Below are 44,255 nucleotides of genomic sequence, written 5' to 3' on the forward strand. Positions count from 1 at the left end.
TATAGAGGCGCTGGGTACCGGATCCGGAGGCGCCACGCACGGTGGGTACGACCAGGTCGGTGCGTGCCCAGTAGTCGAGCTGGCGGTAGGTAATGCCAGCTGCCTTGCAGGCGACAGCGCCGCGGTAGCCAAGGTTTTCCTCGACGACAGAGACAGGGTCGGTGAAGAGTACGCCCTGTTCACCGCGCGGAGGCGGTGCTACAGGGAAGAGGGTGTCGAAGCCATCCAGGGGCTGGTCGAAGCCCTGGGGTGCGTGCGTGGTTGCGGCCTCGCCTGCATTTTCGGCTACCTGCTGCTCTAGCACGGTCCCTCCTTTTCGTTAAACCCTTTTAAGTGCTTCACCGCGCCCTATCAAATGCGGTCGATATCGTTCCGGTGTAGACCCGATTCTCGGGGTGAGATTCTAGGGTTGAGGTCTAGAATCTGCGTCTATGATTCGCGTGGCTCCTCTACTGGGTTCCGGCGCGGTTTTCAATACTACACAGCGGTTCGACAGTGCGACCGATGCGCGATAGGCGCGGTTGTTCAATCTATTTTAACTGATAGAGGGCTCTACTTAAAATTGAACCCACCGGAGCGAACGATCTTTTCAGATTCATTCTTACCTCATTAACGCCTCATAGGGGCACCCCTCCCCCACTGTTCCGTTCGCTTTTTCTGGGCACCCCCGCACAGGGGGAGTTTATACAGGGGGAGTTTAAAAAGTAAATGCGTACGGACTGGTAGTCCGTACGCATTTACAGCTGAGTTGAGTGAATAGCCTTGGCAGGCCGGGAGCCCCCTGGTGAGAAAGCTCTTCGTGTTGGACGAAGGGGTAGAAATTCCGAGCGTGCCAGCGTCGGCTTCGTCCAAGTATAGAGGCCGCTACCCGTTGGTGCAGGTAGGGACTATAGAGGGAATCACCGTGGTCAGTGGTGTTTCCCGAGGGAAATCCCCGTTTGGGGTGCGGTGGAACCGCATGGGTTTGAGAAGGGTAGACAGTCCGGTCGTCTGCGCCTTCAGCCGCCTACTCGTAGGTAGGCATTGCCGATTCGACGAGGGTTGCGTGCAACTGCAGGCACAACTTGCGAATCTTGTCGGCTCGTTCCTGCGCCTGAGCCTGGGAGGCTGCGTCGCGGCGCGAAGCCAGCGGAGCCACCGCAATTTCCACGAGGGAGATTTCGCGGTCTGCCGCAGACTTGAATGCGCGCAGGTGACGGGGCTGAATGCCGTGCTGGGTCAGCTCTGCGCTCACGCGGGCGATCAGCACGTCGTAATCGGTGTACTCCACATCTGAGCCGTCTTCGAGCAGTCCAAAGTCAATCAGCTCGCGAATCAGTTCGGGAGTGGTGTTAGCGTATTCTGCCAGCTCACGGAGGCTGTAGGTGCGGCCTTCCTGCTCGTCCGGTCCGAGGACGGTATCCAGGACGTCTTCACTTACGGTGGCGGGCATGGAGTTCAGCACGCGACCGGCTTCCAGATCCTCCAGATGCTGACGGATTACCTTGAGCGGCATGTAGTGATCGCGCTGCATAGTGAGGATGTAGCGCAGGCGCTCAATGTCAGTCTGGGAGTACTTGCGGTAACCGGTTTCGGTACGGCTGGGGTGCACCAGGCCGCGCTCCTCCAGGAAGCGAATCTTGGATGCGCTAATTCCGGGGAACTCCAGGTCAAGCTGGCTAAGAACCTGACCAATGGTCCGGCTCTTAACGTCACGCGGGTTACGGTCAGAGTCGCCGTTCTCCACGTCCTCTAGTTGAACCTCAGCGTTAGTGAGGTTCTCATCGATGCGTGAGGTCATCTATGTCTTTCGGGTACTTGTTCGGTCGATGACGATACTCGCCGTATTTGAGTGAATGGCTCGTTCCCCGGTCGGGGGTCTCGCTTCGTGCCGAACATCTTTGCTTAGTGTTGAGAGTGTGATAGATAAGTTTAGTTGTTTATCACGAAATGATAAACCGCAAACCTTCGAGACAATCTTATAGCCTCACAAGGCATTTTGCTATTTAGTTCGCCCTTTTCAGAGGCTTTTTGAACCCAAAAATAGCCACACAATCAAACATTAATCAGTAGAGACAGTACCAATTTTAGCAAAATTCCAATACTTCGAACACATATATCTCATATTGGACTGCTTTACGAGGAAAATTTTATCTTCTCGCGATAGTTGAAGTTTTCATCACATTTAACTTGAAAGAGGCTCCCACTAGGGGTTTAGTCACCCTTCAAGCCCCTTTAGTGAATTCCTACACCTTCAAGACGAACCTTAAATGCGCCCAACTATTTGCGTTTGTGTGCATTTTAAAAGAAAAACGGCGAGACCAATCGGTCTCGCCGTTTCATCAGTACGTACCTCTTAACACGAGGGACGCCAGAGCTATAGAGTCTATCGAGCTAGACTATCGACTTAGAGCTTAGCCAGCTCAGCCTTGTACGCCTCTGCATCCAGCAGGTTAGCCAGATCATCAGCGTTCTCGGGGCGAATCTCAATGATCCAACCCTCGCCGTAGGGATCGGAGTTGACCAGTGCGGGGTCATCCTCCAGGCCCTCGTTCACTGCGACAATCTCGCCAGCGATGGGAGCAAAGAGATCGGAGACAGACTTGGTGGACTCAATCTCACCGAAGCTATCCTCAGCAGCTACAGAATCGCCGACAGAGGGAAGGTCGACGTAGACGACGTCACCCAGTGCATCCTGAGCGTGGTCGGTGATACCAACACGTACGGTGCCCTCGGCGGTGAGAGCGGAAACCCACTCGTGCTCAGAAGTGTACGAGAGTTCTGCGGGAACGTTGCTCATAGCAGCGGTGTCCTTTCAGTGTGTTCTTGCGTAGCGCGGACCGTCCCGCGCACGGTGTCGTTCCGTATGTGGGATGACGGAACGTCCTACACCAATTATCACATAAGAAGTAACGCGGGGCACGTCCAAACACCCCCGTACCACTTCTATGACACTATATTTTCCTTATCCCATCTAACCGCTCAACGATCACCCCTTCCCAAGGCCCTAGAAGCACCCCTATTACTCACCTCCAGCAGACAGCCATCAGACACACCAAAAGGCTCAGGGCCCCACACCATGAAGGTGCAGGGCCCTGAGCCTTAGGCTAGAGAGCTAAACTCTCACAGCGCCTTAGCGGGAAGAAATGACGCGCTCGGAGAAGCGGTTCGGGTTACCGAAACGGTGTGCGGTAATCGAAACAGCCTGCTCGCGGAGGAAGGGCAGCATCTCGATACGGCCAGCCTCGGTGACCGGTGCGAAGTACACTGCAACATCCGGGCGACCGCCCAGTGCCGAGTAGATGGACTTCACGTCGTTACCGATGTAGCGGATACGGGTGCCTTCCAGCGGAGTACCAGCCAGTGCGCGAACCGGGGTCTTAGCGTTCGAAGCCAGGTACTCGCGGAACTGAGCGTCCGACTTGACTTCGTACTTGATGCCCTTGTTCTCGAGGACGCCACGAACGTCGACCGGCAGGTCCTTACCGACGGACAGAGCAACCGGTGCGTTAGCTGCCAGACCGGCGAGCACAACGCGCAGGGTCTCTGCTGCGGATGCGGACTCGTCTGCACGAACCAGAACCTGGGTGGGTACGTAGCGCAGGATGTTGCGCTCGACGCCCAGCTTCGAGGGGTCGTGGCCGAAGCCGAACTCGGTGTCCCAAGCGTGTGCGTCAGAGGAGACACCGCGCTTGATGAATGCGAAGTCATCGCGCTTGCCGAGCTCGGAGTTCTCGATGGTAGCCAGGGTCTCGCGAACGGTCACGGACTGGGTGGTTGCGGTCGCGGTTGCCTGTGCCGGCTCCCAATCGGACAGAGCGATCAGGTAGCTGGGGCCACCAGCCTTGGTACCGGAGCCAACGGTGGACTTCTTCCAACCACCGAAGGGCTGACGCTGAACGATTGCACCGGTAATTGCACGGTTGACGTACAGGTTACCTGCCTGGACCTTGGAGAGCCACAGCTCGAGCTCATCAGCATCCAGCGAGTGCAGACCTGCGGTCAGACCGTAATCGGGTGCGTTCTGCAGCTCGATTGCCTCTTCCAGGGTGTCAGCGGTCATGATACCCAGGATGGGGCCGAAGTACTCGGTCATGTGGTACTCGGAACCGGGCTTGACACCTTCGCGAACACCGGGGCTCCACAGGCGGCCAGTGTCGTCCAGTTCCTTGGGCTGGATGAGCCAGCGCTCGCCCGGGCCGAGGGTGGTCAGACCGCGCAGCAGCTTCTCTTCCGGCTTCTGAACAACGGGGCCCATCTCGGACTCGATGTCCTGCGGGTGTGCCACGTGCAGGGAGCTGACGGAGTCAATCAGCTGACGACGGAAACGCTCGGACTGTGCAACGGAGCCAACCAGGATGACGGTCGAACCAGCGGAGCACTTCTGACCTGCGTGACCGAATGCCGAGTAGACGACGTCCTTGACGGCGAGGTCGATGTCAGCGTTCGGGGTGACGATGATGGAGTTCTTACCCGAGGTCTCACCGAACAGGGGCAGGTCATCACGCCAGGAGCGGAAGAGCTCAGCAGTCTCGTAGCCACCGGTCAGGATCAGGCGGTCAACCTCGGGGTGCGAGATGAGCAGCTTGCCTGCAGCGCGGTCAACAACCTTGACGAGCTTCAGAACTTCCTTGGGAACGCCTGCATCCCACATGATCTCTGCGATCAGGGCACCGGTGCGAGCGGTGATGGTTGCGGGCTTGAAGATGACAGCAGAACCTGCAGCCAGACCAGCCAGAACACCACCGGCGGGAATAGCGGTCGGGAAGTTCCACGGGGGAACAACCAGGGTCAGGTCAACAGACTTGGGCTTTGCGCCGTCGATCTTCTCGAGGTCCTCGGCCAGCATTGCGTAGTAGTATGCGAAGTCGATTGCCTCGGAGACCTCGGTGTCGCCCTGTTCCAGGGTCTTGCCAGCCTCAGCTGCCATAACCTCCAGCAGGTCACCGCGGCGCAGTGCGATAGCCTTACCGACCTTGCGCAGAATCTCTGCACGCTCGTGGCCGGAGAGCTTGCCCCATGCCTTACCAGCTTCCTCAGTTTCCTTGATCAGCTTCTCAGCCTCAGCCTCGCTGGTCAGCTCGTTAGCCTTGAGGGTGTCGATGCCCAGCTTGGTGGTCTTGGAACGCTCGAGGATTGCGCGGCCCCACTCGCGGTTACCGGAGAGTGCGGGGTCGGTGTCGGGGGTGTTCTCGAAGCGGCCTGCCGGTACGAAGACGTTGTCCTCGTTCTCGGTCAGACGGTTCTGGGTGCGCTTGGATGCGGGAACCTCGTCGGTGACGGAGTTCAGTGCACGCATGAAGCGGTCCTCTTCGCGCTTGAAGATGGACTCGTCGGTTGCCAGGTCGAAGATACCGGACATGAAGTTCTCGGAGGAAGCGTTCTCCTCGAGACGACGGATCAGGTATGCGATAGCAACGTCGAATTCCTTGGGGTTCACGACGGGCACGTACAGCAGCAGGTGGCCAACGCGGCGGCGAATAATCTCTGCCTGCTGCTCAGCCATACCAATCAGCATCTCGAACTCGACGCGATCCTTCACGCCGCGGTCCTCAGACAGCAGCAGTGCGAAAGCAACGTCGAAGAGGTTGTGGCCTGCAATACCGAGGCGGATGTTCTTCACGTGCTCGGGGCGCAGTGCGTAGTCCAGAACGCGCTTGTAGTTGGTGTCAGCAGCCTGCTTGGTGTCCCAGGTGGTCAGCGGCCAGCCGTGCATAACAGCTTCCACGATCTCCATGGAGAGGTTTGCGCCCTTCACCAGACGGACCTTGATGCCTGCGCCGCCAGCAGCAACGCGCTTTGCGGACCACTCCTGCAGGTGCTGCATTGCAGCCAGGGTGTCGGGCAGGTATGCCTGGAGCACGATACCGGCTTCCAGGTCCTTCAGGTGGGGCTGGTCCAGAATCTTGGTGAACACCTCAATGGTGAGGTCCAGGTCCTTGTACTCCTCCATGTCCAGGTTGATGAACTTCTTGGGGGAGGTGGATGCAGCCAGCTCGTACAGGGGGGTCAGGCGACGAACTGCGGTCTCAACGACCTCGTCGAATGCCCAGTGCTGGTGGGGGCCGGAAACAGCGGACACCTTGATGGAGACGTAGTCAACGTCGTCACGTGCCAGCAGGCGCTTGGTCTCAGCCAGGCGGTGCTCTGCTTCCTTGTCACCCAGAACTGCCTCACCGAGCAGGTTGACGTTCAGGCGGTTACCGGTCTTGGTCAGCTCTGCGATTGCGTCGCCCAGCTTCTCCTCGGAAGCGTCGACAATCAGGTGACCGACCATCTCGCGCAGCACGCGGCGTGCAACGGGAACGGTGGGCCATGCGACCTTGCCAGCCAGCTTGCCACCGAAGCCAACAGCGGACTTCATGTACCAGGGCAGGAAGGAAGGTGCCAGGCCGGAAATACGGGAAAGGTTGCGGCCGGAGACGTTGTCGTCTTCGGGGCGAATAACGCCATCAACAAAGCCGACGGTGAAGGGAAGACCATTGGGGTCCTTCAGAACACCGGCGAGCTGCTCAGCCGCGAAGGTGGGCTTGATCGACTGGGACTCATTTACCCACTGACGAACAAGCTGACGAGCTTCCAGAGCCATCTTCTGGTAGTGCTCAGATGCGAAAGGATGGGTCATCCTTGACTCCTAACTATCTCACTGTGTGCGGTGCACACCACGTTTGGCGATGTCTCTATTTCACCACAAAAGGGTAATAAATACCTCATTAGAAAAACTGAATGTTTTTTCCAAAATCCATTTAGTTTTTCTAAATGATTGTGCGGTGAGGTTTTCACCCCGCGCCCCCTCCGAACCTCCTGTTCGAAGAGACAAGGTGAAGTTTGTAGCGACATCGCTATCCATCTCTCTCAGGCTAGCACTTTCAGAAAGCAAATACCGAACCGATTTCGTAACAATCGAACACTTCAAAACCAGTCCCAAAAGCATCTTCGGCTCTAAGAATCATCACATTCAGCGCGAAAATACTCGCTACACAAGCCAACATGCCGGCACCCCACTTCAGGCGTCTCAAAAAGAGCCAGCCGGAAGCCCACGCGGTACCATAGACAAGAGTCCACGATGAGAGACGCACCACGGAAGAACTCAGAGGCACAATCTGCAGAACAACCGGGCGCGCCAGGGAGGAAACACATGTCAATCTACGACATCCGACGCATGCAAATGCTCCTCGAAATCCAAGAACGCGGCACCGTCATCGCTGCCGCAGAAGCGCTCAGCCTCACCCCCTCCGCCGTCTCCCAGCAGATTGCCACCCTCGAAAAAGAAACCGGCACCCCGCTTCTGCAGCGCATCGGCAGGCGCGTACAGCTCACCAGCGCCGGACTCATCATCGTCGACAGCGCCCGCAGCATCCTGCGCGAACTCGACCGCATGCAAACCTCCGTCGCCAACCTCACCGGCGAACCCGCAGGCATGGTCCGCCTCGCCATCTTCCAGTCCGCGGCCTTCGCACTGCTACCGGAAACCCTCAGCTACCTTGCCGAACACGCACCCTCACTCACCCTGCAAGTACTGCAAATCGACCCCGAAACCGGAACCTCCCTGACCCGAAGCCGCGAATACGACATGGTGCTCTCCGAAGCCTACCCGCACCACCACATCCCCGAATACCCCGAACTGCATTCCGAGCTACTCACCGAAGACCCGCTCAGCCTCATCGTGCCCAGCACCTCCACCATCACCTCGATTGAGGAAGCGCACGCACTGCCCTGGGTTCTCGAAATGGAACAGAACACCTCCCGCAGCTGGGCGCTCAACCAGTGCCGCACCGCAGGATTCGAGCCGGTCATCCGCTACAGCGCCAATGACATGATTACGAACTCCAACCTCGTCAAAGCAGGATTCGCCGTCACCATCGTGCCCGGTTTCATCCTCTCCTCCCTCTCCACCACCGAGGGGCTACGCATCGTGGAGCTGCCCGGCAAGCCCTGCCGCAAAATCTTTACCGCCGTACGCCGAGAGTCCGCCGCCAACCCCGCCATCGCCATGGTGCGCGAAGCACTGCACCACGCGGTGCAGGTGGCATTCGGCGAACACGACAGGAGCGAAACCGCATAAGAAAAATTAACTGCCAGCCATGCCGGCAGACTAGACAATGCAAAGGTCGGGGCCGTTCCCACGAACGACCCCGACCTTTCAACATACCTTTTTGAACAGGCGCCTATATATAAGGTATAAAAACACACAACGGAGCTACTCCCCCGCCGTGCCCATCCTTCACAGGAGCCAGCCCAACTGCTAGTTCAGCGAAGCAACCACAGCCGAGCTCTGCACCTCGTAGAACGAAGAGGACAAACCAGCCGCCGCCATATCCAGCACAGCGCTCACATGAACCTGCTTCAACGCAGAACCGGCAACACCCGAAGCCACCTGATAATTCAGCTGAATATCCAGGCGATGACCGCGAGGAATAGCAGTGCGCAACTCCAGAACGTTCTCGCTACCGGCACCAGCCTGACCGGTCTGCTCGCTACGGCGCACCGCATCAAGATTCAGAGCATCCACAGGAGCCACCAGGGCCGAAGCACCCAGGCTACCCGAAGGCAGCACCGCCTGACCCGAGGAAACACGAAGAGTCACCGCTGGCTTCAACAACAAACCAGTCTTCGGGTCCTGCGCGCGAGCACGCACCATCAGGCGAGTACCCACCGGCAGCGTCGAATTGCCCTCATTAATAATGCTCAGGCGAGTCGGCAGATTCCGGAAAGCAACAGTACGCGCCGGCTGACTCTGCAAAGGCACAGCCTGCACACCGTTAGCAGCCTTCAACTCCAGGCGGATGCACGACTCGTTATAGCGCATCGGAACCTGCACCAGCGCAGAACTCGCCGCGCCACCGTGCTGACCGCGTTGCCCGCCGCGCTGTCCGCCAGGACGCTGGGTCACGGGGGTCACGCGAGCGCGCTTACCGCCCGAACGAGTTGCCGCCTCCGCAGCGCTCACGCCGCCAGCCACCAGGGCAGCCGAAGCGCCCGCAACCTTCAACGCGGTACGGCGAGAAGCGTTCATCAGATTATTCTTAGTCATTTTCTACTCCCCTAAGCCTTCGCGATACGGTACACGCCGCTAATCGTGCCCTGCCACCAGGTGCCGTAACGATCAATCGTGCCCACCATCTGCAGAGTGTCACCACCGCCAAGCAGCAGGCTCACATGCTGAGGCAGGCGCTGCTCGTGCATCGTCTTACCGGTTTCCATGTCCAGCGCGACAGCCCACGCGTAGGCGCCATTCGCCAAACCAGCCGGGCCTCGGCGACGCTCACAGGTGTAAATCAGACCGTCAGCGGTGGAATAGCGAGGAACAGCCGAAGAGTACACGTCCTTACGGTCCCAAATCTTACGCAGACCGCGGTCGGTAATATCCCAACGCTCCATACCGGGAGCAAAAAGCGCATTCGCAGGAACCGACGGGCCGGCACCCTCCGGGTACTTCGGGTAGGGGTAGCCGTAGGTGCTTGCGCCGACCATCGTGTTACCCACACCGATCATGGAGTTCTCAGTGCCAGAGGTACCGGCAGTAAACAGGCCGGCGCTACCGACCTTCGCGCCGTTATCGGTGCGGTACACAATGACCGACTCCTGAATATCAGAGTTATCGGTCAGCATCACGTAATCCGAACCGTTCGGGCCAAAGAACGTCGGGGAGGCACCGGAACCCCACGCGAGCTTACCCGGCTTGCGGGCGCTACCGCGGTCGTACGCATGCCACCATTTGAGGGTGGGCGCGCCGGTTGCAGTAGCGTTCAGCATATAAATAGCGTGAGAAGTCACCACGCTCACGCCCTGCGGGCACGCCGAAATCGAGTTATCAATACGCTCACCCGCAATCGACGCCTTATTCAGGCGCATCGAGCGAATCGTGCCGCGGGCAGAATCAATCACCGCGATGTAGCCGTTCTTCGTCGCAACCCAAATGCGACCGGACCAGTCGGGCACCAGACCAACCACAGCGTCATTGGCACTCTGGGCGAGCATGCGGCTCAGGTCAATACGCTCATCAACTCGGATGCTGCGTCCGTCAGCAGAGTGGGAGAGGCGCAGCAGGCACTGAGAGCCATCCACCAGAACCATGCGGTCCTGCGCGTCAAGGTAGGCGTACACGCCACCGAGCAGTGCACCCTTCGGGATGTCCAGGTGGGAGAGCTCGCGGCCGGTATGCGGATCAAGAATAGAGAGCTTCGGGGTAATGAACTCGCCGTGGGCGAAGACCTGGGTGCAGAGCACCTGAATGAAGCCGTCGCGTCCGGCAAGAATCGTCGGGCAGGCGCCGCCAAGCTTTGTGCCGGTAATCTTCCAGTCGCCAGCGCCGGGGCCGGCAAGAGGAGTAGCGTCAGAGGACTGGGCATCACCGTGCATCGTGGTGATGCCGGGAGCGCCCAGGTGCGGATTCGCCTGGGCGTTATAGGTGGGGGTCATGGTTGGTTCTTTCTAACGGTGAGTGGCGCACACCTTCATTGGATTCAACGGAGTGCACTAATATGCATTTTTACATGCGCAAACGTTTCACATTGTAGGGTCAGAAAGCAGTTTTTGACGACACTAAAGGGCACCTTGAAACATTGTTCAGGCGACGCTTGAGAGCTTCACCAGGAAAACTCTCAGCACTACCCTTTCAGATTCAAGGTGCCCCTTTAACCCATCGCCACAGACTCTCGCACTCGAGGCGATAATTTATAGCTATTTCTCCATGAGCGCCTTTGCCAGAGCATCATCAAGAACCAAGTCAGTAATCGCACCCGTACGCAACGCGCCGCGCAAAGCACGCACACGGTGAGTACCGGACGCAACGCAAATACGGCGCGGAATACGAGCCAGCTCCTTCGGAGTCGGACCGGACGCACGCTTATTCAACTCAAGATCAGCCCACGAGCCGTCCTCACGCAGAAGAATCGTGCACATATCCCCCACAACGCCCAGCTCACGCAACTGACGCTGCTCCTGCACCTCAAAATAGCCGCCCGAGTACACGTGAGAAGGAATAGGCCCGCCAAAAGCACCCACGCCAAAAATAGCAAGGTCAACATTCTGCTGGGCATGCAGATTCTTCTGTACGCTACGCTCACGCCACATGGCGGTCTTCGTCTCCGCATAGTCAAAGAACGCGGGAACCGGAAAATGGATAGTCTGCGCATCATAGGCATTCACCAACTGCCCCAGCAAGGAACCCAGGTACGGAATGCCCGAATGGTGCGCGTTACCGGCACCATTCAGCTGAACCACCGTCACGCCCTTTAGAGGGCGGCGCGGCAGATGACGAGAAATCTCAGTCATCGTTGAACCCCACGCCACACCCAGGCTCGTTCCATTATCAATCAGGGAATCAAGTAGAGCCGCCGCAGTACGGGATACCTGACTCATACGGGCAATAGGGGTGGCGTCCGAACGGACATTCACGAGAGTAACGCGCACCTTATAGCGCTCGCCGATGCGGCGCTCAAGCTCGCTGCGGGCACGGAAGGAATCATCCAGACGGATCTGCACCATGCCGCTCTCACGAGCACTTTTAAGCAGACGCGACACCGTGGCTCGAGAAACCCCCAGACGAGCCGCGATAGCATCCATCGTCATGTTGTGGATGTAGTACAGCTGCGCCGCCTCGTAAGTGTGGTTAGCGCGTTCGTTCATCGACCCCAGACCCCCAGTGAAAATCCGTTCAAACTACTTGGTTATTATTTCACCATTGGGTTTTACTATTTGCAAGATGAAACCCCACGCCGCGCACGCGGCACGACAAGAAAGAGCACTACATGAGCTCCCAGCACATTGCACAGCAGTCCCAGCTGACCGCTGAGTCCCGCGCCAAGGCACTCAAGAGCATGGTCAACGAAGAACTCGACATCCTGGTTGTGGGCGGCGGCATTACCGGTGCAGGTATTGCCCTCGACGCAGCAACCCGCGGTCTGCGCACCGGTATCGTCGAAGCAGGTGACTGGGCTGCAGGCACCAGTGCATGGTCCTCCAAGCTCGTTCACGGCGGCCTGCGCTACCTCTACAACCTCGACTTCAAGCTCGTGACCGAAGCTCTCACCGAGCGCGGCCTGCTGCTGAACAAGATTGCACCCCACCTCGTGCACGCACAGCCCTTCCTGTGGCCTCTGAAGATGCCCGTCATCGAGCGCGCATACTCCGCAATCGGCATCGGCATGTACGACACCCTGGCATTCCTCGGCTCCCGCGGCAACAAGGGCGTCCCCTCCCAGCGTCACTTCACCAAGGCCGGCACCAAGACCGTCTTCCCCGATATCAAGGACTCCGCATTCAGCGGCGCAATCCAGTTCTACGACGCACGCGTTGACGACGCACGCCTCGTCATCGACGTCGTCCGCACCGCTGCAAGCTACGGCGCACTGGCTGCATCCCGCACCCAGGTTGTCGGCTTCACCAAGGACGCATCCGGCCGCGTCATCGGCGCAGAGCTGGCAGACCTGGAGACCGGCGAGCGCCTGAACGTGCGCGCAAAGCACGTCATCAACGCAACCGGCGTGTGGACCGAAGAGTCCGAATCCCTGGCTAACCCCGAGGGTGGCCTGGAGGTTCTGGCATCCAAGGGTATCCACATCGTGGTTCCCCGCGACCGCATCAACGCAACCAGCGGTATCTTCACCAAGACCGAGAAGTCCGTTCTCTTCATCATCCCCTGGCAGCGTTACTGGATCATCGGTACCACCGACACCCCCTACACCGAGGACCGCGAGCGCCCCGTCGCAACCAGCAAGGACATCGACTACGTCCTGATGCAGGCGAACAAGCTGATCGCTAACCCGCTGACCCGCGAAGACATCATCGGCACCTACACCGGCCTGCGCCCGCTGCTGCAGCCCAAGGTCAAGGACGGCGCAGCATCCACCAAGGTTTCCCGCGAGCACACCGTGACCGAGGTTGCACCCGGCATGAGCGCCATCGCAGGCGGCAAGCTCACCACCTACCGTGTCATGGCTGCCGACGCTGTCGACTTCGCGCTGGGCGAGCAGGCTAAGCAGAACCCCTCCGTAACCGCAACCATCGGCCTGGTCGGTGCAGACGGCTACCACGCAATCGCTGCTAACCGTGCACGCTACGCAGAGCGTTACGGCTGGGATGAGGACCGTATCACCCACCTGCTCGAGCGTTACGGCGCGCAGATTGAGGACCTCGGCGCTCTCATCGACGCTGACCCCTCCCTCGGTGCTCCCCTGGCTAAGGCACCCCAGTTCCTGCGTGCAGACGTCGTCTTCGCTGTCCGCTACGAAGGTGCACTGCACCTGGAGGACGTTCTGGTCCGCCGCGTACGCCTCGACCTTGAGCAGCGCGACCGCGGCCTGGCAGCAGCAGACGAGATCCTCGACATCCTGCGTGCCGAGCTCGGCTGGGACGACAAGAAGGTCAAGGAGGAACTCGACCTCTACACCGCACGCGTACAGGCTATCCGCGAGGCAGAGTCCACCTCCACCGACGCTGAGGCATCGGCAAAGATTGAGGCTGTCACCCCCGTGGCACCCCGCGTGAAGCTCTAATCCTTAGAGCTTTCGCACACCTTTCGTAACCGATTACTTGGTACGAACCGACCGTTCGCCCCTCACCGGTATGGGCTAACTCATATTTTTCGGTGAGGGGTGGACGGACGGTTAAATAGCCGTTTACGATAAACCCCAGCACAAAGAAGCAGAGCGCTAAATACAGGGTTAGCTCACTGGTACGATCTGCTTCTCAACCAGAAACATCTATCAAATTTTCGTAGCAACCGCTACACATTTCAGCACAGCGTTGTGCCCCGATCCGCCCGTGCGGTGAGGACGCACGGGAACACGCAAGCAAAGGTTCGCTTGCCTTCCAGACGCTTCGTCTTCAAGGAGCAACAATGTCTCTTCTTGCTTCCGCAGGAACTGTACTTGCAGCCGGCTCTTCCGCTCTCGTGGATGCATCCGGCGCCCCCACCACCCTCGGAATCTTCGCTTCCGAGTTCTTCGGCACCTCCATCCTGATCCTGCTCGGTGCCGGCGTATGTGCCGCAGTGACCCTCAAGAAGTCCTACGCTAAGGACGCAGGCTGGGGTGTTATCACCTTCGGATGGGGTCTGGCAGTGTTCACCGCCGTGTACCTCTCCTTCCACTCCGGTGCACACCTGAACCCCGCAGTGACCGTCGGTCTGGCAACCGCAGGCCGCGACCTGGCAACCGGTGTTCCCGCAACCGCGGGCAACATCGCCCTGTATATCGTCGCTCAGATGCTCGGCGCAATGGCTGGTGCAACCGCAGCCTACCTGACTTACAAGAAGCACTTCGATGAGGACCCGGGCGACCGCCTCGGCATCTTCGCCACTGGCCCCGCCATCAAGTCCTACGGCTGGAACTTGCTCACCGAGATTATCGGCACCTTCGTCCTGGTTGGTTGGGTCATCGCATCCGGTAAGACCCCCGCCCAGACTGGCCCCTTGGCTGTTGCCCTGGTCGTTGTTTCTATCAGTATGAGCCTCGGTGGCGCAACCGGTTGCGCTATCAACCCCGCACGTGACCTCGGCCCCCGTATCGCCTACACCTTCCTGCCCATCCCCGGTAAGACCGGTTCCAACTGGTCTTACGCATGGGTTCCGGTTGTTGGCCCGATTATCGGCGCAGTCCTCGCCGGCCTGATTGTTCCGGCAGTCCTGCCCCTCTAAACCTCTCTAATACCCCCCTTCTTTTGTTCTAAGGAAAAATCAATGACGACTTCTCTGCACTCCGCAACCCTCAACGTCGAGCGCAAGTACATCCTCTCCATCGACCAGGGCACCACCAGTTCCCGCGCGATCCTGTTCAACAAGGCGGGCGAGAACGTGGCTCAGGGCCAGCTCGAGCACGAGCAGATCTTCCCCAAGGCCGGCTGGGTCGAGCACAACGCAACCGAGATTTGGCAGAACGTCCGTAAGGTCGTAGCAATGGCTATGGCAAACGGCGAAGTCAACCACCACGAAATCGCTGCAGTCGGCATCACCAACCAGCGTGAAACCACCGTCGTGTGGGACAAGAACACCGGTGAGCCCGTCTACAACGCAATCGTCTGGCAGGACACCCGCACCCAGGAAATCGTTGAAGAGCTCGCAGGCGAAGAGGGCGTTGGCAAGTACCACGACATCGTCGGCCTGAACCTCTCTACCTACTTCTCCGGCCCCAAGATCAAGTGGATCCTGGACAACGTTGAAGGCGCACGCGAGCGCGCAGAACGCGGCGACCTGCTCTTCGGCAACACCGACACCTGGCTGGTCTGGAACCTGACCGGTGGTGTTGACGGCGGCGTTCACGTCACCGACGTAACCAACGCATCCCGTACCCTGCTGATGAACATCCGCACCCTCGAATGGGATCCGCAGATCGCTGCAGACATGGGCATCCCCATGAGCATGCTGCCCGAAATCAAGTCCTCCTCCGAGGTGTACGGCTTCGGCCGCGCCACCGGCCTGCTCAGCGGCACCCCCATCGCGGGTATCCTGGGTGACCAGCAGGCTGCAACTTTCGGCCAGGCTTGCTTCGAGAAGGGCATGGCGAAGAACACCTACGGTACCGGTAACTTCATGCTCATGAACACCGGCAACGAGCCCGTCTTCTCCGACAACGGCCTGCTGACCACCGTCGCCTACAAGATTGGCGACGCAGCACCCGTCTACGCTCTGGAAGGTTCGGTCGCAATGAGCGGCTCCCTGATCCAGTGGCTGCGCGACAACCTGCGCATGATTGAGCACGCTGCAGAGTCTGAGGAACTGGCTACCTCCGTCAAGGACTCCGGTGGCTGCTACGTTGTTCCCGCGTTCTCCGGCCTGTTCGCACCTCACTGGCGTTCCGACGCTCGCGGCGTCATCGTTGGTCTGACCCGCTACGTGAACCGTGCACACATCGTGCGTGCGGCGCTGGAAGCAACCGCATTCCAGACCCGCGAGGTTCTGGACGCAATGAACGCTGACTCCGGTGTTGAGCTCTCCGAGTTGCGCGTGGACGGCGGCATGACCGCTAACGAGTTCCTCATGCAGTTCCAGGCTGACATCCTCGGCGTTCCCGTAATCCGCCCGAAGGTTGTTGAGACCACCGCTCTGGGCGCAGCATACGCTGCAGGTATCGCTGTTGGTTTCTGGAGCGGCGAGCAGGACGTTGTGGACAACTGGGCTGAGGACAAGCGCTGGCTGCCCTCCATGGAGCCCGCAGAGGTTGACCGCCAGTACCGCCTGTGGAAGAAGGCTGTCTCCCGCACCCTCGAGTGGGTTGACGAGGACGTTCCGACCGCCTAATCACAGCACCCGTTGCCTAACGGCACGGCCCGCGTACTAGCGACGCCCCGGCTGCTTCTCCCCCGCTATGGGGTTGAAGCAGCCGGGGCTTTTCGCTGTTTTATGACGCTCAATTCAGCGTTTATTGCGGCGTAATTTCTACAAAAATTAGTGCTAGGGTACCGTTGGTTTTTGTAAATTCGGTATCTTCCGCCGATCACCTGGCGCGGTGTTGTTCGTGAGGTGTCAGTACCGCACAGGACGCGTACGCGACATATTCATGCGCTGTCCTGACAGGAATTGACGGTTCGCGCTGATACTTTATTTACGCTCCCGTCCGCCGTGGTGCTTCACGTACCGCGGCGGACGGACTTTTATCTCTTGTTACTAGGTTCTCTGCATTAACGATGAGTGGGGTTCGCTTTTCGTGTTGCAGTTCTCGCTGTAAAAATCACTGGTTTTATGCCCCTTGTTGAGATACCCGTTTACATGTTGTGTGGGGTTGATCTAACAGCGTTTGTTTGCCTTTGATGTCCACTTCAAGCGCCGTATCATAGATATATAGGCTTATTGATTCTATTCTGGTCGCCGAAGATGGCGGTTGGTTATGCATCTGGCACCTTCCGGTGGTCGTGAGAACGGAGAGAGGCTCCGTTGGAAGGAGGGAGCGGGTTTCCCGCACCGATTATGGTTGATGTCCGTCGCCGCAAGCTTGCAATTATTGCTATGAACGTTTCGGTTCTTGCAGCTGCTCTCTCCTGGCTGTTGGTGCTCTTCTCTGTCATGTATTCTCCCGCAGCTGTACCGTGGGCTCTGGGCGTTGCTATCGTACTGACTGTGATTGGCGCCTACGCGCTGTACCGCTACTACTCCAAGTACTCGCACGTGCTCCCGAACGAGGACCCGGACGCACACGATGTGCTCGGTCACGACCTGCACTCGACCCACCTGCCGCACCTTCACCACACGGAGGGCAATCCCAACGGAGCAGCTGCTAAGTAGCGTGCCTGCCATCCCCTAGACAGCATAAATGTGCCGCCTCACCGGTACCGGTGAGGCGGCACGTTTGCATTAAAATCGCGGTTCAGAGTCCGACCCTACACTCAAGATTATTTCTGGTTTGAGTCAGTGCTCCGCTGCGCTTCAGCTTCGGCTCTGGCTAGTTCTAGTCTTTTGTTCTCTTCGACGATCAGAGCGTTATATTTCCAGCCGGGGATTCGCTCAACAAGCCACCCAACCCAGAGGAGCGCAGCGGTAATGAGAGCGACAGGAATCAGGTAAATGAGGGCTCTCGGGTCCCGGGTGTGGTCTGAGCCAAGCACGGTGAGTTCCCATAGCAGAAGGACTGGTGCCGCCATGGAAGGCATCACTATAAAAAGGATGAGGGCATAGTAAATGCCCATCTTGCTACCGGGTTTACCTCTATTTATACGAGCCTGGGTAACGGCTCTCTCCAGGCGTTTGTATTCCTCTAAGGTTTCGCCGTCTAGAAGCGAATCGTTAGGGATCTTGGCCATGACGTACCGTACGGCTTCTAAATCTGAGGGCGAGCAAATAAAGATATGTCCCTGGGACGTAACGGTATATTCTTTCGCGATGTCGAGGCACGCCTGCGCGTAACGGTTATTGAGCTCTCGGCTCTCCGGGTTTTCTTTGAGTTGCCGGCGGATGTCTTTCAGATCTTCCATGTTTCTCCTTGCAATTTCAGTCGTCGTTGAACCCAACGTTGGGGCACGAGAAACACAGGTCATCCCCCACCCGGTGCGGGGTGGAGAAGCCGGAGTATTGAATTGCGGTGTATCGGTGTGTACTTCACAGAATGCCAGGTCTTCGGGCTCAATCAAAATTGGCGGGACCTCGTGAGAGGCGTAACCGGCGATGTGTATATCTCGTAGCGGTTAGTTATAGACAAAACCCGCCGCGGGTACGGTACGGAGGCGCGCCTCCCCTATGATGGTTGAAAGGGGTATTTACCCCTATACATCATCTGCAGTACACGCCCACGAGCCTACGAGGAAGAGCATGACCAAAGCGACCGATTCGCCGCAGCCGCCGGAAGCGCTCTCGCGCTGGTACACGCGCTATGCAAGCCCCGTGGGCACGCTCTACATCGCCACCCGTGCGGATGCGCTTGTCGGCATTTGGTACGAGGACCAGGCGCATTTTCCGCTCCCCCATGAGCTCGGTGAACTAATCGAGAATCCCGTCACCTACCTACGGGAGCACGGCGCTGCAGAAGGTGAAGAGCCAGCCGATGAGTATGCTGCGGCGCAGCTGCTGTCCCGCGCTGAGGTGGAGCTCTCCGAGTACTTTGAGCGCAAGCGCACTTCTTTTACGTTGCCCCTAGATCCTGAGGGCACCGATTTTCAGCTGATTGTATGGGAGCATCTGAAGACTGTTCCTGCTGGGTACACCACGACCTACGGTGATATTTCGCGAGCGGTCGGCCCCGGTGCCCCCGCGCAGGCGGTGGGTCAGGCGGTTGGCCGTAACAAAATTTCCATTATGATTCCTTGTCACCGCGTTATTGGTGCCGATGGAAGCCTCACCGGTTATGCCGGCGGTGTTGAGCGTAAACAATTCCTCCTTGATTTGGAGGAGCCGGAAGAGGTGCGGGAGGCGCGGCTCTTCTAGCGCCTGCCGGCTAGTCTTCGAAGCTCATGACGGGATAGGGTATGCATCGGATGCGTATCCCGCCCTTTTTCGTACCTGTTTTCGGTTTCGATGCTCTGCAACACGACACAAAATCGAATATAGTTGCGACTCAATCATAGAAGAGCTACTGTTTAAGTAGAACATGATTCCGAAACACTCGGATCGGCTCAGCAATCTCAGAGAGGAGAAACCGTGACCTCGCAACCTAACATTCCCGCCAAGCCCCTCGAAAACACCCCGAACTACCCCACGTGGGTGACCGATGAGCTTCTGCGCGACTACTACGACACCGAATGGGGCATGCCCGTCACCGATGAGCGGGGACTCTTCGAAGCCCTGAGCCTCGAGTCTTTTCAGGTGGGACTCTCTTGGCGAACGATTCTTGCCCGCCGCGAGGCATTTCGTCACGCTTTTGAAGGCTTCGATCCCGAACGCGTGGCTGCGTTCACCGACCAGGATGTTGCGAGACTCCTCCAGAACGAAGACATTATCCGTAACGAGCGGAAGATTCGCGCGGTCATCTCCAACGCACGGCTGACCCTTCGGATGCGTGAGCTTGCCGCCACGCCGCGTGACGCCTCCGCGGAGGATATTCATCTTCCCCTTATCGCGCCCTCTTCTACCCCGGCCAAAGAGGATAGCAGCGAGGCGGCAGACACTCGCCGCCGTCGAGTTCGTACGCTCAGCGATGAAGACCTGAACCGGATGCGCGAGCGCACCCTATCCGACGGCACGCATGTACCGGGTGGGCTGCCGGCGTGGCTGTGGTCCTTTGCGCCGAGCGAGACTATCGCACCGCTCACCCAGAACGATATTCCCACCGATACCCCTGAGTCCGCGCTTCTTGCCAAATCTTTTAAAACTCTAGGAGGCGTGTTCTTGGGTCCGGTGACCGCTTATGCGCTCATGTGCGCGGTCGGTATGGTGGATGCGCACCTGGTGGACTCGCATCGGCGAGGCTGTTCGGGGCTCTTTGCCTAACTCGCTTGGCGTGCTCGCCTCCAAGGGCGTAGAAAAGCCGCGTGTTACTTCGTTAAAGTAAGCACGCGGCTTCTATACGTTGAGAGGTTCCGCTCTGAATTAGATCGTCACAGGATTAGATCGTTACAAAGAGGAAAATCAGCGCCAGCAGCGGCGGGGTCAGCTGAATCAGCGCCGGCTTGCGCTTATCCGGAGAGGTGAGGAACAGGTAGGCACCGGCAACCGCCATGGAGCCCAGACCTGCGAACATGAGCGCCACGCCCACCTGCGGGGAGCCGAACCAGAATGCGAGCAGACCAGTTGCGGCGATCCAGGCGAGCATCAGGTTGTACAGGCCCTGGTTTGCCGCCATCTCCTTGGTGGATTCAGCGAATTCTTCGGTCATTCCGAAGGTTTCGCGGCCCTTGGGCTTGGTCCAGAGGAAGGATTCAATAATCCAGATGTAGACATGAATAGCTATAGCAATAAAGGCAAAGACAGTAGTAATCGTTGCGAGCGCCTGCATTGTTTTTCCTTAAGCAGTAGGTGTTCTATGAGGCGCCTGCCCGTTCTTTCTTCTGGAGCACAATCTGTGGTGATGCGCAGAATGATGCAGGAGCAAGCACAAGAAGTAATTCTACGCCTCTTCCCGGTCTGTTGGAACTTCCTGAATATACGTGAAACCCCTCGAATCGTCTTCTGCAGAGAAAATTGCAGGGTTCTCATCGAGGGGTTTCTACGCAGGGTTACGCCGAATCCGGTATCGGTCTTTAGCCCATCATGAGCGACAGAGCGAAGGACCAGACGCAGACCAGGCCCAGCAGAATAGCGCTGTACTTAATGGACATGGAGGTAATCTTCGATTCCTCACCGGCGCTATTTACTGCCGCCGCAGCGATTGCGATGGACTGCGGGGAGACGATCTTACCCATCACGCCACCGGCGGTGTTTGCGGCGACGAGCAGGGTCGGGTCAACAGCAATCTGGGCTGCGGTGGTGGACTGCAGGCCCGCGAAGAGCACGTTAGCGTTCGTCACGGAGCCGGTCACGAACACGCCAATCCAACCGATAATCGGGGACAGCAACGGGAAGACCGGGCCAGCTGCCGCGAGCGCGAGCGCAATGGAGGTGGTCATACCGGCGTGGTTCATCACGTTTGCGACGGACATGACCAGGCAGATCATGAGGATCGGCATCTTCAGCTGGTTCCAGGTGCCGCCGAGTTCTTCAAAGGCTTCACCCCAGCTAATCTTCGAGGTCAGCACGGTAATCAGTGCTGCCACCAGAATTGCGGTACCGGAAGCACCAAGGATGTTCCAGGAGAACATCGCGGTCACGGTCTTGCCGGCACCGGTGGTGATGGCTTCGTGAATGCCGGGGATGGGGAACGCCAGGGTTGCGGCGCCGAGCAGGCCGTTGGTTGCGAAGATCGGCTTCAGTGCGGTGGACCAGAGCAGGATGGTTGCGGAGAGGAAGATGAAGGGGCTCCACGCCTTAACAATCTCAGCGCCGGTGTGCTTGACGCTCTGCTGAGCCTGAACTTCTTCGAGGGTCGGAGCGGTGGGTTCGCGGTAAATGTGCTTGGGCTGCCACTTCTGCATCACGAGCGCCAGTGCCACCAGGGACAGCAGCGGCGGGATGATGTCGACCAGTTCGGGAGAGCCGAGCAGCATCAGGATAGCTGCCTGACCACCGGAGAAGATGACGCCGGTCATGAGCGCGACCAGGCCGACCTCGCGGATGCCGCGCATACCGTCCTGGATTGCGACCATCAGCAGCGGCACGAAGGCGACGAAGATCTGCAGTACCGGAACCATGCCTGCGGACAGGTGCGCGGTGTCCAGGCCGCCGACCTTAGCTGCGGTGGTCACGGGAATGCCGATAGCGCCGTATGCGCCGGATGCGGCGTTGGCTACCAGCGCCAGCATGGATGCTTTGAGAGGGTTGAAGCCCAGGGATACCAGCAGTGCAGCAGAGATAGCGATCGGGATACCGAAGCCTGCCGCGCCTTCGATGAAGCCACCGAAGCAGAAGGCAATCAGCAGCACCTGGATGCGCTGATCGTTCGAGATGGAGGAGACGGAGGAACGCACGATGTCGAAGTTACCGGCGCGCACGGCGATGCGGTAGAGCCACACCGCCATGAGCACGATCCAGCCGATGGGCCACGCACCCGAGAGGAAGCCGGAGAGGATGGAACCGGCACCTGCGGTGATGGGCAGGCCGAAGACGGCACAACCGATGATGAGGGTGGTGCCGAGGGTCAGCAGTGCTGATTTGAGACCGCTGAGTTTCAGGACAGTCAGGCCCAGCAGGAAGAGGATGATGGGCACTGCGGCAACCAGCGCGGAGAGCACCGGTGCGTTTAGCGGGTCGTAGGTTTGCTGCCACATGGGGCGGGGTGTTCCTTTCGGTCTGTGTGTATTAGCGGTCGCTTCTTCCTGTACGGCGCCTGTGCTGTATGGAAGCGTTAGGCCGCATAAAAACCGATGGGCCCGGTCCTTGCGTCGTGGATGGGTCCATCGGTGAAGCGTGATGGTCTTGAGCTGCCGGGCGTTTGGTTACTTGACGTGGCGATATGCCGAGGCAATATATCGTGGCCATATACCGTGGCGCGGCGGCGGTGAGCGGAACCTTTCCCTCTCACTAGGTGCTCTTGACTTTATCTGTCTAAGCTAACAGGTCTTCTCCGAGACTTCAGGATAGGGTGACCTTAAGTGTGCATAAATGATACTTATGTGCACAATTGCGCTCCTTAGCCCCAAACATCCTCCCCAGCGCACAAACACAGAAATGCAAAAGCCCCCTCCTACCGAAGTAGAAGGGGGCTTTCGCTCAACCGTGTCGCGGTACCTCACCTTTCAGGGAAGGCAGGTTACACGCATCGGAGCTTCACGCTGTTTAGGAAACAACCAGGGACAGAACGTAACTCCAAACACAGGTGATAGCCAGCAGGATTGCGCTGTACTTGATTGCCATGGAGGTAATCTTGGATTCCTCGCCGGAGCTGTTCACAGCAGCAGCTGCAATTGCGATGGACTGCGGGGAAACAATCTTCGCCATCACACCACCGGCGGTGTTAGATGCAATCAGCAGGGTCTGGCTGACACCAATCTGATGTGCGGTGGTAGCCTGCAGGCCAGCGAAGAGGATGTTGCTGTTCACCACAGAGCCGGTCACGAACACGCCGATCCAACCGATGATCGGGGACAGCAGCGGGAAGATTGCGCCCACAGCGGCAACAGCCAGTGCGATGGAGGTAATCATACCCGCGTAGTTCATGACGTTAGCAACGGACATGACCAGGCAGATCATGATGATCGGGGTCTGCAGCTGCTTCCAGGTTGCACCGAGTTCCTCGATAGCCTCGCCCCAGCTGATGGAGGAGGTCAGGATGGTGATGATTGCAGCCACCAGAATTGCGGTACCGGAAGCACCAATGATGTTCCAGGTGTAGGTCACGTCAATTGCCTTGGGGGTTGCAACGATCGGTGCGGTCTGCTGGATGGTCTGGTGCAGCCACGGAACGGGGAAGGTGATGTTACTGAAGGCTAGCAGACCCCCCTTAGCAAAGAGCGGCTTCATCGCGGTGGACCAGAGCAGAATCACGACGGACAGGTAGACGAAGGGGCTCCATGCCTTGAGGATTTCGCCACCGGTGTGCTTGACGCTCTGCTGAGCCTCAACCTCTTCCAGGGAGGGAGCGGTGGGCTCACGGAAGATGTTCTTGGGCTGCCACTTCTGCATGATGAGTGCCAGAGCAATCAGAGCCAGCAGCGGCGGGATGATGTCGACGAGCTCGGGGTTACCGAGGCCTGCGAGCAGGACAGACTGGCCGCCAGAGTAAATCAGACCAACAATCAGTGCTACCAGACCGACTTCGCGGATACCGCGCAGACCGTCCTGAATAGCAACAAGCAGTACGGGGATGAGAGCCGCCATGATCTGGATAACCAGGACCATTTCGATGGACAGTGCATGCAGGTCCACGCCGCCGCGGGTTGCTGCGGTGGTCACGGGGATACCGATAGCGCCGTATGCACCGGAGCTCACGTTAGCAATCAGTGCGAACATTGCGGCCTTGAGCGGGTTGAAACCCAGGGACACGAGCAGTGCAGCACAGATAGCAATCGGGATACCGAAGCCTGCAGCGCCTTCAAGGAAGCCGCCGAAGCAGAATGCGATCAACAGCATCTGGATGCGCTGGTCGGTAGAGATGGAGGAGATGGAGGAGCGAACAATTTCGAAGCCACCGGAACGCACAGAAATGCGGTAGAGCCACACTGCCATGAGCACGATCCAGCCGATGGGCCACGCACCCGAGAGGAAGCCGTAGAGGATGGATCCTGCACCGGCAGTGATGGGCATGCCGAAGATAGCGCAACCGATGACCAGTGCAATGACGAGGGAGATAACGGCAGATTTAATACCGCTGAGCTTCAGGACGGTGAGGCCCAGAAGGAAGAAAATAATCGGGACTGCTGCCACGAGTGCGGAGAGTGCGCTCGAGTTCAGCGGGTCGTAGACTTGCTGCCACATGATGTACTGTGTTCCTTTCCGCGCCCAGGGGCGGGATTGTGTCGTGCCGCAAAACCTTCCCAGCGACGCGTGTGGCGGCGTGTGTGCCGTGTGTTGCAGGTGCGTACACCTAGCTGTTTGATGCGTTAAGGACGCTATCCCTTGGGGATATATGCCTTCACTTGGGTTCGTGTTGGTTTTGCGGTTATGAAATTTAGTGTGTTGAAACGGCGTTTTTGTCACAGAAACCTAAATATTCCTTGATTTGTCAAGGGAATTTCAGGGGCAGGATAATGAATCTCTAATCCCAAAAACGCAATTCCTTGTGTACCCAATGTACCACCGAACACCCACAAAATCGGGCATATTCCAACATTTAGATTCAAGCTCATAATTGCAACCTAACCTAAACCCCACCCCGGATTGAGGGCTTACCCAGCCTCCCTCCCCCGCTATTACAAGGGAACAAGGGCCCGCCAAAGCCCTGCCAGAGCACGCAGCGCCTCGGGAACATTCAAACCGACACACCCCAGCCCCGCACCATCAATCCCCGCAAACCACTAAACGGCATACAAAAAGCTCCGGAAGGAAAAACCTTCCGGAGCTTTATCTGTCGGGTTGACAGGATTTGAACCTGCGACCCCTTGACCCCCAGTCAAGTGCGCTACCAAGCTGCGCCACAACCCGATTCGTTATTCACGATATTGTTTTCAAGGTTTCCCCTGAACACTCGAATAACTATACCGGGCTTTTAACCCCCGCGCAAGCCAGAATCCCTATTTTTAGAAAAAATCTTAAAAATCTTTTCCTCGCAGATTTCCATACAGATTTTCCGCACAGACTCCGGTACGCGGGGGCCAAATCTAGCAAGGGGCCAGCCCAGCAACACGGCATCGGGCACACCCCCGCTACTAGCGGCGGCCGCCCTTACCCTTCTTAGCCTTCGCGCTCTGACGCTCACCCAAGGAACGGCGCTCACGCACACGCATCGAAATCTCAATCGGAGTACCCGTGAAATCAAAAGTCTCACGCAGACGACGCATAATGAAGCGACGGTAACCCGGATCCAAGAAACCGGTAGTAAACAGCACGAACTTCGGCGGACGCGAAGACACCTGAGTACCGAAGAGAATACGCGGCTGCTTACCACCACGCAGCGGGTGCGGATGCGCGGCAACAATCTCGCCCAGGAACGCGTTCAGGCGACCGGTCGGAATACGCGAATCCCACGACTCCAGCGAGTGCTCCAGGGCGGGCACCAGCTTGTCCTTGTGCCAGCCGGTCTTCGCCGAAATGTTCACGCGAGGAGCCCACTGCACGTGCGCCAGGTCGCGCTCAATCTCGCGCTCAAGCATGTAGCGGCGGTCCTCATCGAGGGTATCCCACTTATTGAATGCCAGGACCATCGCACGACCCGAATCAATCACGGTCTGCACGATACGCACATCCTGCTCAGAGATCGGCTCGGAAACATCCAACAGCACCACGGCAACCTCAGAGCGCTCCAGAGCAGTCTGAGTACGCAGCGAAGAGTAGAACTCCGCACCCTTAGCCATGTGCTGGCGACGGCGAATACCCGCGGTATCCACAAAACGCCAAGGGTAGCCGCCCAGCTCAATAATCTCGTCAATCGGGTCACGAGTCGTACCAGCCAGGTCATTCACCACGGCACGCTCAGAACCAGCCAGCTTATTCAGCAGCGACGACTTACCCACGTTCGGGCGACCCACCAGAGCCACACGACGCGGGCCACCCAGCGCCTCCGGCTGAGCAAACTGCGAGTGCTCCGGCATGACCTCAAGGATCTCGTCCAGAGCATCCGCCAGGCCACGACCGTGCAGACCCGACACCGGGAACGGCTGACCCATACCCAGCGACCAGAGGTTATAAATCTCCGGCTCCAGGTGAGCGTCGTCAATCTTGTTAGCAATCAGAATGATCGGCTTCTTCACGCGGCGTAGCATACGCACGATCTGCTCGTCCGAAGCGGTCACACCCACGCGGGCATCCACCACCAGGACCACAACATCGGCCTGCTCCACAGCAATCTCAGCCTGCTCAGCAACCTGAGCATCAATACCGCGAGCGTCAGACTCCCAACCACCGGTATCAACCAGGGTGAAGCTCTTACCCAGCCACTCAGCCTTATAGGACACGCGGTCACGAGTCACACCCGGCTTATCCTCAACCACCGCTTCACGGCGGCCCAGAATACGGTTAATGATGGTCGACTTACCCACGTTCGGGCGGCCAACAATCGCCACTACCGGATCAGCGAGCTGCTCTTCCTCATCCTCAATGTCGAAGCCCCAAGCACCCAGCAGGGCGCGGTCCTCTTCATCCAGGTCGTAGTCCTCAAGACCCTCAAGAAGAGCCTGAGCACGCTGATCAGCGGTCTCATCATCAATCTCAGCGAGGCGCTCGATAACGTCGTCCTCGCCACCGCCCAGGTACTTATCTTCGTAATCGTCGCGGATAGCGTCCTCAGCCATGCGCATTCCTTTCTCTACCCGCCCCACGCCCAACCCGAGGGTCAGCACGCGAGCGCGGCTCAACGTCTTATCGGGAGCGGATGCACCACTCCCCCAGCGTTTCGGCGGGGCCTAGCCCGCGCGCTTCGCCTTCAACTGGTCATTCACAGCGTTAATCACTGCAGAGACCGTCGCATTAAAATCAAGATCCGAGCTGTCCACCAGGGTCACGCCCTCGGCAGCTTTCATAAAGTTATTGACCTTCGAATCCTTCGCATCACGCTCAGCGATCTGCTTGCTCAAGTCACCCGAAGCGCCGGACTTCTCCGCGTTCTCCAGGCCGCGGCGCGCCATGCGCACCTCTTCAGAAGCAGTCAGCAGGATGCGCGCATCAGCATCGGGAGCAACCACGGTGGTGATGTCGCGGCCCTCAGCGACCATGCCGTTAATAGCGTGGTTAATCATCCAGCGCTGCAGGCCAATCAGGTGCTCACGAACCGCCGGAACCGAAGCCACAGCAGAAACGGCCGAAGAAATGCGCTCGCTACGAATCTCCTCACGGATATCGGTCGAGCCCATCAGAATCTCTTCTTCCTTAATGTTCGTACCGAACACCAGGGGCATCTCCTCGACAGCCTTCGCAATCGCCTCAGCGTCGTTCAGGTCAATGCCAAGTTCCAGCACACGGTAGGTTGCGGCACGGTACATTGCACCGGTATCCAGGTACGCCAGGCCAAAGTGGCGTGCAACTTCCTTAGACACAGACGACTTACCGGAACCGGAGGGACCGTCAATAGCAATCGTCAGTTTAGGGTTCTCGTGCATCAGCACTCCTTAAAATTCGTCTCAAACTTTATGCCGGAAAATACAGCTTTAACTCTACTTCACAACACGCCAACCGCGAGCCGACAAATCGCGGACCAGCGCCTCATGAATAGACGGATTGACCGAGATTTCAGCCATACCCACCGGGGCACCCGTCGAGTGCTCCAGACGCAAATCCTCAAGGTTCGCACCCAACTCACCAATCTCGGCAAGCAAACGAGCCAGCGTGCCGGGGGTGTCGTCCACCAGCACCGTCATCTTTGCGAACGCGGCGGGGGCAGTACCGTGCTTACCCGGAATACGGCTCACGCCCGCGTTGCCTTCGCTCATCAGCTGCGCCAAATCCAGGCGAGCGCCGGATGCCGTCGGGTTCTCCAGCGTTGCGATGAGGCGGTTCAGGTCATCACGCACCCCGTAGAGGGTCTTCACAATCGGGTCAGCGTTCGCCGCAAAAATCTGCACCCACAGCGTCGGGTCCGAAGCCGCAATACGCACCGTATCGCGCAAACCCTGACCCGCCAAAGACAGCGCATACAGCGGAGTGTCCTGCAGACGCGAAGCCAACAGCGAGCTCATCGCCTGCGGCACATGAGAAATCAGGGCAACCGTCTGATCATGCTCCTCAACGCCCAGAGAAGTCACAATCGCGCCCAGCTCCACCGCCACAGAACGCACCAGACGCACACACTCGGGGCGAACCGAATTGTGCTCGCAGATGATCCACGGACGCGCCTGGAACAGCTCACCGCGAGCAGCCACCGGGCCAGACTTCTCACGTCCAGCCATCGGATGCGAACCCACGTAACGGGACGCATCCGCACCCGAGGCAAGCACATCAGCCAGCGGCTGCACCTTCACCGAGGCAACATCCGTCACCACGGCGCCGGGGTAGCCCGCCTCCGGTCGAGGCGCATAGGTGTTCAACGCGCGAGCGCACACGGCACCGGCACTATCCGGAGGCGCAGCCACCACCACCAGCTGCGGGGCGAAGGCGGTGCGCTCCTCCTCCGACAGAGTGGAGAAACTTGTACCGGCACCGATATCCTGCGCCACAGCCTCGGCGGTGGGTGAAATATCTTGGACGTACACGTCCTCGCATCCTGCCGCACGCAACCCCAAACCAATAGAGGCACCCAGCAGACCCGAGCCGATAATGAGCACCGGCCCGGTCAGCGTTGAGTCCATGGGCAGCTCAGATGCGGAAAGCTCAGCGGGCGAGCTCATGACAACTCCTTAGCGTTATTACATGTCCACCGAAGCGAGCAGGTGACCGATCTCGACCTTGGAGAGGTTACGGACGGTACCCTGCTTCTGCGAACCGATACGGATCGGGCCCATTTCAACGCGGACCAAGCGCTCGACCGGGTAGCCGACGGCGTCGAAGAGGCGGCGCACGATACGGTTCTTACCGGAGTGGATGGTCACTTCAACGAGCACGTGGCCGGGGGTGGAGTCCACCAGCTTGAACTCGTCCACGCGGGTCACACCGTCTTCCAGGCGAATGCCCTTCTTCATGGCTGCGCCGACGCCGGGCTCCATCGGGCCGGGAACCTGCACCAGGTAGGTCTTGGGCACCTCGTAGGAGGGGTGGGTGAGGCGGTTCGCCAGTTCACCGTCGTTGGTCAGCAGCAGCAGACCCTCAGTTTCGACGTCCAGGCGGCCCACGTGGAACACGCGCTCGCTCATGGAGGAACGCAGGAAGTCAGAGATGCAGGGGCGACCTTCGGGGTCTTCCATGGTGGAGACCACGCCGGCGGGCTTGTTGAATGCCATGTAGACGAGCTTGTCGTTGGTCTGAACGGTCATGCCGTCCACCTGCACGGTTACCTTGGAGGGGTCCACGCGCACACCCAGCTCGGTCACGACTTCACCGTTGACGGTAACGCGGCCTTCGGTAATCATTTCTTCGCAGACGCGGCGGGATGCCACACCGGCCTGAGCCAGCAGCTTCTGCAGGCGCACGCCGTCGTGGTCGTAGAACTCGTAGTGGTCTACCGGGGCGTTGCGGGGGCGGCGGGGGCGGTGCGGGCCAGCGTAGTTGCTGACGCGGTATTCGCCGCGCTCGTTTGCGAAGGCTTCGCCGGAGCGGTAGGGGCGGCCCGGTGCGCGGCGTTCGCGCTTGGGCAGTTCGGTGCCGCGGCCTCGACCTGCGCGGCCTGCGCCGAACTTCTTCTCGCCAAACTTCTTGTCACCGAACTTCTTCTCGCCGAAGCCCTTTGCGCCGCCCTTGCCTGCGCCGCTCTTCGGTGCGCCGGGACGACCGCCGCGTGCGGATGCGCCCTTAGCGCCGGGCTTACCGCCCTGACCGGGACGAGCAGCGCCGGGACGGCCACCGCGGGAGTTCTGGGGGCGACCGGATGCAGAGCGGCCGCCGCGGGAGGAGTTTCCATATGCCATGGTGTTCTTCTCTTTTCTGTCGTATAGTGCGAACGTTTCAGGCTTTTCCAGAACGTTCGTTCGTCTTATTGATTCGTTGTCTTAGTCGTTGCCCTCGGCAAGCACTGCAGCTTCCGTGTCATCGGGCAGGAAGGGCGCGAGCGCCGGCAACTCCTCCAGGGAGTTCAACCCGAGCTTCGCCAGCAGCAGCTCCGTGGTTTCGTAGAGGGTCGCGCCACTTCCGGCTTCTCGACCCGCCTCACGAATCAGCTGCCGTTGCAGCAGCTGGCGGATTGCCGCGTCCGCATTCACGCCACGGATGGAGGCTACCCTCGCCCTGGTCACCGGCTGCTGGTAGGCAATCACAGCGAGCGTCTCGTAGGCGGGCTTGCTCAGCGTCGCGCTCTTGGAGCGGGTCACGAAGCGTGCCACCCAGGGGGCGAAGTCGTCGCGGGCGTAGAGCTTCCAGCCTCCTGCGATGTTCCGCAGCTGGAATCCGCGCGGTTCGGGCGCTACCCGGTTTTCGTCTTCTCCGTAGCCGCTTTCTTCGCCGTTGTACTCGCGGTACAGCTGGTCGAGCGCGTGCTCAACAGCGCGTTCGCTGACGATGAGAGCGGCGGAGAGTTCACGCACGCTCACGGGCGCTTCGGCAACGGCGAGGATCGCTTCAATGGCGCTTTTGATGCCACCGGGGATTGCCTCGACCTTGGAAAATTCGGCTTCGGCATCGACCGCCACGCTGGGTGCGGTGGAGGGGCCTCCCGCCGGAATCTTTGCCGATTTCGCTGCCGATTTCGTTGCCGGTTCCTTCGACTCGCGGGATGCAGTTTCCTGCGATTCCTCGGAGCCGTCGGAAATGTCGGAACCATCGGAGTCCTCTACCGTTTCGGCGGCTTCAGCCTCCTCAGCTTCTTCGGTCACCTCATCCAGAGGAGCGGCCGCTACCTCGTGCTCAGCCGGCTCAGCGTCCGCCTCAGCAGGCTTCGAGATTTCAGACTCTACCGCCTCTACCGGCACCGAGTCAGCCTGTTCCGAATCCTCGTCTGCGTTCGGATCCCAGTAGCCCATGTTCACGATCGCAAGGTCGTCGGGGGTGAATTCACGGTCAAAGCGTGAGCCATGATTACTCATAATCCTCCTCTACCGATCCCGTGTTAGCTTCAGATTCGTTCGCAGATTCGTTCACTTGGGGTGATTCTGGTGGTTCAGGTGCTTCGCTGGTTTCGTGCGCATCCTGTGTGCCTGCGGTGTCTGCAGTTTCTTCACGGATCACGAACTGTGCCGCGCTCGCGCTCGCACGTACCCGAATAGCTCCGAGCGGTGCGTCCTGTTCCACGTGCAGGGCACCTTCTTTGTAGAGCTCAAGCAGGGCGAGAAAACGAACCACCGCGATTTCTAGTTCGCCGGATCCTTGAACCAGTTCGGCGAAGCTCAGTTCCCGCGCCGCGGTATCGAGCAGGCTGTGCAAAATGTAGTGTTCTTCAGCCGCGATGGTGGTTAGCGGAACGTGCAGGTGCTCGTTGAGTTCTTCAACGATTTCTTCGGGTTCCGGTTCGGGCTCTTTGGGGGTTCGGCTCAGCGCTGCTGCGGCGATGCGGGCGAACTCTTCGGCGCCTCCGGTGAAAACCAGCTCGGGAAGTGCCTGGGCGAATCGTTCTTCGAGGGCTACCGCACGAGGAAAACGTTGTGCTTCTTGCGCCCAGCGTTCAGCAAAAATATCGGCAACTTCACGGTAAGCGCGGTATTGTAGCAGACGGGCGAAAAGCAGGTCGCGTGCCTCCAGCAGTGCAACGTCCTCTTCGAGGGGTTCACGATGCTGCGGGAGCAGGCGTGCGGTTTTGAGTTCCAGCAGGGTTGCGGCGGTGACCAGAAATTCGCTGGCTTCGTCGAGTGCACGTTCGGTGCCTTCAGCGTAGAGGGCGTGCAGGTATGCGAGGAACTCGTCGGTGACCTCTGCGAGCGCCACCTCGGTAATGTCGAGTTTACGGCGCGAAATCAGGGTCAGTAGAAGATCAAAGGGACCCTCAAAATTACTGAGGGTGAGGGTGAAACCGCGTTCCGGGTTCTGCAGGCCGCGGCCCTCAGTCCGGGCGTTCGCGGCGGTGTCTGCGTTCGGTGTCGGTACCCTCACGGCAGCGACGTTCGTGGTCATAAACGACCTATTCTCCTTAGGTTTATTCTCCCCGGCTTTGTTGGTGCCGTCTCAGATGCGGCTTCTGCTTCGCCTATTTTTTCGGCGTAAGCAGTGTGCGGGGGTCTTTAGAATCCACACAATTATACGCCCTCTGCCGGTGTGACTCAAGGGTGAGAGTCACCTCAGCAGAGGGCGTATAGATGTGGGGCTTTAGCGTGCGCCGCCCTTGTAGATCAGTTCGCGTGCCACCTGGCGGTATGCTTCCGCGCCGGGGTGGCTGGAGGCGTAGCTGAGAATCGGCTCAGCGGACACCGACGCGTCCGGGAACTTCACGGTGCGCTTGATGACGGTGTCGAAAACCTTGTCGCCGAATGCGTCCACGATGCGCGCCAGAACTTCCTTGGAGTGGATGGTGCGCGCATCGAACATGGTGGCAAGTACGCCGGAGATTTCGAGGTCGGGGTTCAGGCGGTCCTGAACCTTCTCGATGGAGTCGACCAGCAGTGCGACGGCGCGCAGCGCGAAGAACTCACAAATCAGCGGAATGATGACCCCTTCGGAAGCGGTCAGTGCATTGACGGTCAGCAGGCCCAGGGAGGGCTGGCAGTCGATGAGGATGACGTCGTATTCGTCGCGGACCTTGCGCAGTGCCGAGGCGAGAACCTGCTCGCGAGCCACTTCGTTGACCAGCTGGACTTCAGCTGCGGAGAGGTCAATGTTGGCGGGCAGCAGGTCGATGTTCTCCACGCCGGTAGGCAGGATGACGTCCTTGATGTCGACCTTGCGGTCCATCATGACGTTGTAGACGGTCAGGTCCAGTTCGTGCGGGTTCGCACCGAAACCGGCGGAGAGAGCACCCTGCGGGTCGAAGTCGACCAGCAGCACCTTACGGCCGCATTCTGCCAGCGCCGCGCCCAGGTTAATGGTGGAGGTGGTCTTACCCACGCCGCCCTTCTGATTCACCATAGAGATAATGCGGGCGGGACCGTGGCTGCTCAGCGGAGCCGGGTCGGGGTATACGCGCAGGGGTCGACCGGTGGGGCCGAGTTCTTGAGCCTGAGCTTCAGTCAATGGTTCACCTTCATCAATGAATTCGAAGTTTTAAAGTTTAAGCGTTGTCTATAAGGTTACCTCAAGAGCGGCTGTTCCGCGGATTGACGGGGTTTTATCCCCGTTCGTGGGCACGCGGATGCGCCATGCGGTACACCTCCATGAGCCCCTCGGGCGTGACCTTGGTGTACACCTGAGTGGTGGCGATGGAGGCGTGCCCGAGCAGTTCTTGCACCACGCGAATATCGGCACCGCCCTGCAGCAGGTGCGTTGCGAAGCTATGGCGCATGGAGTGCGGCGAGAAGTCAGAGCTGAGCCCGGCGGCTTCGGCGGCTTCTTTGAGGATGAGCCAGGCGCCTTGGCGTCCGAGTCTGCTGCCTCGTCCGTTGACGAAGAGCGCGGCGGTGCCTTTACCGTGCGCTACGAAGGAGGGGCGGGCACGCACCAGGTAGTCTTGGATTGCTTTTTGGGCGTAGCTTCCGATGGGTACGAGCCGTTCTTTGTTTCCCTTACCGAAGAGTCGAACGTAGCCGGGCAAAGTAATCTGGTTGCCGTCTTCATCGGTGAGGGTTCCTTCGAAGTGCACGTCGTCAATATCGGCGTTGAGCATTTCGCTCACGCGCGCGCCGGTGGCGTAGAGGAATTCGAGGATGGCTCGATTGCGTAGCCCGGTGGCGGTTTCGCGGTCGGGTACGGCGAGTAGCCGCTGGATGTCTTCTACGCTGACTGCTTTGGGTAGGCGTTTAACGTTCTTTGGCGGGGTGACCGGTGCCGCCGGGTCGGTGGGCACGATGAGCGCGGAGACCCAGAAGGCGTGTGCTCCGCGGACTGCCGCCATGGTGCGGGCGATGGAGTTCGGGCCCAGCGGCAGGGGCAGGTTCGGTGCCCCTTCAGCGGTTGGCGTTTCTTTTTCTGGTGCCCCAGCTTTCTCCGGCTGCCCGGCATGACCTTTTCCAGCGCGCCCGTTTCCAGTACCTCGCCCCGATTCGGAGGCGATCATCAGTGCCAGCGATTCTGCGGCTTCTTCCTGCGCTTCCTGAGATTCCTGCGCGTTCTGGTTGTTCTTCTCCCCCGCTTCAAATCCGGCAAGGGGCACGGTGGGGGCGGCGAGTTCCCGCATGAAGGAGCGCACCTGCGCGGTGGTGATGCGTTCGGGGTCGATGACGCCGAGGGTCGCCATGTAGGTGCTGTATCGTCGCAAATCGCGCGCGTAGGAGGCAATGGTGTGTTCGCTGCTTCCTCGTTCCACGCGCAGGTGGATGAGGTACTGGTCAACGGCTTTCTGGAGCGGGGTCTGTGCCTCCTGGTGGGAAGCACCCAGGCTAGAAGAATCCAGAGCAGAAGAACCCAGCACGGAGGAACCGGCAGAAGAGGTTACGCCGAGCAGACCCGCGCCGCGGGGCGCCTTGCTCACCGTGCTTTTAGCCTGCTTCACGCTATCTCCTCTGTCGGTTCTGTTGATGTTTGGGCCTCTTGATATTTGGGCTTGCCGTAGGCGAGGCTACTCCCCCGTCCCCCTGTTCCGTTCTTAGTGGTTGCGGAAGTTCTCCGGCTTTTCGCGGCGCTGTCCCATGTAGGGGTGGAACTCCCAGCCACCCTCGGCGGGGCGCAGGCCTTCAAAGTTGTTCTGCGCAGCCGCGTAGGTGGCGAGTACCGCCTGGATAGCGAGCGCGTTATGAACCTTTCCGCCCAGCACCAGCTGCACTGCCTCTGCGAGGGGCACCCAGCGGTAGGTCATTTCGGCTTCTTCTTCGGTGCGTTCGCTACGTTCTTCAGCGGGCAGTTCCGAGAGATTACGCGCCAGGTAGACGCGGCCTGCTTCGCTGGTTGCGCCGGGGCTGCTGAAGTAGTCGGTCAGAGCGTTCCAGGTGTCTGCCTGCAGGTCTGCCTCTTCGGCGAGTTCGCGCTGCGCGGCGACCAGGGGGTCTTCACCGTCGATGTCGAGCAGTCCGGCGGGTACTTCCCAGAGGTTCATGCGCACCGGGTGGCGGTACTGGTTAAGCATCAGCAGTTCGTTGTTGTCGTTGAGGACCGCCACAGCGACGGCGCCGGGCATTTCCACGACGTCGCGGGTCAGCACGGTGTTTTTGTTGAGTTCGTACTCTTCAACGGTCGTTTCGATCACGTAGCCGCTGTACTTCACGGTGCGGGTGCGGATGGTGCGTTCGGAGGGTGCATCAATAATCTGCTGGTTGTTGCTCATTCTTTCATTGTAGGCGGCTTCTTAGTCCCGCTACGTTTGGCGCGTCAGGTAGGGGCACGGAATAAGGCACGTTCAGGTTTAAACGAAAGCATCCCGCTCTCCCCTGCGCGGGGTGAGCGGGATGCTGAACGTTTGTGCCTAGATGTTAGGCGCCGCGGCGCTCCAGAGCAGCCTTAATCAGGCCGGAGAAGAGCGGGTGCGGGCGGGTCGGACGCGAGCGGTACTCGGGGTGTGCCTGAGTTGCCACGTAGTAGGGGTGTGCCTCTGCGGGCAGTTCCACGTACTCGACCAGCGAGGAGTCCGGGGAGGTACCGGAGATGCGCAGGCCTGCTTCTTCAAGCTGCTCGCGGTACTCGTTGTTCACCTCGTAGCGGTGGCGGTGACGCTCTGCAACCTCGGTTGCACCGTACGCCTTAGCAACCTGAGAGCCGGGAACAAGGTTTGCCTCGTACAGGCCCAGGCGCATGGTGCCGCCCAGGTCGCCTGCACCTTCGACGAACTGCTTCTGCTCTTCGATGGTTGCGATGACCGGTACGGAGGTTTCCGGGTCGAACTCGGTGGAGGATGCTTCGGACAGGCCCAGTACGTTGCGTGCGTACTCAATGACCATGGACTGCAGGCCGAGGCAGATGCCCAGGGTCGGGATCTTGTGCTCGCGTGCGTACTTGAGGGCGCCGATCTTGCCGTCCAGGCCGCGGATGCCGAAGCCGCCGGGCACGAGGATTGCGTCCATGTTGCGCAGCTGGTGGTCTGCATCTTCGTCGGTTGCGCACAGGTCGGCTGCAACCCACTTGATGTTGACCTTCACGTTGTTTGCGAAGCCGCCGGCGCGCAGAGCCTCGGAGACGGACAGGTATGCGTCGGGCAGGTCGATGTACTTACCGACCAGGCCAACGTTGACCTCTGCTGCGGGGCGGTGCACTGCGTCGAGCAGGCGGTCCCACTGGGTGAAGTCCGGTGCGGGAGCCTCAATGCCGAAGTAGTCGAGGATGTAGTCGTCGAGCTTCTGGCTGTGCAGGGTCTTGGGGATGTCGTAGATGCTGGGTGCGTCGGCGCAGGAGATGACTGCGTCGCTGTCCACGTCGCATGCGTTACCAATCTTGGTACGGTGCGATACGGGGACCTCACGCTCACAGCGCAGGATCAGACCGTCAGGCTGGATGCCCAGGCCGCGCAGTGCTGCGACGGAGTGCTGGGTCGGCTTGGTCTTGAGCTCGCCGGAGGGGCCGATGAAGGGCACCAGGGAGACGTGCAGGAAGAAGACGTTCTTGCGGCCAACATCGCGGCGTACCTGGCGTGCTGCTTCCATGAAGGGCAGGGACTCGATATCGCCGACGGTACCACCGATTTCGGTGATGATGATGTCGGGTGCGTTGTCAATTTCCGCTGCGTGACGCATGCGGGCCTTGATTTCGTCGGTAATGTGAGGGATGACCTGGACGGTGTCGCCGAGGTATTCGCCGCGGCGTTCCTTTGCGATGACGGAGGAGTAGACCTGACCGGTGGTCACGTTAGCGGACTGGTCGAGGTTTTCGTCCAGGAAGCGCTCGTAGTGTCCGATGTCGAGGTCGGTTTCAGCACCGTCGTCAGTGACAAAGACTTCACCGTGCTGGAAAGGGTTCATCGTACCGGGGTCGACGTTCAGGTAGGGGTCGAACTTCTGCATGGTCACAGAGAGGCCACGTGCGCGAAGAAGCTGACCGAGGGAAGAGGCCGACAGGCCCTTACCGAGAGAAGATGCAACGCCGCCGGTCACGAAAATCTGGCGGGTTACCTTGTCGTTAGAGGACGCGTTCAGAGCGTTATTTTTTTCATTCACCACGGAATTCAAGCCTACCATTTTCTTGTCTGCTATCCAAGCAGAGGGTTTTGCCGCGAGAGGATTCTCTCAGGCGGCTTTCCCTCCCCTATTTGTCCTTATCACCACTGTAAACGGAGCTGGGGATTTATTATTCCCGCCGCGCCGTGTAGAAGCAGGTCTAGGAGCATTCACAGAGTATCTCACATCCTCTGGGATCCATGCACCGCTATTGGTCACCGGCGCGGGCTGTACTGGCAACTTTCTGAGGCACGCTCGCACACTTCAGCCCCTTTGATGGTCTTTGGTGCGAAAGATGCCACCTTTCGGCGCTTTTGCCAGCACTTTCCTCATACTTTTCTCTGCCGGTTTGCCGCCGGCTTGCCGTCAGTTTCAGCGCCCCTGCGGCACTTCTCGACCGGCTGCCAGTAGCTCTCGGGCATGCTCTCGCGCCGATTCTGATTGATCGTGCCCGGAGAGCATTCGCGCCAGTTCCACCACGCGTTCCTCTTCGGAAAGTACCTTGACCTTTGAGAGGGACGCGTCATCGTTTTTCAGCACGAGGATGTGCTGGTCCGCGAAGGCTGCAACCTGCGGCAGGTGGGTGACCACCAGAACCTGCACGTGTCGGGCGAGCATGGCGAGGCGGCGACCGATTTCGATAGCTGCCTTACCGCCCACTCCGGAGTCCACCTCGTCGAAGATGAAGGTGGGTACGGGGTCCACTTCGGCAAGCACTACCTCCAGGGCGAGCATCACGCGGGAGAGCTCACCGCCGGAGGCGCCCTTACCGAGCGGGCGCGGCACGGCGGTTCGATGCGGCGCCAGCATGAAGGTCACGGTGTCTCGGCCGTGTACCGAGAACTTTTCGGCTTCGGCAACTTCCACGACCAGGGAGGCGTTCGGCATGGCAAGAGCAGTGAGCTCTTCGCTGACGGCGTCCGCCAGTTTCTGTGCGGCGGCACGGCGCAGGGCGGTCAGCTCTTCTGCCTGGGCGCCAAGCACCTTGCGTAGCTGTACCAGCTCGGTTTCCAGGGTTTCCTGTCGCTGCGGGTCATCCACCAGGGTCTCGAGGCGTGCGCGTGATTCTTCGGCCCATTCGAGGACCTCTGCTATGTCGGCACCGTACTTGCGGGTGAGGGTCGCCAGCTGGGCGCGGCGAGTCTGCACCTGCGCCAGACGTTCGGGGCCTTCAACATCCAGGGAGGCCATGTAGGAGGACAGATCCGAGGAGATATCGGTGGCAAGAATCAACAGTTCGTTGACGCGCGCGGCGAGGGAGGCAAGTTCTTCGTCAGCGTCTGCCTGTGCCTGTAGCGCGGAGCGGCTTGCATCGAGCAGGCTCATGACGCTCTGTTCGTCGCCGGCTGAGTATTCGCTACCGCTGAGCGCTGCGGAGGCGGTTGCCGACGCAATGCGTAGCGCTTCAACGTTCATGAGCTTCACCATTTCGGCTTTGAGCTCTTCTTCTTCCCCGGCCTGCGGGTTGACGGCACTGATTTCTTCGAGGGCACCCTGCAGGGTCTGCGCTTCGAGGGCTCGTGCGCGCGAGTTTTCGCGTACTTCCTTCAGCTCTGCGGCGGCGGCGCGGTATCGTTCGTAGTTTTCGCGGTACTTCTCCAGCAGGTTGGCGAGCTCTTCACCGGCGTACAGGTCGAGGGACTGGCGCTGCTCTGCCGCTGATTTGAGGCGCAGCTGATCGGACTGGCCGTGGACTGCAACAAGAGTCTGACCAATCTGAGACAGGGTCCCGATGGGTGCGGAGCAACCGCCGACGTGGGCACGGGAGCGTCCCGAGGCGTTGACTGTGCGTGCCAGAAGCAGCTCGGAGGTCTGTTCGTCGATGTCTTCGGAGGTACCGCCGGCTTCTTCGGCAAGCTCGAGGGCGCGGTGCCCGTGGGGCAGGCGAATCACTGCTTCGGCGAGGGCGCTCTTGGCGCCGTTGCGCACGCTGGATGCGTCGGATCGGGCGCCCAGGAGCATGCCGAGGGCGGTGACGACCATGGTTTTACCTGCGCCGGTTTCACCGGTCAGCACGGAGAATCCGGGTTCGAGGGGGAGCCTCGCATCGGTGATGATGCCGAGGTCTCGAATATGGATTTCCTCAATCACGAACGTTCATTCCTTTTCATTAGTGCTTCTCGGTGTCCTGCGGGCCGCGCCAACCACGGATCGGAAGCTCAAATTTACGCACCAGTCGCTCAGAGAAGGGAGCCGGGTGGATACGGGCGAGCAGCACCGACTTTTCGGAGCGTCGCACCTCAATACGGGAGCCGGGGTCCAGCTCTACGGTTCGACGGCCATCACACCAGAGCACGCCGGAGGCGCCGTTTCCGGGCATCATTTCTACCGCCAGGGTGGAGGTTGGCGCTGCTACCAGCGGGCGCGCGAAGAGCGCGTGAGCCGAGAGCGGCACCATGAGAATTGCTTCAACTTCGGGCCAGACGACCGGGCCACCGCCGGAGAAAGCGTAGGCGGTCGAGCCGGTGGGGGTTCCCATGACCACGCCGTCGCATCCGAAGCTGCTGAGCGGGCGGCAGTCCACCTCGATAATGACCTCAATCATTTTTTCGCGGTTACCCTTTTCGACACTGGCTTCGTTCAGCGCCCAGTCGCTGTGCACGCGTTTGCCGTCGTTCCAGACTTCCACGTCGATTGCCATGCGTTCTTCAACGGTGTATTCGTTGTTGACGATGCAGCGAACGGTTTCGGTCAGGTCGCTCTCTTCGGATTCTGCGAGGAATCCGACGTGTCCCAGGTTCACACCGATGAGCGGGACGCTGGTTCGGCGTACCATTTCTGCGGCGCGAAGAATCGAACCGTCACCGCCGAGCACCACGCCGAGTTCAATATCGATGAGCGCTACAGATTCGTGGACGACCTGCACGGGGACGGGCTCGTCCCAGTTTTCGCTCAAGGTCTCCAGATCGGAGCGAGTCATGACGGGTGCGAGTCCCGCTTCGTAGAGCTGGGTGCATGCCTGTCGGGCGGCATCTCGTGCTTCTTTGCGCCCCACGTGGGCGAAGACGAGAATCTTACGGTGACGCTGCCCTACCGAGTCTTCGGAATCATGGCGCGCGCTAATTGTGGGCAACTGCGAGAGGTCAAAATCTCGCGTTACACGACTTTCCTGTTTTGCCATAACGACTCTCTCCCATCGGGTGTTGAGATGGTGTATCTACACCTATCATACCGAATATGTTCTCGAAGATTTTCTAAATAGCTATATTTTTAGAAAATTATTTCGAATAACGTACAGCTGGGGTATCTCTAAAATACCTGTAAAAATACCTGCGAATAGCGCGGCAGCCTGAGAAAGCCCCGCCTTCAACGCGTCCTGCGTTATCGAGCGGTTTTCTCAGACTGCCTTAGCACTATTTATTTTCGACACTATATTTATTTTCGGCACCAGAGGAAGTACTCTACGTTGCCATCCTGTCCGGGGAGCGGGCTGGGTTCCATACCCATCACGCGCAATCCGTGGCTGACCGCAGATGCCTGAACTTTTTCCACTGCTTCACGGCGGGCAGATTCTTCGTGCACCACTCCTCCGCGTCCGATGCGGTGCTTGCCGACCTCGAACTGCGGCTTGACCATGAGCACCAGGTCGCCGCCGGTTTCAGTGGCGTTCGCTAGGGCCTCCATGACCAGGGTCAGTGAGATGAACGAGAGGTCAGAAACCGTCAGTTCGACCTGCCCACCAATATCTTCGGGCTTCATGTAGCGAACGTTGAGCCCTTCGTACACGCCGACTCGCGGTTCTTCGCGTAGCGTGTCCACGAGCTGCCCGTGTCCTACGTCAACGGCGGCTACGTGGGCGGCTCCTCGACGAAGCAGCACGTCGGTAAAGCCTCCGGTGGATGCTCCCGCGTCCAGGCAACGTTTGCCTTCTACCTCGATTTCGGGGAACGCGTCGAGGGCACCGGCGAGCTTGTGCCCTGCGCGGCTGACGTATTCGGTCAGCTCGCTCTGGCGCACGTAGAGGGTATCCTCCGGGCCCACGAGCATGGACGCTTTGCGCGCAACTTTGCCGTTGACTTGCACGTCTCTTGCCGCGATGAGTTTTGCGGCGAGGGTTCGGGAGCTCACGAATCCGGCTTCGACCAGGTATTTATCGAGGCGCACAGTGTCCTTATCTTCTTTCTCTCGTCTGGTGACGGGTTATCTAGTACCCCCTCAGAGCATTGCTGGTCTGAGGGGGCACCTCCGCGAACTAGGAGAGGTTTTCGAGGTCCTTCTCCAGTTGCTCGCTCATCGTTTCGAGGCGCTTGACGCGCTCTACGGGGTCCATGGCGAGGGTCGCCGCGAGTTGGCGCTCGAATTCGGCGTCAAGCTCAGCGGTTTCCTCTGCCGTGCTGTTAGTCTCCGGTTCTTTAGGCACCGGGAATCCCCTGGATGTTGGGGCGTGCGCCCTGTTCGGGGTTTGCCGCCCACCATGCCGCGCAGGCTACGCGCCATGCTTCGGCTTCGCTCTCGCTACCCGCGAATGCTTCGGCATCTTCAATCTCGGGGCCGGTCAGGCTCAGGTTTTCGCCGCGGACTCGTGCCTGCCAGGTGGGGCCGGTTGCGGTGACTTCGTAGCCTTCGTAGAGCACCTCAATTTCGGGGTAGGGTGCGAAGAAGTCCTCGAGGGTGCGCAGAATATAGGTCGGACGCTGGTTCGGCACGGCCTCGATGACGTCCTGGTAGGTCTGTACGCCGGTGAGGACGAGGGCGCCGTCCATCTTTGCGTTGTTGGCGCCGAGAATGTCGGTGTCCAGGCGGTCACCCACGATGACGGGGCGGCTGGAGTTCACGGCCTTTGCTGCAGTGTGGAAGATGGGCGCTTCGGGCTTGCCCGCAACAAGCGGGGTACGGCGTGAGGCGGTTGCTACGGCAGCAACGAGAGTTCCGTTGCCGGGCGCCTGACCGCGCTCCTTGGGGATGGTCTGGTCGGTGTTGGTTGCGACCCACAGCACATCGGGATTTGCGAGGGTGTAGGCGGCTTCTGCGAGGTCTTCCCAACCCATCTTCGGGTTGAAGCCCTGGATGAGGGCTACGGGGCCTTCTGCTTCGGTACGTACGGGTTCCAGACCTGCGTCACGCACGCAGTCGGCGAGTGCTTCGGTGCCGGTGATGAGTACTTTGGAGCCTGCGGGTACGTGCTGTGCGAGCAGCGCGGCGCCTGCCTGTGCGGAGCTGACGACTCGTTCTGCTCGGGTGTGCACGCCCAGTTCACGCAGGTGCTCTGCTACGGATTCTACGGAGCGCGATGCGTTGTTGGTGACAAAGATGACCGGTACGTTGAGTTCTTCTTCGGCACGGTTGAGCGCTTCGGGTGCGCCTTCGATGGCGAAGGGACCCGCGTAGACCACGCCGTCCAGATCGGAGAGGAGGGCATCGTATCGGGATAGAAGTGCATTCGTGGTCATAGAGTGTTCCTCTCGGGGTCTCTGGCGGTTGTCGCTATTAATCGTACCTGTTAGACACTCTAGCGTTGGTGCCTTCGGGTGATTATATGGAAAACCGCTGGACGCTCTCCCCTGCTTGGGTGTGGCGTCCAGCGGTTTCACGCTGACACTTAGGTCACGTATTTAGAATTCTTAGATTCTCTGCAGTCTTATTCTGCGGAGGTTTCTTCTGCTTCTTCAGTCTTGGGCGCTTCGGTCTTCTCGTCCTCAGCTACTTCCTCTTCTGCGGTTTCTTCAGCTTCTTCTGCGGTCTCAGTGAGTTCTACAGACTTCTCTTCCTGCTCGAAGAGGCCAGCTTCACCGAACATGTCGAAGATTTCGGGTTCTGCGAAATTGCCCTGGCCCAGTGCTGCTTCTGCCATGAATGCGAGGCGTGCCCAGCGTTCTGCTTCCTGGTTACGGCCTGCGTTAGCCAGCGCGTCGGAGTATGCGCTGAACAGGCGGGGGCTGTACTCGAAGGCGCGCTTGGGGTTCAGCTGAGGAATCTGCAGTGCTACGACAGCCTCAGACTTCTTGCCCTGATCGCTAAGGATGCCGGATTCAACGATGGCGAGCTCCACGCGCACGTTGGCGGGCAGTTCTTCCTTCTTGAACTCTGCAATCATTTCCATTGCCTTGGGCAGACGGCCGAGCGCACGTTCGCAGTCCACCAGCAGTGCCAGGTGGTCTACGGAGCCGCTGATACGGCGGTGGGTGCGCAGTTCGCGCAGTGCCAGTTCGAAGTCTTCTGCCACGTATGCGGCGACGCCAACGGCTTCACGTACTGCGGCAATACGGCCTGCACTGCGGGATGCGGCAACGGCGTGTTCCAGCGCGAATTCGGGGTCGATGTCGAGGTAGCGACCAGCCATGGCGAGGTGCTTTGCGACGGTTTCTGCGTTGCGCGGTTCCAGGGCGCGCAGCTGACGGAAGGTAGCACCGTCCAGCTCGCGACCGGTGATGTCGTCGTCGATTTCCGGCGCCTTGGGCTTTGCGGGGCGGTAGCCTGCACGGCCACCGATACTGCGTACTTCTTCGCGAGGTGCTTCTGCCTCGGGACCGTTGGAGCGAGGTGCCTTGGATCGGGAGTCGGAGCGACGGCCGTCGAACTTCTTGCCTCCGCGGTCGTTACGCTTGAAACCGCCCTTGCCACCGAAGTTCTTGCCGCCCTTCTTGGAGCGGAAGTCCTTTCCTCCGCTGTTCTTGCGGGGCTGGCGGGGGCCGGAGCCGTTAGACTCGTGACGGGGGGTCTCAGACATGAATCTCCTTGGAAGGTATCCGCTCTTGGGCGGGTAGGGTATGCAGTCGATTCGGTCGAACCGCTGCCTGAGGCATCAACTCTATGAGGGGTGTTTTAGATACACCCGCTAATGCCTAAACATAAGCCATACCATTCTAGTATAGAGAGCACCTTCCGTGCACCCGTACTGATGGGATGTTAAAGACAAATGGGGAGGCCCTAGGGCCTCCCCAAACAAAAATAGCCCCGGCGAAGCCGGGGCTATTGAATAATAAAGCGGCAATAACCTACTCTCCCACACCCACAAAAGTGCAGTACCATCGGCGCGAAGAGTCTTAGCTTCTGGGTTCGGAATGGAACCAGGCGTTTCCCTCTTGCTATAATCACCGCAAACCTAC

The 44,255-nt window shown here is 59.3% G+C and carries 34 protein-coding genes, 1 tRNA gene and 1 rRNA gene (1 of these 36 cut by a window edge); 7 read left to right on the forward strand and 29 right to left on the reverse strand.

Going from position 1 to position 44,255, the window contains the following annotated elements; all coding sequences use genetic code 11:
- The 4 genes from O3649_RS04885 to O3649_RS04900 all read right to left on the reverse strand — a co-directional run.
- A protein-coding gene (locus O3649_RS04885; RefSeq protein WP_371573023.1) for a MerR family transcriptional regulator crosses the window boundary here: on the reverse strand, positions 1-304 show its 5' end (the start). It extends 341 nt beyond the left edge of the window; the window shows 304 of its 645 coding nt (coding positions 1-304); it begins with the start codon at positions 302-304; its stop codon lies off the left edge, out of view.
- Positions 305-1,006: 702 nt separating this feature from the next.
- Complete coding sequence (locus tag O3649_RS04890; protein WP_005507723.1) at positions 1,007-1,780, reverse strand: MerR family transcriptional regulator; 774 nt, start codon at positions 1,778-1,780, stop codon at positions 1,007-1,009.
- A 606-nt stretch (positions 1,781-2,386) separates the two neighbouring features.
- Positions 2,387-2,779 (reverse strand): glycine cleavage system protein GcvH, encoded by a 393-nt coding sequence (gene gcvH, locus O3649_RS04895; protein WP_005507722.1) that lies wholly within the window; start codon positions 2,777-2,779, stop codon positions 2,387-2,389.
- A gap of 333 nt (positions 2,780-3,112) precedes the next feature.
- Positions 3,113-6,604 carry a bifunctional proline dehydrogenase/L-glutamate gamma-semialdehyde dehydrogenase gene (locus tag O3649_RS04900; protein WP_371573025.1) on the reverse strand — a complete coding sequence of 1,164 codons (3,492 nt, stop codon included), beginning with the start codon at positions 6,602-6,604 and terminating at the stop codon, positions 3,113-3,115.
- 513 nt (positions 6,605-7,117) lie between these two features.
- Here O3649_RS04900 and O3649_RS04905 point away from each other — a divergent pair.
- Positions 7,118-8,044, forward strand: coding sequence for a LysR family transcriptional regulator (locus O3649_RS04905; RefSeq protein WP_049354895.1), 927 nt, complete (start codon positions 7,118-7,120; stop codon positions 8,042-8,044).
- 180 nt (positions 8,045-8,224) lie between these two features.
- Here O3649_RS04905 and O3649_RS04910 read toward each other — a convergent pair whose 3' ends face one another.
- The 3 genes from O3649_RS04910 to O3649_RS04920 form a co-directional block, all read right to left on the reverse strand.
- Positions 8,225-9,013, reverse strand: a complete 789-nt coding sequence (locus tag O3649_RS04910) for a transcriptional initiation protein Tat (RefSeq protein WP_070819776.1) — start codon at positions 9,011-9,013, stop codon at positions 8,225-8,227.
- Between the two features lie 11 nt (positions 9,014-9,024).
- Positions 9,025-10,401: a hypothetical protein gene (locus O3649_RS04915; RefSeq protein ID WP_005506593.1), complete on the reverse strand. Its 1,377-nt coding sequence runs from the start codon at positions 10,399-10,401 to the stop codon at positions 9,025-9,027.
- 261 nt (positions 10,402-10,662) lie between these two features.
- Positions 10,663-11,610 (reverse strand): sugar-binding transcriptional regulator, encoded by a 948-nt coding sequence (locus O3649_RS04920; protein WP_070616621.1) that lies wholly within the window; start codon positions 11,608-11,610, stop codon positions 10,663-10,665.
- Positions 11,611-11,732: 122 nt separating this feature from the next.
- On the opposite strand from O3649_RS04920, the gene O3649_RS04925 reads away from it, so the two are divergent.
- From O3649_RS04925 to O3649_RS04940, 4 genes are all read left to right on the forward strand, one after another.
- The gene (locus O3649_RS04925; RefSeq protein WP_049354899.1) at positions 11,733-13,478 is read left to right on the forward strand and encodes a glycerol-3-phosphate dehydrogenase/oxidase; all 1,746 of its coding nucleotides are present in this window, start codon (positions 11,733-11,735) and stop codon (positions 13,476-13,478) included.
- A 344-nt stretch (positions 13,479-13,822) separates the two neighbouring features.
- Positions 13,823-14,620 (forward strand): MIP/aquaporin family protein, encoded by a 798-nt coding sequence (locus tag O3649_RS04930; protein WP_371573029.1) that lies wholly within the window; start codon positions 13,823-13,825, stop codon positions 14,618-14,620.
- A gap of 42 nt (positions 14,621-14,662) precedes the next feature.
- Positions 14,663-16,219 (forward strand): glycerol kinase GlpK, encoded by a 1,557-nt coding sequence (gene glpK / locus O3649_RS04935; protein WP_371573031.1) that lies wholly within the window; start codon positions 14,663-14,665, stop codon positions 16,217-16,219.
- A gap of 666 nt (positions 16,220-16,885) precedes the next feature.
- Entirely contained in the window at positions 16,886-17,200 is a 315-nt protein-coding gene (locus O3649_RS04940) for an N-acyl-D-glutamate deacylase (protein WP_141744446.1), read from the forward strand.
- A 107-nt stretch (positions 17,201-17,307) separates the two neighbouring features.
- Here the strand turns inward: O3649_RS04940 and O3649_RS04945 are convergent, their stop codons facing one another.
- Positions 17,308-17,886: a hypothetical protein gene (locus O3649_RS04945; RefSeq protein WP_044150609.1), complete on the reverse strand. Its 579-nt coding sequence runs from the start codon at positions 17,884-17,886 to the stop codon at positions 17,308-17,310.
- 334 nt (positions 17,887-18,220) lie between these two features.
- On the opposite strand from O3649_RS04945, the gene O3649_RS04950 reads away from it, so the two are divergent.
- Positions 18,221-18,832 (forward strand): methylated-DNA--[protein]-cysteine S-methyltransferase, encoded by a 612-nt coding sequence (locus O3649_RS04950; protein ID WP_049345282.1) that lies wholly within the window; start codon positions 18,221-18,223, stop codon positions 18,830-18,832.
- A gap of 213 nt (positions 18,833-19,045) precedes the next feature.
- Positions 19,046-19,834: a DNA-3-methyladenine glycosylase I gene (locus tag O3649_RS04955; RefSeq protein ID WP_371573034.1), complete on the forward strand. Its 789-nt coding sequence runs from the start codon at positions 19,046-19,048 to the stop codon at positions 19,832-19,834.
- A gap of 115 nt (positions 19,835-19,949) precedes the next feature.
- On the opposite strand, the gene O3649_RS04960 is transcribed toward O3649_RS04955, so the two are convergent.
- From O3649_RS04960 to rrf, 21 genes are all read right to left on the reverse strand, one after another.
- On the reverse strand, positions 19,950-20,339 hold the full coding sequence (locus O3649_RS04960) for a DUF1304 domain-containing protein (protein ID WP_070635127.1): 390 nt from the start codon (positions 20,337-20,339) through the stop codon (positions 19,950-19,952).
- A gap of 244 nt (positions 20,340-20,583) precedes the next feature.
- The gene (locus O3649_RS04965) at positions 20,584-22,206 is read right to left on the reverse strand and encodes an L-lactate permease (protein ID WP_371573036.1); all 1,623 of its coding nucleotides are present in this window, start codon (positions 22,204-22,206) and stop codon (positions 20,584-20,586) included.
- A gap of 508 nt (positions 22,207-22,714) precedes the next feature.
- Positions 22,715-24,352, reverse strand: coding sequence for an L-lactate permease (locus tag O3649_RS04970; RefSeq protein WP_371573038.1), 1,638 nt, complete (start codon positions 24,350-24,352; stop codon positions 22,715-22,717).
- A 592-nt stretch (positions 24,353-24,944) separates the two neighbouring features.
- Positions 24,945-25,018 (reverse strand) — tRNA-Pro (locus tag O3649_RS04975).
- A 224-nt stretch (positions 25,019-25,242) separates the two neighbouring features.
- Complete coding sequence (der, locus tag O3649_RS04980) at positions 25,243-26,823, reverse strand: ribosome biogenesis GTPase Der (RefSeq protein WP_049353025.1); 1,581 nt, start codon at positions 26,821-26,823, stop codon at positions 25,243-25,245.
- A gap of 111 nt (positions 26,824-26,934) precedes the next feature.
- Complete coding sequence (cmk, locus tag O3649_RS04985; protein WP_049337513.1) at positions 26,935-27,627, reverse strand: (d)CMP kinase; 693 nt, start codon at positions 27,625-27,627, stop codon at positions 26,935-26,937.
- Positions 27,628-27,681: 54 nt separating this feature from the next.
- Entirely contained in the window at positions 27,682-28,851 is a 1,170-nt protein-coding gene (locus tag O3649_RS04990) for a prephenate dehydrogenase (RefSeq protein WP_294646004.1), read from the reverse strand.
- An 18-nt stretch (positions 28,852-28,869) separates the two neighbouring features.
- Positions 28,870-30,024 (reverse strand): pseudouridine synthase, encoded by a 1,155-nt coding sequence (locus O3649_RS04995; RefSeq protein ID WP_304192187.1) that lies wholly within the window; start codon positions 30,022-30,024, stop codon positions 28,870-28,872.
- Positions 30,025-30,105: 81 nt separating this feature from the next.
- Positions 30,106-31,134 carry an SMC-Scp complex subunit ScpB gene (gene scpB, locus O3649_RS05000; RefSeq protein WP_083309157.1) on the reverse strand — a complete coding sequence of 343 codons (1,029 nt, stop codon included), beginning with the start codon at positions 31,132-31,134 and terminating at the stop codon, positions 30,106-30,108.
- Positions 31,127-32,155, reverse strand: a complete 1,029-nt coding sequence (locus O3649_RS05005) for a ScpA family protein (RefSeq protein ID WP_070629546.1) — start codon at positions 32,153-32,155, stop codon at positions 31,127-31,129. The genes scpB and O3649_RS05005 overlap by 8 nt, the downstream gene beginning before the upstream one ends.
- 192 nt (positions 32,156-32,347) lie before the next feature.
- The gene (locus tag O3649_RS05010) at positions 32,348-33,208 is read right to left on the reverse strand and encodes a ParA family protein (RefSeq protein ID WP_005506637.1); all 861 of its coding nucleotides are present in this window, start codon (positions 33,206-33,208) and stop codon (positions 32,348-32,350) included.
- Between the two features lie 94 nt (positions 33,209-33,302).
- Positions 33,303-34,622 (reverse strand): site-specific tyrosine recombinase XerD, encoded by a 1,320-nt coding sequence (locus tag O3649_RS05015; RefSeq protein ID WP_371573042.1) that lies wholly within the window; start codon positions 34,620-34,622, stop codon positions 33,303-33,305.
- 93 nt (positions 34,623-34,715) lie between these two features.
- Positions 34,716-35,390, reverse strand: a complete 675-nt coding sequence (locus tag O3649_RS05020; RefSeq protein WP_049340811.1) for an NUDIX hydrolase — start codon at positions 35,388-35,390, stop codon at positions 34,716-34,718.
- 145 nt (positions 35,391-35,535) lie between these two features.
- Positions 35,536-37,230 (reverse strand): CTP synthase, encoded by a 1,695-nt coding sequence (locus O3649_RS05025; RefSeq protein ID WP_070635121.1) that lies wholly within the window; start codon positions 37,228-37,230, stop codon positions 35,536-35,538.
- Positions 37,231-37,581: 351 nt separating this feature from the next.
- The gene (gene recN / locus O3649_RS05030) at positions 37,582-39,300 is read right to left on the reverse strand and encodes a DNA repair protein RecN (RefSeq protein ID WP_371573045.1); all 1,719 of its coding nucleotides are present in this window, start codon (positions 39,298-39,300) and stop codon (positions 37,582-37,584) included.
- Positions 39,301-39,319: 19 nt separating this feature from the next.
- On the reverse strand, positions 39,320-40,330 hold the full coding sequence (locus O3649_RS05035) for an NAD kinase (RefSeq protein ID WP_083309158.1): 1,011 nt from the start codon (positions 40,328-40,330) through the stop codon (positions 39,320-39,322).
- A gap of 254 nt (positions 40,331-40,584) precedes the next feature.
- On the reverse strand, positions 40,585-41,313 hold the full coding sequence (locus O3649_RS05040; protein WP_303938072.1) for a TlyA family RNA methyltransferase: 729 nt from the start codon (positions 41,311-41,313) through the stop codon (positions 40,585-40,587).
- Between the two features lie 88 nt (positions 41,314-41,401).
- Positions 41,402-41,569: a hypothetical protein gene (locus O3649_RS05045; RefSeq protein WP_005506658.1), complete on the reverse strand. Its 168-nt coding sequence runs from the start codon at positions 41,567-41,569 to the stop codon at positions 41,402-41,404.
- The gene (locus O3649_RS05050; RefSeq protein WP_371573048.1) at positions 41,562-42,599 is read right to left on the reverse strand and encodes an HAD-IIA family hydrolase; all 1,038 of its coding nucleotides are present in this window, start codon (positions 42,597-42,599) and stop codon (positions 41,562-41,564) included. The genes O3649_RS05045 and O3649_RS05050 overlap by 8 nt, the downstream gene beginning before the upstream one ends.
- Positions 42,600-42,787: 188 nt before the next feature.
- Positions 42,788-43,876, reverse strand: a complete 1,089-nt coding sequence (locus tag O3649_RS05055; RefSeq protein WP_371573051.1) for a hypothetical protein — start codon at positions 43,874-43,876, stop codon at positions 42,788-42,790.
- 255 nt (positions 43,877-44,131) lie between these two features.
- Positions 44,132-44,248: ribosomal RNA gene (gene rrf, locus O3649_RS05060) — 5S ribosomal RNA — on the reverse strand.
- Between the last annotated feature and the right edge of the window lie 7 nt (positions 44,249-44,255).

The sequence above is a fragment of the Rothia sp. 27098_8_29 genome (genome assembly GCF_041432785.1).
In the GTDB taxonomy this organism is placed as follows: domain Bacteria; phylum Actinomycetota; class Actinomycetes; order Actinomycetales; family Micrococcaceae; genus Rothia; species Rothia mucilaginosa.

Excerpts from the sequence above, each read along its gene's own strand:
- O3649_RS04970 (WP_371573038.1), bottom strand. The coding sequence starts at position 24,352 with ATGTGGCAGCAAGTCTACGACCCGCTGAACTCGAGCGCACTCTCCGCA.
- O3649_RS04910 (WP_070819776.1), bottom strand. The coding sequence starts at position 9,013 with ATGACTAAGAATAATCTGATGAACGCTTCTCGCCGTACCGCGTTGAAG.
- der (WP_049353025.1), bottom strand. The coding sequence starts at position 26,823 with ATGGCTGAGGACGCTATCCGCGACGATTACGAAGATAAGTACCTGGGC.
- O3649_RS04930 (WP_371573029.1), top strand. The coding sequence starts at position 13,823 with ATGTCTCTTCTTGCTTCCGCAGGAACTGTACTTGCAGCCGGCTCTTCC.
- O3649_RS04960 (WP_070635127.1), bottom strand. The coding sequence starts at position 20,339 with ATGCAGGCGCTCGCAACGATTACTACTGTCTTTGCCTTTATTGCTATA.
- O3649_RS05055 (WP_371573051.1), bottom strand. The coding sequence starts at position 43,876 with ATGTCTGAGACCCCCCGTCACGAGTCTAACGGCTCCGGCCCCCGCCAG.
- gcvH (WP_005507722.1), bottom strand. The coding sequence starts at position 2,779 with ATGAGCAACGTTCCCGCAGAACTCTCGTACACTTCTGAGCACGAGTGG.
- O3649_RS04990 (WP_294646004.1), bottom strand. The coding sequence starts at position 28,851 with ATGAGCTCGCCCGCTGAGCTTTCCGCATCTGAGCTGCCCATGGACTCA.
- glpK (WP_371573031.1), top strand. The coding sequence starts at position 14,663 with ATGACGACTTCTCTGCACTCCGCAACCCTCAACGTCGAGCGCAAGTAC.
- O3649_RS04905 (WP_049354895.1), top strand. The coding sequence starts at position 7,118 with ATGTCAATCTACGACATCCGACGCATGCAAATGCTCCTCGAAATCCAA.
- O3649_RS04965 (WP_371573036.1), bottom strand. The coding sequence starts at position 22,206 with ATGTGGCAGCAAACCTACGACCCGCTAAACGCACCGGTGCTCTCCGCG.
- O3649_RS04945 (WP_044150609.1), bottom strand. The coding sequence starts at position 17,886 with ATGGAAGATCTGAAAGACATCCGCCGGCAACTCAAAGAAAACCCGGAG.
- O3649_RS04920 (WP_070616621.1), bottom strand. The coding sequence starts at position 11,610 with ATGAACGAACGCGCTAACCACACTTACGAGGCGGCGCAGCTGTACTAC.
- O3649_RS05005 (WP_070629546.1), bottom strand. The coding sequence starts at position 32,155 with ATGACCACGAACGTCGCTGCCGTGAGGGTACCGACACCGAACGCAGAC.
- O3649_RS04890 (WP_005507723.1), bottom strand. The coding sequence starts at position 1,780 with ATGACCTCACGCATCGATGAGAACCTCACTAACGCTGAGGTTCAACTA.
- O3649_RS04995 (WP_304192187.1), bottom strand. The coding sequence starts at position 30,024 with ATGGCATATGGAAACTCCTCCCGCGGCGGCCGCTCTGCATCCGGTCGC.
- O3649_RS05050 (WP_371573048.1), bottom strand. The coding sequence starts at position 42,599 with ATGACCACGAATGCACTTCTATCCCGATACGATGCCCTCCTCTCCGAT.
- O3649_RS04950 (WP_049345282.1), top strand. The coding sequence starts at position 18,221 with ATGACCAAAGCGACCGATTCGCCGCAGCCGCCGGAAGCGCTCTCGCGC.
- O3649_RS04915 (WP_005506593.1), bottom strand. The coding sequence starts at position 10,401 with ATGACCCCCACCTATAACGCCCAGGCGAATCCGCACCTGGGCGCTCCC.
- O3649_RS05035 (WP_083309158.1), bottom strand. The coding sequence starts at position 40,330 with ATGGCAAAACAGGAAAGTCGTGTAACGCGAGATTTTGACCTCTCGCAG.
- O3649_RS05020 (WP_049340811.1), bottom strand. The coding sequence starts at position 35,390 with ATGAGCAACAACCAGCAGATTATTGATGCACCCTCCGAACGCACCATC.
- cmk (WP_049337513.1), bottom strand. The coding sequence starts at position 27,627 with ATGCACGAGAACCCTAAACTGACGATTGCTATTGACGGTCCCTCCGGT.
- scpB (WP_083309157.1), bottom strand. The coding sequence starts at position 31,134 with ATGAGTAATCATGGCTCACGCTTTGACCGTGAATTCACCCCCGACGAC.
- O3649_RS04900 (WP_371573025.1), bottom strand. The coding sequence starts at position 6,604 with ATGACCCATCCTTTCGCATCTGAGCACTACCAGAAGATGGCTCTGGAA.
- O3649_RS04925 (WP_049354899.1), top strand. The coding sequence starts at position 11,733 with ATGAGCTCCCAGCACATTGCACAGCAGTCCCAGCTGACCGCTGAGTCC.
- O3649_RS04940 (WP_141744446.1), top strand. The coding sequence starts at position 16,886 with ATGGTTGATGTCCGTCGCCGCAAGCTTGCAATTATTGCTATGAACGTT.
- O3649_RS05025 (WP_070635121.1), bottom strand. The coding sequence starts at position 37,230 with ATGGTAGGCTTGAATTCCGTGGTGAATGAAAAAAATAACGCTCTGAAC.